This window comes from Metabacillus lacus (assembly GCF_009674805.1).
Lineage (GTDB): Bacteria > Bacillota > Bacilli > Bacillales > Bacillaceae > Metabacillus_C > Metabacillus_C lacus.
This window is the reverse complement of record NZ_WKKI01000001.1, coordinates 56545-114215: the sequence shown is the minus strand read 5'-3', so window position 1 is coordinate 114215 and position 57671 is coordinate 56545. Positions and strand designations below refer to the sequence as shown.

Below are 57671 nucleotides of genomic sequence, written 5' to 3'. Positions count from 1 at the left end.
AGCAATTAAGATTCTAGGAAGAAGTTCAATTGCTTTTGAAGCAGATTTTGGAAGTTCTTTATGTGTTTTAACACGTGAAAGCTGCTCGGGAACATCATCATTATATGTACTTGGAACTTCATTTTTATATTCTTCAAAAATCTCATCAGGATCAAGCCCGACGGCCTCACAATATTGTTTAATAAAAGCGCGGACATAAAACTTGCCCGGCATCACTGCGTAATTACCTTCCTCAATTCCAACAAGATACCTTTTCTGGATTTTTGTCAGACCTTGAAGATCATCTAAACTTAAATTTTTATCCTGTCTGGCCTGTTTCAGCCTGTTGCCTAATTCGCTCAACCGTACCACCTTCCATAGTTAAAAGTCAAATTCCGAAAAGCCTGCGGAATCAAAAAGCTGCGGCTCTTCCACATCATCATATTTGATTTCTTCGTCCGCCCCGTTTCGCAATTCGATAATATAATCAAAATCATCCATCGTATATTCTGAGTTTTGAATAAATATATCCGGATGTTCGACAACCTTTGTTGCTGACAGCCTCATAATCTCTCTGACAAGCTGCATATGACGCTCTGAACCTCTGCGGGAGGATACAATTCCATCTATAATAAATACATTATCCACACTGTATTCATCCGCAATCAGCTGGCTTCTGATGGTCTGCTTCAACAAAGTGGAGGAAACAAACAGCCATCTTTTGTTGGCACACACACTGGATGCTACTATAGATTCTGTTTTTCCCACTCTCGGCATCCCTCTGATACCAATCAGCTTATGACCTTCTTTTTTAAATAGCTCAGCCATAAAATCGACAAGCAGTCCCAGCTCGTCCCTTACAAATCGAAATGTTTTTTTATCATCTGCATCTCTCTGTATATACCTTCCGTGCCTGACTGCTAAACGATCACGCAGTTTGGGCTCTCTTAGCTTCGTCACTCTTATATGATCCATCGTTTTTAAAATAGATTCCAGCCTCAAGATCTGTTCATTGCTGGAGCATTTCAGCAGCAAACCCCGCCTGGAGTCATCGACTCCATTAATAGTAATAATATTGATGGAAAGCATTCCGAGCAAGGAAGAAATATCTCCAAGCAGCCCGGGGCGGTTTTTCTGGATTTCATACTCTAAATACCACTCTTGTGCAGGCACAGCAGCGACCTCCTTTACAGGTCTAATTCACTTATAAATTAATAATAATGCATTTCGGGACAATAAGAAAGAATAAATACATAAACAATAGCTAAGAATCTTTGAGTTTACAGCCTTTTTTGCTGCCGGTTCATATAAAAAGGAGTTAGTTTGCTGTATGAACTTCACAGGAGAGATTCTTTTCAGGCAGACTTGAAGACGCTGGAATGCTGAAAGATAAACTTCTTTAAGGCAAAACGAAGTGATGAACCTGAAGAGTACTGCGCTGAAGGTTCTCGAAGCGAGAGCAAAAAAAAGAGAGGATGCATCCTCTCCTATTTGGAACCGTTATTTTCAACAAGCTTTACCATCATATTTGCGATGGCATGCTGTTCTTCCTGTGAAGCTACACTCCAAAGATCAGCAAGCACTTTTTCTTGAGCATTTTTCGCTTCAACTTGATTAGCAAGATAATCGCCAATTTCAAAAGCTAAATTAGAAATGACACCCTCGCTCATTCCTTCATTTTCAGCGTGATGCAATCTGTCTGCTAAAAAGTTTTTCCACTCATCCCAGTTTTCTAAAACCGACATGGATATCCCTCCTTAATGAAGTTGCAGTAACGCTGTTAGTTTGTCTCTAAAACAGCGTTTTATGCACCACCATTTTTCAGGTATACCAGCCTCCGTTTACAGCAAGAATTTGTCCGGTGATATAAGAGGCTTCCGGTGATGACAAAAAGCTTACAGCATTTGCAATTTCTTCAGGTTCTGCAAATCTTCCTGCCGGTATTTCTTCTTTCAGCCCCAGCAGTTCCTCGGGTGAAAATTCTTGCAGCATGTTTGTTGCTACAGCACCTGGCGCAACGCCGTTTACCCTTATTCCACTTGGAGCAAGCTCCTTTGCAAGAGCTTTTACAAATGTATTTTGAGCACCTTTTAATGTGGAGTACATGACTTCACAGGAAGCCCCCGTCTGACCCCAGATTGAAGTCACCAAGGTAATTGTACCGCTTTTGCTTTGCACCATAGCGGGAATGAATTTTCGTGCCAGTGCAACAGGGCTTGTAAGATGCAGCTGGATCATGTTTTGGATTTTTTCCTCTGTCATATCTGTCAGCAAACCGAAATAACTGCTTCCGCTGTTCAGCACCACATGCTCTACAGGAAGCTCCAGCGTATTCCATAATGCCTCAACACCATCCGGAAGGCTTAAGTCCGCCCTTACCGGCAGGACATCTGCTCTTTCGGACAACCTGTTCTTCAGTTCCAGTATGCTTTGTTCATTGCGGTTATAATGCATATAAACACTGTAACCTTTTTCGGCAAATTGAGTTGCAATTGCCGAACCGATTCCTCCGCTTGCTCCTGTGACCAAAACTGCCTTTTTCATCTATTCCTCCAGCAATAATTGCATCATGTATTAAAAGTATAAGTAATCTTCTATATATGTTCTGTGGTAGATTCTTTAAGTCCAAAGAAAAACACCCTGAAAAGGATGTTATTGCTTCGGAAGAACCTGACAGACAGTCAGCAGGTTTTCATCAATACTTTCACTGATTGTCTGCTGTATGTGGTCTGCATTCAGCGTTTCCAGTACCGGAACGACATCAAATAAATTCATGTCATTAAAAGCGTACCTGGTAAACTGATTTGCAATATATTCTGGTGAATTTACTGCTCTCAGAAAAGATCCGATTTTTTTCTTTTTAGCCGTTTCAACAATTTCCTGATGTAAGCCGTCTTTTTTTGCTTTCAGAAGTATTTGCTGAATTTCCTCAGCGAGTTCATCCGGCCGATCTGTGTCTCCTCCGATCATTGCAAAACCGAATCCGTTTTCTTCTGTATAATCATAACTGAACGTATCATCAATCAATCCTTTTTCATATAGTGAACGGTATTGATCCGAGCTTTTTCCAAATAAGCTGTCAAGAATTAAATTCATGGAAAGCTCATGCTTCAGCAGCTTTTCCCCTGATCTGTCTGGAGATTTAGATTTCAGACCGACGAGGCATTTAGGAGTCTGGACGTTCATATGAATTTGCTGCTGCTTTTGTGAAACGCCGCCCTCAATATGAGCTTCCTTTCTATTGATAGAAGACATTTCAGCAAATTCTTTCTTAGCTTGATTATTTCTTACCTGCTGCAGCACTGCTTCCGGATCAACTGCCCCCACCACAAACAAAAGCATATTTTTCGGATGGTAAAAAGTATGATAGCATTCATACAGCAGATCGGCAGTAATGTTAGAAATAGAGTCAATTGTACCAGCAATATCTATGCTGACGGGATGCTCGCTGTACATGTTTTGAATCAGGCCAAAGTAGAGCCTCCAATCAGGATTATCGTCATACATATTGATTTCCTGCCCAATGATTCCTTTTTCTTTCTCGACAGTTTTTTCCGAGAAATAAGGCTCTTGTACAAAATCTATCAATGTTTCAAGATTTCGTTCTACATTAGCAGTACTTGAGAACAAATAAGCAGTTCTGGTAAATGACGTAAATGCATTCGCTGAAGCACCCTGCTGGCTGAATTGCTGAAATACATCTCCATCTTCTTTTTCAAATAGCTTATGCTCCAGAAAGTGGGCAATCCCGTCAGGCACTCTTGTCATGTCGGATTTCCCTAAAGGAACAAACTCATTGTCAACAGAACCATATTTAGTTGTAAACGTAGCGTACGTTTTATTAAAACCTTTTTTAGGTAGGACGTACACATCCAGCCCGTTTTCCATCTGCTCATAATAAAGCTTTTCATTCAGCTGCTGAAAATGAATCGGGTTTGTCATTGCGCATCCCCCTTAAGAAAATATATTGTATCCAGTTCTATTTTTTTAGCAGCATCAATGACTTCATCTCTTGTAACAGAGCTGATGCCATTCATCCATTCATCAAAAGTCCTGTCCGTTCCGGAAATTTCATTATGGTACAGCACCTCAATCATCCCATAGGAAGTATCTATGGTTTCAAGAAGCTGATTATTGATGACTGCTTTTGTTTGAGATAGTTCCTGGTCTGACACGTTTCCGTTCTTAATTTCTTCCATTTGTTTTTTAATAATTGTCAGAGCTTTATCATAATTTGCCTCTTCAATGCCTGACATCACCATTAATACACCTTTATGGCTTTCAACGCGGGAAGCTGCATAATAGGCAAGACTTTCTTTTTCACGAATGTTGATAAACAGTTTGGAATGTGAAAAACCGCCATAAATACCATTCAGCACTTGCAAAGCGTAATAATCGCTGTCACTGTACACAATGTTGGTGCGAAAGCCCATATTCAGCTTTCCTTGTTTCACATCCTGTTTTTCGATCACTTCATTTACTTCGCCGGCACTCACAGTTTTCTTCTCTGCCATGCTTTTTGAAGACATATGATCATGTATGAAAAAGTATTTTTTAGCGTACTCGGCTGCTTCCTCGTCTTTTACATCTCCGACAATGTACAAATCAATTTTATCTTCCTTCAAAATTCGTGAATAGTATTCGTAGAGAGACTGGGGTGTGATTTGGTCTATAGCGTCAACTTCCCCATTAACATGCAGGGCATAAGGTTCATTTTTAAACATTTCCTGAACAAGCCTTAAATTTGAATATCTCATTTTATCATCATAAACTGCTTGAATTCGCTGTTTTAAAGTCCTTTTTTCCTGATTTACAATAGTTTCAGAAAAACGGCCGTTCTCCACAAGCGGTTTCAGCAGAATTTGTGAAAGCAGCTGCATCCCTTTTTCAAGCAGGGGTTCACTATCCTTTAAGTAATGTTCGTTTGCTATCTCCATTCTAAAAGTGATAATATGCTTTTCTCCTTTTTTGGACAAGTCCACATGAAGGGTTGCACCGTATAGCTCATCCAGATATCTTCGTAATTCTGTTGTGGAAGGAAAATCTGCCGCAGCCCTTTGCAGGACATGTGGCAAAAGGGCACGCAGTGTGACATCTTCTTTGTTCAGGGGTGCTGACAGACGGAGTACAATTGTATTTGTTTTAAACTTTTCGGTTGAAATACTGTGAATTTTCACTCCATTATGTTCTACTGTGTTTTCATTTATAAGACTCATACATAACCTCCTCGTTATAAAACAACATCATACTTAGTTTTGCCACTTTTATATATATACCTATACCTTTATCCTAGCAATTATATCAACTGCAGGGTATTTTAGGAAACTTTGTGCTTCATGGCTTCTTTAAAATTTATGAAGTATCGTGCGGTTAACAATTTTTACGCTGCCCGTTAGAACGGAGGGAGTACTGCAGGACCTCTCTTACTTACGAGAATAATCTAACTGGATTGAAGTCAGCGGTTCTCAAATAGCGAAGCGGAGTGAGCGCACAGGACCTGCATTTTCAGGTTGTTTCCATAAAGTTTTTCTTATCTCCTAAGAAACAGCCGCTATTGATCAATAAGAAGAAACGCTCAGAGTTACAACTTTTCTGAGCGTTTCATTGCATATCTTATTGTAATTTTTCTTATTTATTTAGTCGATGCTAGGTTGGGTTCAGCAGGTGTTCCCCTTTATTCTTTTTGTCTTTTTCTTCTTCCTCTTTGCCCGGCGGCCTGATAAAAAAGAGAACCAGGACGAAGGCGAGTAAACTTGTCCCGCCGGATACATAGTAAATCATATGGTCGCCTTTTCCCATTAAAAACGCATACGTGGGAGGCCCTGCTGCAACACCAATAAATCTCATTGCACTGTAAAACGATGTAATCGTACCTCTTTGTTCTTTTTCAATTCCTTCTGTAATCAGGGCATCCAGGCAAGGAAGCGATACGCCAATGCCAATTCCGCTGAGTACTAAAAAAGACAGTAGAAAGAGAAATTCATGCTGAAATCTAATTGCAACAAAAGATACTGCAAGAAGCCCCATTCCGCCAAGCGTAACCATTTTCATTAAATGTTTGTTATTTCCAATCTTTTTGCCCGAAACATAGGAGCTGATTGATAAAGCCAAAAGCGGGATAGCCAAAAGCAAGCCTTTAGTCACTCCGTTAATGTGATAATTTTTCTCCAGCGTATCTGAGAGGTAAAATAAAACACCAAACAGTACAAACATAATAATACAGCCCACTGCAAAGATCGTATAAAGCCAGCGTCCGCTGCTCTTAAACACTTTTCCCACTTGATGGAAAAATTCCTTGATTGATTGCTTTTCCTTTTTCTTTTTAGGCGATTTAACCAGGAAGAAAACGAGCAGTACGCTCACCAGGCTGAAAAATGGAATAAACCAGAATGGCAAAAACCAAATAAACGTAGCAAGGAAAGCTCCGATAATCGGACTTAGTACTTTACCTCCTGTATTCGCGGTTTCTGTAAGACCAAGTCCAGCGCTGATCTCTTCATCCTTTTCAAACATATCCCCAATCAGCGGGATTACAACAGGTGCAGCTCCTGCAGATCCAATTCCCTGCAAGACTCTGCCAAAGATAATCCACATAAACGGATCATTTATTTTCCAGGAAGCCCATGCTGACACTGCTCCCCCTAAACCAGCAATGATCAGGCAAGGGACCATTACAAGCTTTCTTCCCAACCGGTCAGAAAGGTAACCTGCAATAGGAATCAAAATGATTGCTACTATGGAGTATACCGTGATAATTAATGATACTTGAAAAGAGCTGATGCCGAGTTCTTTTTCTATAGAAGGAAGAACCGGAATTAACATGGAGTTCCCAAGTGTCATGACAAGCGGAACTGATGATAATGCAAGCAGATCTAATTTTTTCTTTTGTCCCATATCCGTCACCTTTTGCCGTATTTTAGGTTTACTTTTTAAATTGTTCCTTTAACGTTGATATCCTATACGGCCAAAAAGAAAAAGCTGTTCTTTTCAGAACAGCTTTGGATTTATCTTTTTCCTTTTATATATGGAGTTCCTAGAGCTTTTGGTGAATCTGCACGCCCGATAAATCCAGTTAAAGCGAGAATCGTCAATACATAAGGAGTGATCAGCAGGTACACTGATGGAACGTCTTTTAATAAGGGTATAGAGCCTCCAATGATGCTGAGCCCCTGTGCAAGACCAAAAAACAGTGCTGCCCCCATAGCTCCAAGCGGATGCCATTTACCAAATATCAAAGCGGCCAATGCCATAAATCCTTGTCCGCTGATCGTAGCATGGCTGAAATCCCTTGAAATGATTGTAGCGTATACCCCGCCGCCTACTCCTGCGAGAGCACCGCTCAACATCACTCCGATATACCTCATTCTGGTCACATTAATCCCCATCGTGTCTGCAGCCATTGGATGCTCACCAACGGAGCGGAGGCGCAATCCAAATGGTGTTTTATAAATGACATACCATGATGCTACCGCTGTCAAAATAGCTAAATAAGAAGTAATGTAGCCTCCTGAAAAAAACAGGGGACCAATCACTGGGATATCACTGAGAAAAGGAACATCAAATTTATTAAAGCTGACAGAAATACGGTCAGTTTGCCCTTTTTCGTAAATGTTCTTTACTAGAAACAAAGTCAGGCCAAGAGCCAGGAAGTTAATGGCTACTCCGCTGACAACCTGGTCCGCGCGGAAAGTAATTGTTGCTAGCGCATGCAGCAAGGAAAACACTGCGGCTGCAGCCATAGCGGCCAGGATGGACAGCCATGGGGTTGCATTGCCGAACGTATCAGCAAAAGTTAAGTTGAAAACAATTCCCACGAATGCTCCAATTACCATTAATCCTTCCAAGCCTATATTAACAACACCGGAACGTTCACTGAAAACCCCTCCAAGTGCAGCAAAAATAAGTGGAGCTGCAACAAACAGTGCTGTAGGAATGATGATTTCTAACGCTTGAAGAATACCCACTTATTTCCCCTCCTTTTTAAAGCGAAGCAGCAGCCAGCGGATAAAGTAGCTCGAAGCAACGAAGAAAATAATCAATGCAATCACAATTTCAACCAGCTCGTTTGGAACACCAGCTTCAGAAGGCATATTCAAAGCCCCGACTTTCAGACCGCCAAACAGAAAAGCTGCAAAAATAATGCCAATCGCTGAATTCGCTCCAAGAAGAGCTACTGCGATTCCATCAAAGCCGATACCGGTAAAGCCGCCTTTTATGGAAGCATACTCAAATGTTCCGAGGCCTTCCATAGCTCCGGCAACACCTGCAAAAGCACCTGAAATAACCATTGAAAGAACAATATTGCGGTTAACGTTCATTCCGGCATAATGCGCTGCTTCCTGATTAAAGCCCACTGACCGAAGTTCGTATCCCTTAGTTGTTTTTTCAAGAAGGAACCACATAATAAACACAGCTGCCAGCGCTATAAAAATTCCGTAATGCATTCTGGAATAGTCAGTCATGCTCTCAAACGTTTCTGACCGGAGAGAAGCACTGGAAAAGATTTTGTCAGATCTGTCTCCGTTGTCAGAAAGAACAGTTCTGATCATGTAGTTTGTTACATGCAGAGCGATATAGTTCATCATGATCGTAACGATGACTTCATGTACTTTAAAGCGCGCTTTTAAGAAACCGGGAATAAATCCCCACAGTGCCCCGGCAATAGCTGCTGCCAATATGGCAAGCGGAAGGTGAATAAGCTTTGGCAGCTCAAAAGCAACTCCAACCCACACTGCGGCAAACCATCCTACCAGAACCTGTCCCTCTACTCCAATATTGAATAAACCAGTTCTAAAGGCAAAAGCGACAGCAAGTCCTGTTAAGATATAAGGGGTAAACTGGCGGATCGTTTCACCTATATAATAAGACTCGCCGAAAATTCCGTACCACAGGGCGCTGTATCCAGCTACAGGATCATAGCCGCTGACCAGCATAATCACTGCTCCACAAAGCAGTCCAAGAAGTACAGAAACTATAGGAATCAGTAAATGTAAATAACGATGTAAACTCATGTTGCAGCACCTGCCTTCCTGCTGCCTGCCATTAGCAAGCCCAGTTCTTGTTCTGTTGTTTCTTTCGGGTCTACAACCGCTATAATCTGTCCTTCGTAGATGACAGCAATCCGGTCACTGACATTTAAAATTTCATCAAGTTCAAAAGAAAGAAGCAAAACTGCTTTTCCTTGATCTCTCTGCTCAATCAGTCTGCGATGAATAAATTCTATCGCTCCCACATCCAGTCCTCTTGTAGGCTGAGCTGCAATCAATAAATCAGGATTTCGGTCTACTTCCCGGCCGATGATCGCTTTTTGCTGATTTCCGCCCGATAAAGCTCTGGCAAGTGTGGAAGTACTAGGTGTTCTCACATCAAATTCCTTTATGAGTGATGTTGCTTTACTATATATTTCCTTGAAGTTTAGAACACCCCTATTGGAGTTAGGCTTTTGATAATAGGTTTGAAGCACCATGTTTTCCCCAATAGGAAAATCAAGTACGAGACCATGTTTATGGCGGTCTTGAGGGATATGGCCCAATCCGGATTCTGTAATCTTTCTCGGAGGAAGATTTTGAATGTTTTTGCCATTCAATGAAATGCTGCCTGATTCAATTTTCCTAAGTCCCGTAATTGCCTCAATTAACTCGGACTGTCCGTTTCCATCTACGCCGGCTATGCCGACAATTTCACCTGCTCTGACAGAAAGATTAAGAGAATTTACAGCTGTGACATTTCTTGCGTCTTTTACTGTTAATCCTTGAATATTCAGTACATTTTCCTTAGGATTTGCTGACGTTTTTTCAGTAGTAAACAGGACTTCCCTGCCAACCATTAATGAAGCGAGTTCATTTGGATTGGTTTCTGACACATTTACCGTCCCTATCCCAGCACCCTTTCGAATGACGGTAACTCTGTCACATACCTCCATGATTTCTTTTAATTTGTGCGTGATAAGAATAATGGACTTTCCTTCTTTAATAAGGGTTTTCATTATTTGAACAAGTTCTTTAATTTCCTGAGGAGTCAATACTGCCGTAGGTTCATCAAAGATTAAAATTTCTGCCCCCCTGTACAGGGTTTTTAGTATTTCAACCCGCTGCTGCATACCAACTGAAATATCGGCTATTTTAGCTGACGGATCTACGGAAAGTCCGTATTTTTCAGAAATATCTTTCACCAGCTTTTCTGCATGCTTCATGTCAATTTTACCTGCTTTTTGTGGTTCGTTACCTAAAATAATGTTTTCGGTAACAGTAAAAGTGTTGACAAGCATGAAATGTTGGTGTACCATACCTATTCCAAGATCGTTAGCGATATTGGGGTTTGTTATGCTTACCGGATTTCCCTTTACTCGAATTTCTCCACGCTCAGGCTGATATAAACCAAACAGAACGTTCATAAGCGTTGATTTACCTGCCCCGTTTTCCCCGAGCAGCGCATGTATTTCACCTGGTTTTACCTGAAGTGTAATGTTGTCATTTGCAACAATGCCGGGAAATTCCTTTCTGATATTGAGCATTTCAATTACGTATTCCAAAGGGGTTCACTCCTTTTAATAGAGAGTATTAGGGTAATTTGCTGAAAAATCATCACCTAAGAATCTACAAATCTAGTCTTATAGACTCTTAATCAATGATTTTTTTCGTAAGAAAAAGGCTAGATATATATTCTAGCCTTGATCCTAGAATTCATGCTGATTATTTTTTAGTTGGAACTTCAATTTCACCGCTGGAGATTTTTTGTTTGTAATCTTCAACAGATTTGATGATTTCTTCTGAAAGGTGTTCTGTAGATGGTGCAATTCCGATTGCATCTTCTTCCAAGCCGTATTCAATAATTTCTCCGCCAGGGAAGTTGCCGTCTTTTGCTTTTTCAGCAAGGTCTTTTACTGCTACGTCAACACGTTTTACCATTGAAGTAAGTGTAATGTTAAAATCTTCGCCGTCTTTCGTTTTGCCGTTACCTTCTTCATGCTGATCTTTGTCTACTCCGATTACCCAAAGCTCACGCTCAGGATCAGCAACTTTAAGATCGATAGCTTCTGAGAATACTCCGTTTCCAGTGCCGCCTGCTGCATGGTAAATGATGTCCGCACCAGATTTATACATACTGGAAGCAATCGCTTTACCTAAATCTGCTTTATCAAAAGCGCCAGCATACTGGACATCGATTGTTGCATCAGGATTTACAGCCTTAACGCCTTCGATGAACCCTACTTCGAATTTAGTGATAAGATCAGATTCCATACCGCCAACAAAACCAACTTTGTTAGTTTTAGTAGTCAATCCTGCAACCACTCCTACAAGGAATGATCCTTGGTGCTCTTTAAAGTTGATGCTGGCTACGTTAGGCTGCTCAACTACGCTATCTACAATAGCAAACTTAGATTCTTTCTGCTGCTGTGCGATTTCTTCAACAGCTCCCTGAAGCTGGTAGCCGATTCCGTAGATAAGGTCGAAATTTTTACGTGCAAGTGTATTCAGGTTTGTTGCGTAGTCTGCATCACTGGCAGATTGAAGATAATCATAGCCTTTGCTTCCTTTTTCAAGGCTGTTGTCATCACCGTAAGCTTTTAGTCCTTCCCAAGCAGACTGGTTGAAGGATTTGTCATCAACGCCGCCAACATCTGTAACCATCGCTACTGTAAACGCTTTGTCTCCTTCTTCTCCGCTGCCGGAAGTACTGCCGGAAGTATTGTTAGAATTTCCGCCGCAGGCTCCTAAAATTGATCCTGCCGCAAGCATTAATGTAAGTGCTAAACCCATTTTCTTTTTCATTATTTTCTTAACCCCCGATTAATATAATTTGTTGCATTCCACAAAATGATGGAATTCACTTCCGAATAAGCTTACCATCACCTCCTTAAAATTTTGCAGTTTATAAACGCTTTCTTACTACATGAAAACTGAATTTATCTGCTTTAAAGTAATTTAGAGAGTAAAGGACCGGCTGGTCATATTCGTCAAAATGCATTTGCTTTAACAGGAGCAAAGATGTTTCAGGATCACATTCAAGTACCTGTGAAATTTTTTCGTGATAGCCAATTGGCTCAATTTCAGTTACAGCATAGCTGATGTATTTCCCAGCTTCTTCTTCTAAAAGCTCCAATAATGATTCTTGCTCATGAATAAAGGTTTGAGGCAGCAGGTTTCTGGGTATTTTATCAAGGCAGTAAACGACAGGTTCTTCATTTGCAGTTCTGACTCTCTCGAGAACGAACATATCCTGCTCTGGACTGCATTGAAATTTTTTGGCGTCCTCTTCTGTCGGGCTTGTCTCCATTGAAGACAAAAAAATAGTTCCCGGCACTCTGCTTCCATTTTCTATCATGGCAGTAACACTGTTGAGCTGTTCAATACCAGAGGAAAACAGTGGCTTAGAGTTAATAAAAGTGCCTACTCCATGCCTTCTAATGATAACGTTTTCTTCTTCCAGAATTCTGAGGGCTTCACGCAGGGTCGCTCGGCTGACCCCGAGGGTTTTTGATAATTCAAATTCGGAAGGAAGCTTTTGCTTTTCCAAATATATTCCCTTGTGTATATCGTCCTTAATTTTATCAATAACTTGTAAATATAAATGACGATTGTCTGATTTTATAGTCATATCAGCCTCCAGCTTACAACGTTACAGAGATCAGACCTCTGATGAATAACCTTTTCTAATCCAAAATAATATATCATGTTTTAAATGATAAATAAATAGGAATATTAATAATTTTGTCGAATAAGTTACAATTCTTTTACGTTGAATTAACATTCATAATAACATTATGTTAACTGGAAACAGGGTAGTCTGAATATTTATAAGGGGTCTGACTTCTTAAGTTATAGAGCGAAATCGGGACTTTCTGCCGATATTCCATCATATGGCTTAATGCCCGATTCATGCCTTCAAACTATTCCTATACATTATTTGCATAAAAAAAAGAAGGCGAATTTGCCTTCTTTTTTATGAACTCATTTCTTCATGCTGGGCCTTTGAGATTAGAACTTCCCTTGGCTTGCTTCCCTCATAAGGACCAACAATGCCTCTTTCCTCCATGGCATCTATAAGCCGGGCGGCCCTTGTATAACCCACTCTGAATCTTCTTTGAAGCATGCTGACCGATGCTGTTTGCATATCTACAACTAATTGAACTGCGTCTTCATACAAGTCGTCAGTTACTTCTGATACTGTTTCAGTTGTTTCTGAAGGGATCATTTCTTCCTGATATTGAGCCTTTTGCTGTGAAATGACATAGTCTACGATTTCTTCAACCTCTGCGTCTGAGAGAAAGGCCCCCTGCACTCTGACTGGCTTTGATGCTCCTACAGGAAGGAAAAGCATATCTCCTCTCCCAAGAAGCTTTTCAGCTCCTCCCATGTCCAGAATGGTTCTTGAGTCTGTTTGAGATGAGACACTGAATGCGATTCTTGAAGGAATATTCGCTTTGATTACACCAGTAATAACATCTACAGACGGCCGCTGAGTTGCAATAATTAAGTGTATTCCTGCCGCACGGGCCATTTGGGCAAGCCTTGTTATCGAATCCTCTACTTCTGATGAGGCAACCATCATTAAGTCGGCAAGCTCGTCAACTACGACGACTATATAAGGCAATTCTGGATGCTTGGCACCTTCTTCACTGTTAGCTCTTCTAATATAATCATTATATCCTTCTATATTTCTTGTGCCTGTATGAGAAAACAGCTCGTACCTTCGTTCCATTTCACTTACTACTTTTCTCAATGCCTGAGAAGCTTTTTTCGGATCTGTCACAACGGGAGCAAGCAAATGAGGAATTCCGTTATATACATTGAGTTCGACCATTTTCGGATCAATCATCATCATTTTTACTTCATGAGGCTTTGCCCTCATTAAAATGCTTGTTATAATGCCGTTAATACAGACACTTTTTCCGCTTCCTGTAGCACCGGCTACAAGCAGATGTGGCATTTTGTTCATTTCAGCCAGGACTGCATCTCCAGAAATGTCTCTTCCAAACCCTATCAGCAGCTTGGAGTCCGGTCTGTCGTTTGCTTTGGATTCCAGTACCTCACGAAGTGACACCATGGCAATTTCCGCATTTGGTACTTCAATTCCAACTGCAGACTTACCGGGAATAGGTGCTTCTATTCTAATATCTTTAGCTGCAAGAGCGAGTGCAAGATCATCACTCAGATTTACAATTTTACTGACTTTTACCCCTGCATCTGGATAAACTTCATATTTTGTAACAGCCGGCCCCAGATGCACCTGCGTTACCTTCGCTTTAACGCCAAAGCTTTGAAAAGTTTTTTCGAGCTTTCTGGCATTTTCATATATGTTTTTCTTGTCAGTCTGTTGACCGCTGTGCTTTGGAAGACTCAAAATATCAAGCGGAGGGAGTTTGTAATCTTTGTTTTCGACCTCTGTAAATGAAATCGCCACAACAGGTTCTTCAGATTCTGTCTCCCCATTCTTTTCATTGAGTTTGTCATCCTCTCCACTTGAAGGTGGCGGAGCGTCATACTGAGGTTCCGTTCTGTCTGCGAAACTGGATATGATCGGTTCTGAAATGATCACATCCTCCTGCTCCAACGTTTCTTCCACTGTATCTTCCTGCTTCTTTTCCTGTCTGGACCGCTTTTTCTTTTTACCGTTTTGATTGCTGCTCTTTAAATATCTGGGAATACTTTTCATATCCTTTATGAACCCTGAGACCTGTTTTCTGCCAAACCCCGCAATGGGACCAAACAATTTGCTTAAAGTTTCCTGCAGTGACTTTCCAGTTATCAGCAGAACTCCGATGATAATCAAAACAAAAGCAATCATTCTGGAACCCGCTTCTGCAAACAAATAGTAAGCTGCGGCAAAAAACATGGCCCCTAAAATGCCTCCGCCAAGATCAGGTGTGCTGATCTCCCCTCGGACTTCCATAAAGAAAAGGTCCCAAGTGTTCTTAATAACACTTGGCGAAGAGAACACTCCATTATTGGATAAATTTTTAAAAAGAGTGACATGACTCAGCAGCAGCAGCGCTGCAATAATACAGTAAAGCCCGGTCATTTGTCTTGTGAAAAACATTGGTATCTTTTTTTTCCAAAATAGGTAGCCTCCGAAAATCAGAAGGCCGATTAAACATAAAATAAACCACTCGCCGGTAAAAAACCTGAAAAGCAATACGATAGATTTCCCGACAAACCCTAAATTTGCAATAGAAATGATTGCTCCTGCAATCAGCAGAATTCCAATCAACTCAAATGACAGCGTATTTTTGCTGGCACTTTGTTTTCTTTGTCTTGGCTTTTTTTTCGCCATTCATATCACCTGTGCTATACATATTATGTAAAAAAGAATAAAGCAGCCGAACCGGCTGCTGAAAGACTTGTTGTATACATATTATAACATAGAGACTGTATGCACAGTTAAATAGAATAATTCATTTTTAACTTTTGCCCCGGTGAGAATTCAGATTGCAAGTAGTGAAGAGGATCACTGCTGAGAATTCTGACTACTTCGCAGCTTCCATCTCCGCATGGTCTGACAGCCATTGAAATCCCTTGACAAGTCACAATTTGCTCTTCGGAATAAGCCTGAGACTCAACAGGGAAAATCAGCTCTTGCGGCATAGATGTATAAAGAATCACTGCAGCATCTGCTCCTCGTTTTGAGCCTTAGTATCCTTTATGAGCCCATTCAACTTTTTAATCGCCTGCCCAACTCCGCCAACTTCGTCAATCAAGCCATATTGAACTGCGTCACTGCCTACCACGTTAGTTCCAATATCTCTGGTCAAATTTCCTTTGGAGAACATCAATTCCTTGAATTTCTCCTCTGTAATCCCTGAATGCTTTGTTACAAAATTCACGACTCTGTCCTGCATTTTATCAAGATATTCAAAGGTTTGCGGAACACCGATCACCAGTCCTGTTAATCTTACTGGGTGTATTGTCATTGTGGCTGTTTCCGCTATATAAGAATGATTGCAGGAAACTGCTATCGGAACACCAATAGAATGGCCGCCTCCCAACACAATCGAAACGGTGGGCTTGGAAAGAGAGGCCAGCATTTCCGCAATTGCAAGTCCTGCCTCCACGTCTCCCCCTACAGTATTTAAAATGACAAGCAAGCCCTCTATTTTCGGGTTTTGCTCAATGGCAACAATTTGCGGAATAACATGTTCGTATTTAGTAGTTTTGTTTTGTGGAGGAAGCTGAATATGTCCTTCAATCTGTCCTACAATGGTTAAACAATGAATGCTTGAATCTTGAGAAAACTGCGGAATATTCGTCTGCCCGAGCTGCTGGATTTTTTCAACCAGGGAACTTTCTTTTCCTTCAGGCTTCTGTGGTTCACTGGAGTGGAGTGCATCGTTGTTAGATAACGGTTGATTTTGATCCATATGTCATCCATCCTTTCAGCTTGCTGACTCTTATTCTTTGCAGTGTAGTGCAATTTCATTCCTGTTCTCGTTTGCAAGTTAGCGCTGCATATGACCTGTCCATTAATTGTAAAACCTGCAGTAATGGTCCCCGAGCAAGCAGGTCCTTTTTATTGCACAAAAAAAGAGCCGATTGGCTCTTATACTTCCATGATGATCGGCAGGATCATCGGACGTCTTTTTGTTTTTTCATAAAGAAACTGATTTAATGATTCTCTTATTTTAAGCTTTAGAGAAGACCACTCTATAGCCTGTTCCTGCATAGTGGCTGAAACAATCTCGCTTACAATAACAGTTGATTTCTCCAGCAGTGCTTCAGATTCTCTCACATAAACAAATCCACGGGAGATAATTTCAGGCCCTGCTACGATATTTTTGCGCTTTCTGTCTAAAGTAACAACAACAATCAGAATACCATCCTGAGACAGCAGCCTTCTGTCGCGAAGCACAATGTTTCCGATATCTCCTACCCCTAAGCCGTCAATCAGAACATTGCCGGTTGATACTTTGCTCCCTGTCCTGACATGATCAGGTGTAAATTCTACTACATCTCCCTTTTCAATAAGGAAAATACGGTCATCAGGGATGCCTGTTGAATTTGCAAGCTTTGCATGAGCCCGCTGCATTTTGAATTCCCCTTGTATCGGAATAAAGTACTGCGGTTTCATGATATTCAGCATCATTTTCAGTTCTTCCTGATAGCCGTGGCCTGAAACATGGGTGTGCTTGCCGCCGAGAACATTGGCTCCTGCCCTTGCAAGAAGATCTATCGTTTTAGTAAAACTGATTTCATGGCCGGGAATAGGTGTAGCCGCTATTAAAACAGTGTCAGTTTTACTGATTGTAATATGTTTAACTGTTCCTTTTGCAAGTCTTGTCAGCCCTGCAAGAGGTTCTGATTTATGTCCGGTTGTCAGAATAGCAATTTGCTTGTCTGGATGCTTGCTGATTTCCTGTACCGGAAGAAACGCATCTTCATCAGCTTGAATGTAGCCAAGCCTGATGGCCATTGAAATCAAATTCATAAGCGGTTTTCCAACTATGACGAGCCTTCTGTTGTTTTCTGCAGCTCCGTCCACAATCTGCTGAATGCGGTTAAAGTTTGAAGCATAAGCAGCAAGAATTATTCTGCCAGGTGCATTGTACATAGCATCAGAAATAGCCTGGGCAACTGAGCTCTCAGATTTTGTAAAACCGGGAATCTCAGCGTTTGTACTGTCTGAAAGAAGACAAAGAACGCCCTCCTCGCCAATCCGGGCCATTTTGCCAATGTCAGACTGGCTGCTTCCGTATTTTGTTTGATCGAATTTGAAGTCACCTGTATGGACAATCGCACCCATGCTGGTATGAAAGCATACTCCAATACTGTCGGGAATACTGTGATTTGTTTGGAAGAAAGAAATTTTCGTATTTTCGATGATCAGCTCTGTAGAAGCTTGAATTCCCTTGAGATTGGTTGTTGATTTGATTCCGTATTCTTTGATTTTTTCAGCAACAAGTGCAAGAGTCAGCCTCGTACCGTAAACAGGTACTGCAGGAATATATTTTATAATATTAAAAATACCCCCGATGTTTTCATCATGGCCGTGCGTTAAAAAGACGCCTTTTACACGATTTGCATTTTCAGTTAGGTATGTAATATCAGGAATAACAACGTCAATACCAAGCATTTCCCCTTCAGGATACATCAGGCCTGCATCAACAACAAATATGCTCTGGTCGATTTCCACCACATACATATTTTTGCCCAGCTCCCCAACCCCGCCTAAAGAGATCAGCTTGATTTTTTCTGCTTGTCTAATATTCAATTATAAATCCTCCCCATTACCTTCCCCGTCCAACATCACTTACACGTATTATAACGTAATAAAGAAAGTAAACACAAGAAATATTATCTCTCAATCGCTTTCTCACTGTCTGTGCTTATCGTATTGATAGTTGCGGGGAGTATTCTCTGCTTGCTTTGGCAAGAGATCTCATTCAAATAAATTGCAGTATTTATTAACAGCAAAAAACCCAGGGGTCTCCCCCAGGGCATGCTTTTACAGAAATCTGCTGCTAAAGAAGCTCTGCTAATTTATTACGCTGTTCGTTTGTCAATGGAAGCAAAGGAAGCCTTACTGAACCAACATCCAACCCTCTGACCTGCAATGCTGTTTTAACCGGAGCCGGACTTGGTGCTGCAAACAGTTCATGCATAACAGGAAGCAGGCTGCGGTGTATTTTGGCAGCTTCAGCAGGACGGCCTTCTTCATACGCTGAAATCATAGCTTGCATTTCATTGCCTACAACATGTGAAGCTACTGAAACAACACCCTTTCCTCCAATTGCAATGACTGGCAGGGTTAAGCCGTCGTCACCGGAATAAAGAGCGAAATCTTCTGGTGTTCTGTCAATAATTTCAGCCATCACATCCAAATTTCCGCTTGCTTCCTTGACAGCAACAATATTTGGAATTTCAGAAAGCCTGACAACTGTTTCAGCGTCTATATTAGAAACTGTTCTGCCAGGGACATTGTAGATCATAACCGGCAGTGAAGTGTTTTCGGCAATCAATTTAAAGTGCTGATACATGCCTTCCTGGCTTGGCTTATTATAATAAGGCGCAACCAGCATAATGGCATCTACTCCGGCTTCTTCCGCTTTTTTTGTAAGCTCAATAGAAGACCTTGTATTGTTTGAGCCTGTTCCTGCAATAATTGGAACACGCCCTGCTGCCTCTTTCACCGCATGCTGAAATAGCGCAATTTTTTCCTCATTTGCGAGAGTTGGTGATTCGCCTGTAGTTCCTGAGACAACCAGGGAGTCACTGCCATTGTTAATGAGGTAGTTGATTAGCTGAGTGGTTTTTTGAAGATCAATATTGCCGTTTTTGTCAAACGGAGTAACCATTGCTGTTGACACTTTTCCGAAATTCATTGGGTCATTCCACCTTTTTTACAAGTTTAAAGAGAAAGTAAGTTAGTTAGATAGTTCAAACGCTTCATGCAGTGCGTTAACGGCGTCAATCATATCTGTTTCTTTTACCAGCACCCAAATGGTGGTGTGGCTGTCTGCAGATTGCAGAATTGAAATACCTTTTTCTGCAAGAGCAGAGACAATCTTGGCTGTCACACCCGGCACTCCTGCTATGCCTGCACCTACTGTTGACACTTTTGCACAGTCCGGGATAACAGCAGGATCATAACCGAGATTTTTTAGAATTCCGACCGCTTTCTCTGTTACGGCACCGCCGACTGTATAGACAACTCCCAAGGGAGTGATATTGAAGAAGTCTACACTGATGCCTGCGTTGGCCATTGCTTTGAACACTTCTGTTTGCACATTATACTGCCCATCTTTTGCTGAAACCTTAATTTGGGTTACTTTCGGTACATGGGCAATGCCTGTTATGACACTTTCCTTTATATCTGCACCGCGGTTGGCCTGATAGGTTGATGTGACAAGCGTGCCGGTTGAATCCGAGTATGTTGACCGAATTCTGATCGGCACTTTTGCCTGCATGGCAATTTCCACAGCACGCGGGTGTATCACCTTCGCTCCCTGATAAGCGAGATTACAAATTTCAGTATAAGTGACAACGGATAAAGGTTTTGCTGATTCTACAATCCGTGGATCGGCAGTCATAACTCCTTCCACATCAGTAAATATATCAATAAACTCGGCCTGCAGCGCAGCGCCTAGAGCTGCAGCAGACGTGTCGCTCCCGCCTCTTCCAATCGTTGTGATATCTCCATTTTTGGCAGAACCCTGAAACCCTGCTACGACAACGGCCTGATTATTTTCAAGCTTGTGAAAAATATGCTCTGGATTAACATCGAGTATTTTTGCATTCGTATAATCCCCGTTTGTCTTGATTCCTGCTTGGGAACCATTTAATGCTTCCGCTTTTATCCCGTTTTCTGTCAGCATCGAAGCAAAAACAACGGATGATATAATTTCTCCGCAGGACAAAAGCATATCTTGTTCACGGGAAGAAATAGCGGCCGGCTGTCCATATAATAAACTGAGCAGCGTATCAGTTGCGTAAGGTTCCCCCGATCTGCCCATTGCTGACACAACAATTACTACCTTATAGTCTTTATCCAATGCCTGCTGAACATGTTTAAGAGCAAGGCTTCGGCCGTGATCGTCCCGAACAGACGTCCCTCCGAATTTCTGAACAATTATTTTTTTCATAGAACAACTGCACCTCTGCTTTTTACGTAAGAGAAGAGAGGGGAATAGACTGCCCGCTCTCTTCAGACTTTTATACTAATTGCAATTTTACCAGGCTCTGAGCGATCTGGACAGAATTCCATGCAGCACCTTTTAACAAATTATCAGAGACAATCCACAAATGAAACCCGTTAGGACGGTCAAGATCTTTTCTGATTCTTCCAACATATACATCGTTGGATCCTACAGCATCTGCCGGCATAGGATACAGCTGTTCCTCAGGATTATCCTGAAGGACAACTCCCGGTGCTTCTTTGAGAAGTGCCCTGATATCTTCCACAGTTGCGTCACCATTGTCAATCTCTATATAAACAGACTCAGAGTGTCCTGTTACAACAGGAAGGCGCACGCATGTAGCCGCAACATGAAGCTCATCATACTCCATGATTTTTTTAGTTTCATTGATCATTTTCATTTCTTCAAAGGTAAAACCGTTCTCTTCAAACTTATCAATTTGAGGAATCGCATTAAAAGCAATTTGATAATGTTTCTTATCAGATCCTACTGGCAGTATTTCAGGTGTAAATTCTTTTTCATCCAGAATTGCACGCGCCTGGCTTTTCAATTCTTCGATAGCAGCAGCGCCTGCCCCGGAAACTGCCTGATAAGTTGAGACGATGATCTTATTTAAACCGAAAGCCTTGCGAACCGGCTCCAGTGCAACAACCATTTGAATAGTGGAACAATTGGGGTTTGCAATGATCCCGTTGTGCTCCTTTAATGCATGCTCGTTTACTTCAGGAACTACAAGCGGAACATTTTTGTCCATGCGGAATGCGCTTGTGTTGTCGACAACAATCGCTCCCCTGTTTACCGCTTCGGAAGCAAGCTCTTTTGAAACACTGCCGCCTGCGCTGAAGAGTGCAATCTGAACTCCTTCAAAGCTTTGAGGTGCAGCAGCCTTAACGACATGCTCTTCCCCTTTAAAGATGACCTTCTTCCCGGCAGAACGCTCTGAAGATAGCAAAGTCAGTTGGGAAATAGGGAAGTTTTCATCTTCCAATGTTTTCAGCATTTGCTGCCCAACTGCTCCTGTCGCACCGACTACTGCAATATGATAACCACTCATGTACAATAACTCCTTCCACATGTATCCGCGCAATCAGCGGATACAGCCAAAACTCTTAGTAGGTATTATTTTAGCATTCTTTTATAAAAATTTGTTGAATTTCATACTATTTTATCAGTAACATACCTATTCGTCATCACGAAATTTTTCAATGATAACTGGCTGATACTGTTTATGCTGAAGGGCGGCTTCCACTGTGTCCATCAGAAGGTGCATTCTTGCCACCATGCTGTTTGGTTTTTTGAAAGGAGCGTCCTGCCCAAAGGGTATAAAGTAAATGTTTTTAGTGGACATCAATTTCATCAAGTTAGCTCCATTCAAGCCCAGTGCATCATTCGTAGAAATACCGATAACAACTGGCCGGTGATTTCTCAGTGTGGCTTTGGCTGCCATTAAGACGGGTGAATCTGTGAGAGCATTCGCAAGCTTGCTCATTGAATTTCCTGTTAAAGGTGCTATCACCATAATGTCAAGCGGGATTTTTGGTCCCAAAGGTTCTGCCTTTACGATTGAATCGATTACACTGTTTCCGGTAAGCTGCTCAATTTTTTCTACCCACTCGCCTTCAGTGCCAAAACGGGTGGAAGTGTGCTGAACTGTATTCGTAACAACCGGCAGTACTTCAGCACCTTCTTTAATCAATCCCTCTATTTCAGGATATACAGCATCATACGTACAATGTGACCCAGTTAACCCAAAACCGATTACTTTTCCCTGAAGTTTCATTTTTATGACTCCTTTCTTGATAGTACATCTTCTGCAATTAACTGTGAAAGGACGTTTGCCACAATCTGTCCGGCCGTTTTCGGGGCGACAATTCCTGGAAGTCCGGGTGCCAGGAGAGCTTTTATTCCTCTCTTTTCTGCATAGCGGAAATCTGTTCCCCCAGGCTTAGAAGCCAAGTCAACAATTAGAGTATGAACAGGCATTTTGGAAAGTACTTTAGGGGTGACAACTGGATAAGGAATGGTATTAATGCAAACATCAACAGTACGCACTTCTGTTTCAAGATCTTTTAAAGGAAAAGGAGTCAGTGCCATTTCCGCTGCCCTCGCCAGGTCTGCAGAGCTTCTCGAACCTACTTTTACATTTGCCCCCAAAGCAGCAAAAGTTCTGGCTACGCTCATTCCTACTCTTCCCAGCCCCAATACAGCAACATTGGATCCATGAATCGTGATATCTGTATGTTGAATGACCATCATAATGGTTCCTTCAACAGTTGGAATAGAGTTGTAAATTGCCACATCATCTCTTTCAAACAACTGAACCAAAGATCTGTTCGTCTTTTCAATTACGTTATTGAGGTAAGCATTGCTGATGCCTGAATAGACGATACAGTGCTCCGGTGTTCTGGAGATACTTTCCTCTGTCAAAATCACTTCTTCATTAGAAAAGATTGTTTCTATATGGCCGTCCTGAGTGGTTCCGGGAACTGGAAGGATAATTGCATCAATTTCTTCAAACTCCACTTCGTCCATGAGAGCCTTAGTCGCACCTGTGAAGCCGTGATCCAGTTGATCAAAACCGATTAAGAGCAATTTCGCATCCATTTCCGTCAATTTTCTGATGACCTCCAGCTGTCTCGCATCACCGCCGATTACAGCTATGTTCAATCCAGTCAACATGGTGTACTTTCACCTTCTTTTAGTCTAGTGTGGTATGTCAATATGCCCTTCTTCCTTATACTATGAGGGTAAAGCAGTATGGGTGAATTGCTTCTTATGAAGGTGCTGCCGTTAAAAAGAGAAGTTAACAATCCATTTTCAAGAGAACGGAGAGCATATTAAGGAAAAAAATAAGGCGCCTTCAATCCCAGGGAGAAATCAATTGATTGAAGGAGCAGGACTGCCTAAAATAAAAAAACTCAAAAAGCCCCATTCTGCCGGAGCACGGCATGATGGGACAAGAAAATTTTGATAGCTACAGTTTTTCAATTTGTTCTTCAGCAATGTCGAGAATGATCATATCAGAACCTATTTTACTAATATGATGCCAGGGAACCTTAATTTCTTCTCCCTGTTTTCTCAGGCCAAACCATTTAAGGGAAGGAATAATAAGAGCAGTTATCTGACCTGTTTGCTCATCAATTTCCAAGTCTGTCTGACCTAATATTCCAAGACGTTCCGCTCTTTTCACATCCACGATTTCTTTTCCGCTCAATTCGCTTAATCTCATTGCTACCACCCCTTTGTACTATTGTATCGATAGAGGGCATAAAAAAATGCCTGTATTTTTACAGGCATTTTTTCTATAGACGGCCTCCTTCACTGAAGGAGGCCGGTCAGCATTAAACAAGTTCGTTCCATTGTGCTGCAGACACTCACTTTCAGCGGGGAGGGATCTGAGCCTCCTCGTCTGCGCCTGGGGTCTCAGCCTTGCCTCTATTCCCGCAGGAGTCAAGTTTCTTCCGCTTCATTGCACTCTTGGTTAGCAATTTTGCCAGAGAGATCTACAGGAGATGTTCTACCTTGACTGGAGTTAGAAAATGAGAAGCCTGCAATATTACATAGCAAACAAAGCATAATGAAAAAGCCAACTTACTCTAAGGAAGTTTTTGTTTCTTTACTTCTTTCCGGGGATTGTTTCTTCCGGGCTGATAACAGCCATTGAAAATTCATCCGTAAATGTATCTACTGCAAGCTGATTGACAGCTTCAATGTTTACTTCATTTACTTTTTCAATGATTTCATCCAGTGTTCGGTGGCGTCCGAGCAGAAGCTCATTCTTACCATTTCTGCTCATTCTGCTGTTCGTGCTTTCCAGGCTGAGCATAAGATTGCCTTTCATTTGCTCCTTGCTGTTTTGCAATTCTTTAGAAGTAATTCCTTCAGCCTTTAACGTTGCCAGTGTATCTTGAACAGTATTGTAAAGGACATCAAGCTGTTTTACAGCCGTTCCTCCATAGATTGTCATCATTCCGCTGTCAGCAAAGGAAGAATGATAGGAAAAAACAGAGTAAGCCAAGCCCTTTTGTTCACGAACATCCTGGAATAAACGGCTGCTCATGCTGCCTCCAAGCACATTGTTCAAAACGATTAAATTATAAATATCTTCATGCCCTACCTGCAGACCATTGAAGCCGAGGCAAAGATGTGCCTGTTCCGTATCTTTCTTTTTATTCAGCTTTTCAGAAAGAAACGCCGGAGCATTGTAAGATGTTTTGCTATGGCCTGTTTCATAAGCTCCAAACTTTTTCTCAATTTCCTGGATAAATGATTCAGGAACATTGCCTGCAACAGAAATGACAATATTATCAGGTGTATAAAATTCATTCATATACCCGCGGAGACTGTCGCCATTAAATGTGTCGAGTGTCTCCTCTGTACCAAGTATAGGATAGCCCAGTGAATGAGAACCGTACGTTGCCCTGCTTAACAGGTCATGAACAATATCATCCGGTGTATCCTCATACATTTTTATTTCCTCGTATACTACATTTTTTTCTTTTTTAAGCTCTTCTTCATCAAAGGTGGAATGAAAAAACATATCTGACAGAACATCAAGTGCAAATGGTGCATGCTCATCCAGCACCTTGGCGTAATAGCAAGTATATTCCTTAGAGGTGAAAGCATTCACCTGGCCGCCTATACTATCAAAGGACTCTGCAATTTCCCTTGCCGTTCTTGTCTTGGTCCCTTTAAAAAACATATGTTCCAGAAAATGCGATATTCCGTTGTTTTCCGGCGTTTCACTGCGTGATCCCGTCCCAATCCAAATTCCAATTGCAACGGAACGGACTGTAGGGATGTTTTCTAATACTATTCTTACTCCATTTTGGCAAGTGTATCGTTTTATCAATCTGGTTCCTCCTATTCAGCAGGCATATCAGTTTTCTTTTATTTTTGCAGAAGGCAGATGCCGCTCTTCATCAAGCAGCATTGACACTGATCCTAGTGAAATCCCTCTATTTTTAATGGTTACAATTAGCTCTTCCATACTGGCTGTACTGGATTCTGTGGGATGCATAAGAATCATAGCTCCATTATGAACCTTTTTTAGGACCCGGTCCATCAAAACGGCTGGCTCTGGTTTTTGCCAGTCTATTGTATCAACACTCCACATAATGGTTTTTAATCCAAGTTCATCAGCAATCCCGACAGTTTCCATCCTATAGCTTCCGCTGGGAGGAGCAAACAGACTTGGGGTAACACCGGTAGTTGTTTTAATTACATCATTTGTTTTTTGAAGCTGTTCCCTGATTGAAGCCGATGAAATTTGTGCCATATCAGGATGAGTATAAGAATGATTGCCAACTTCCTGCCCTGCATCGGTTATCATTTTAGCCAAATCAGGGTTTTCCTTCACCCATCTTCCCTCTAGAAAAAAGGTTGCTTTTACATGATGCTTCTTCAAAGTTTCCAGCATAGTCGGAATATATTCATTGCCCCATGCAACATTAATAAGAAATGCTGCCATGGGCTTATCCGGATGTCCCATATACACTGGTTCAGCCGGGAGATCAGCCAGGTGAATTCCAGGTGGGATCTGCCTGTAAACAAGAAGTTTTTCATTAAAAACGCCTTTTTTCTTCATCTTGTTGAAGGAAGCTTCCACATCCACTGAAATTCCATTATATCCGGGAATCGCCTTCCAAACTCTATGTATTTGAGCATCCTGAGGAGGGATATACAGTTTTTCTGCTTTTTCAGCTATTTCCTGATTCAGATCCGAATACCGCTCTGATGCACTTGTACTTTCTGACTTTATTTGTTCCATATACAGAGACGAATAAGGATTGCGGATAATCACTGTGCAGACAGCTGCAATAATTGCTGCGGCTACAAGCCGGATTACATACCTGTGCATGTTATACTTCCCCCTTTTTACTAAAAAATATGTAAAAAAGGGACAAGGTAGAACCTCGGTGTACAGAACCCGCCCTGTCTTAAATGCAAAGAAGCCGGGTTTCCCTGGCTCCTTTTATATTCATTTACTCTGTTTCGTTTTCTTTTTCCTTTTGTTCTTTTAAAACAGCCTTGCGTGAAAGGTTGACACGCCCCTGTTTATCGATCTCAGTTACTTTTACAAGGATTTCGTCTCCAATTTTCACAACGTCTTCCACTTTTCCAACGCGCTCCAATGCAAGTTCGGAAATATGGACTAGTCCGTCTTTGCCGCTGAATAATTCAACGAAAGCACCAAATTTCTCAATCCGCTTTACTTTTCCAAGATACATTTGGCCTGCTTCTACTTCACGCACAATATCCTCAATGATTTTGCGGGCTTTCTGATTCATTTCTTCGTTTACAGAAGAGATAAACACTGTGCCGTCCTGCTCGATATCTATTTTAACGCCTGTCTCTTCAATGATTTTATTGATTTGCTTACCGCTTGGCCCAATAACATCTCTGATTTTATCTGGATTAATGTTCATGGTCAGAATTTTCGGTGCATATTTGGACAGCTCGCTTTTCGGCTCGGATATCGTGCTGAGCATGGAATCCAGAATCTCAAGACGGCCCTTTTTAGCCTGCTGAAGCGCTTCTTCCAGAATTTCACGGGAAAGGCCATCAATTTTAATATCCATTTGCAATGCTGTGACACCTTTAGAAGTACCTGCCACTTTAAAATCCATGTCGCCCAGGTGATCTTCCATGCCTTGAATATCCGACAATACAGAATAATGTTCTCCGGATTTTACAAGACCCATTGCAATACCAGCAACTGGTGCTGTAATTGGAACACCGGCATCCATCATGGCAAGTGTGCTTGCACAGATACTTGCCTGAGAAGTAGATCCGTTAGATTCCAGCACTTCAGATACCAGCCTGACTGTATAAGGGAAATCCTTCTCTGAAGGAATGATCGGCTCCAACGCACGTTCTCCAAGTGCACCATGTCCAATTTCCCTTCGGCCAGGTCCTCTCATAGGACCTGTTTCCCCAACACTGAAGGATGGAAAATTGTAATGATGCATAAAGCGTTTGGATTCTTCTATTCCAAGACCGTCAAGAATCTGTACGTCTCCCAATGCTCCTAGTGTACAAATGCTGAGAGCCTGTGTTTGTCCTCTTGTAAACAAACCGGAACCGTGGGTACGGGGCAAAAGTCCAATCTGGGAGGAAAGCGGACGGATTTCATCGATTTTCCTGCCGTCAGGCCTTACCTTATCTTCCGTAATTAAACGGCGCACTTCGTTTTTCACGATTTTCGAAAGGATGTTTTTCACTTGCTTCATTTGAGCTTCATCAGCTTCTGCTTCTTCATACTTAGCAACAACAGCTTTTTTCACTTCGTTTATCGCTGCTTCCCTTGCATGCTTTTCATAAACCTGAATAGCACTGATTAAGTCGGTTTCATAAGAAGAACGGATTTCTTTTTCAAGATCTGCATTCAGTTCATAAAGATCGATCGAAACTTTTTCTTTGCCAACTTCAGCAGCAATTTTTTCCTGAAAAGCAATCAGGCGCTTAATTTCTTCGTGCCCGTACATAATTGCTTCCAGCATAACTTCTTCCGGAACTTCTTCAGCTCCTGCCTCAACCATGTTAATCGCATCTTTTGTTCCTGCCACAACAAGGTGAAGATCACTTTTATCCTGCTGTTCGACGGTAGGATTGATGACAAATTCATTGTTAACCCTTCCTACTGTTACGCCCGCGATAGGACCGCTGAAAGGGATATCGGAAACGCTTAGAGATAATGAAGATCCAAACATAGCAGCCATTTCAGAAGAGCAGTCCTGATCCACACTCATGACAATGCTGATTACCTGAACTTCATTGCGGAAGCCGTCAGCAAACAGCGGACGAATCGGCCTGTCTATCAGCCTTGATGCCAGTATTGCCTTTTCGCTTGGCCTGCCCTCACGCTTGATAAACCCCCCCGGGATTTTCCCTACTGCATACAAGCGTTCTTCGTAGTTCACTGTTAATGGGAAAAAGTCTAATTGCTTTGGTTCTTTTGAAGCGGTGGCTGTACTTAATACCACTGTGTCGCCATAGCGAATGAGTACTGAGCCGTTTGCCTGCTTAGCAAGCTGGCCAACTTCGACACTTAAAGGTCTGCCCGCCCACTCCATGGAGAAAGTTTGTTTTTCTTGAGCCATTATTGTACTCCTCTCTTATCTGCAATCATACGTTATGTATTCATATGCGGTGATTGCCAGCCGTTCTTCCGGCCGGAAAACTAGCCTTATGTTTTAAATACCGTAATGGTATCTGGGTTAACTTTAATAATATCATAAGGGGACATATTAAGGAAAAAGGAAAAGAGTATATTCTTCCTTTCCCAATCATTGTACCCATTTCCGCCAAAATTATCCTAATAAAAATTACACCAAAAAAGCGGGAATTTCTCCCCGCTTTTAAGATTATCGGCGCAAGCCTAATTTGTTAATAAGGTCACGATAACGAGCTACATCATTATTACGCAGGTATGTTAAAAGATTACGTCTTTTACCTACCATTTTCAAAAGACCGCGACGTGAGTGGTGATCTTTCTTATGAATGCGCAAGTGGTCGTTCAAATTGTTGATATCTTCTGTTAGGATAGCAATTTGAACTTCTGGAGATCCAGTATCAGACTCATGAGTTTTGTACTCGCTGATTAGTTCATTTTTACGTTCTTGTGTGATAGCCATCCTTTTCACCTCCTGTTATTAAAAATCCCCAATTACCGAGCCGGCGTTGGTGAATCGCACAGCCAAGCAATGGTTAAAACTACAAGTATTAGAATACTATTTATCCCTCCAAAAAGCAAGGATTATCCCTTCTTTTTTGAAAGAATTCTTCCGCCAATTTCTTGTCAATACCAATTCTCTCAATCAGCTCTTCAACATTATGAAACTTTTGCTCACTTCTTATACGCTGAAAAAAGGAAAGCTTGCCTTTTTCCCCGTAAATTTCTGATGAAAATTGAAAAAGATGAACCTCTATGCTTGGAGCAGGGTCTTTGTCTACCTTAAAAGTAGGCTTATAGCCAATGTTGCATACTCCTTCATGCACAACCCCATTTAATTCAAATGTAGTGGCATACACACCTGTCGGAGGCATAATATAAGGCAATTCTATTCCTATATTCGCAGTTGGAAAGCCGATTGTTCTTCCTCTTTTGTCGCCATGAATGACTGTACCTCTGATAAAATGAGGCCTTCCCAGAAGAGATGCTCCATATGCTACATCACCGCTCTTAATCACTTCTCTTATTAAAGTGGAACTGATTTTTCTATTATGGTCAGTCAGCTTGCTGATTGTGGTATGCGTAAACATCCCCCTGGAATGAAAAGGCATTGTTTCCATCGACCCTTTCCCAAGACGGCCGTATGAAAAATCAAAGCCGGCCACCACATGCTTCACCTTTAAACCTATGATAAATTGATCAACAAATTCCTGAGGTTCTAAAGAAGCAAACTCCTCAGAGAATTCCACTATGTAAAGTATATCGATCCCCAATTTTCCAACAAGGTCGATTTTGTCTTCTAACGGTGTGATATACTCTGCAGCTTTGGTTTGTTTACTGAGCACCACTGATGGATGGGGATCAAATGTCATGACGGCGCTTTTCAGCCCCAGCTCCCCGGCAAGCCTTCCGGCGCAGTTCATTACTTCCTGATGCCCTTTATGCACACCGTCAAAATACCCGAGTGCCAGCACTGTATCAGCAATTTCTTCAGCCGGCAATTGTTGAGGGTGTGAAAGCTTAATCGTTTTCACTATGCTCACCTTTTCTTATCGTAATACTGCCTCAGTTTATTATCAGCACTTTAGACGGCTTCATCATACCCGGCTTTTCCGGGTGTTTCTTATAAACAGCCAGACAGGCTCCATTTTCGCTGTATACAGCAATAGATGCTTCTTCATCAAGCCCTGCCAGTGAATCGGGCAGCTCTAGGACAGCTCCATTTTTCACTTTCTCTGCTAATGTATCACTTATCGTATAATTGGGCAAATGATTCAATGCCTTTCCAATCGGAATCAGCTTATTTTGAAAAGTTCCTTCTTCCAATAGCTCTTCCATTTCCTCAAATGTTAGACATTGCTCAAGAGTAAAGCTGCCTGACTCCGTTCTGACTAGATGGGACATGTGTGCAGGGTAGCCGAGTTTTTCACCAATCATGACTGCCAGCGTTCTAACATAAGTACCCTTTGAACAAGACACACGGAAGGAAAAGACAGCTTTGCCGTTTTCTTGTTTCACATCTGAAAGCAAGGTCATCTCCTTAATGAAAATTTTCCTTGAAGGTCTGTCGATTGTTTGTCCAGCGCGTGCGTATTCATACAATTTTTTTCCGTTAATTTTAACTGCTGAGTACATTGGAGGAACTTGATCAATAAAACCTTTCATAGAAAGCAGCACGTTTTCTGCCTCTTTGCCGGTTATCTGCCTGTCTACAGTTTTTTCTTCTACGATATCCCCCGAAGCATCTTCAGTGGTAGTGGAATACCCTACCGTTACTTCAGCCTCATATGTTTTCGTTTCTGCCGTTAAGTACTCAACAATCTTTGTAGCTCTGCCAATGCAAAGCGGTAAAACGCCGGATACATCCGGATCAAGCGTGCCGGTATGCCCGATTTTTTTAGTTCTCAAAATTCTTCTTGCTTTCGCTACACAATCATGTGATGTCATTCCTGCCGGTTTATTCAGCAGCAATACTCCTTCTATCATAACAAGGCTCCTCCATGTTTAAAAAGTAACTGATTCGGTTCATTGATAAGGCTTCATCAACTATTTCTTTTGCTCTTGCCTCAGCCAGAGTGTCAGCAGCCTGATCCACCTCAGCGGGAATAAGCTTTTATATCCGTTGTCATTATTATGTAAAAACAAAAGGATAGACAAGTGTCTATCCTTTGCTCGTGATGGTGTTAGTCTTCCGTCTTTTCGCTTGAACGATTGATTTCATGGATAAGCGTTTCAATCCGGTTTCCGTAATCTATTGATTCATCAAACTCGAATTGAATCTCAGGGGTTTTGCGCAGGCGAATTCTTTGTCCTATCTCAGAGCGGATGAAACCTTTTGCGGTAGCAAGGCCTTTTAGTGTATTTTCACGCTGTTCTTCATCGCCCAGCACTGAAATATACACCTTTGCAATTTGAAGATCTCCGGTAACCTGTACATCTGTTACTGTAACAAAGCCAATGCGGGGATCTTTAATTTTACGGCCAATAATTTCACCAAGCTCTTTTTTCATCTGTTCTCCGACACGGTTGGCTCTTAAGCTCATAGTATCACCTCATTTAAAACCAATCATAAGTTGTTACGGACCTCTCCAATTCTGGAAAAGAATCCAGAAAAGCGAGGGCCCTTTGCAATTCTTTTTCTGTGCTCGCTCTGCTGGAAGTAACAGCAGCGATGCCGATTTTAGTCCGCTGCCAAACATCCTGGTGGTCAATTTCGGCAACGGAAATATTATACTTTTGTTTAAGCCTTGACAGCACTCTCTGCAGCACTGCGCGTTTTTCCTTAAGGGAATGTGCATTGTAAATCATGCATTCAAATTCCACATATCCAATCATCAGCGCTTAATTTCTTCCATCACATAAGCTTCAATCACGTCTTCTTCTTTCAAGTCATTGAAGTTCTTTATTGTGATACCACACTCATAACCTTGTGAAACTTCTTTTACATCATCTTTAAAGCGTTTTAGAGTATCAATTTCCCCTTCAAAGATAACGATGCCGTCTCTGACAAGGCGGATGCCGCTGTCACGGGTGATTTTCCCGTCAGTTACATAACATCCTGCAATCGTTCCGACTTTGGACACCTTAAATGTCTGGCGGACCAGAACTTGGCCGATTACTTTCTCTTCATATTCAGGATCAAGCATACCCTGCATAGCCTGCTCAATTTCTTCAATTACTTTGTAGATAATGCGGTGAAGGCGGATGTCAACCTCCTCAGCATCAGCAGTACGTTTAGCATTCCCATCAGGACGCACATTAAATCCGATTACAATCGCATTCGAAGCAGAAGCCAAAATAATATCTGACTCCGTTATCGCTCCGACACCAGTGTGGATGATTTTAACTTTCACACCTTCAACCTCAATTTTTTGCAGTGCAGCTGCCAATGCTTCAACAGATCCCTGAACATCCGCTTTCACAATCAGGTTGATGTCTTTCACTTCGCCTTGTTTAATTTGCTCAAATAAATCATCAAGGCTTAGCTTCGTTTTTTCGCCGCGCTGTTCAGCAAGCTGTTTCTGCGCCCTTGCTTCTCCAACTTGACGGGCTTTTTTCTCGTCTTCAAATACCATGAATTGATCTCCGGCATTTGGAACGTCATTTAAGCCTGTAATTTCCACAGGAGTGGACGGACCGGCTTCTTTCACACGGCGGCCAAGATCATTTACCATTGCACGTACCCGGCCGAACGTGTTTCCGACTACGATTGGATCACCAACACGCAATGTACCATTCTGCACAAGCAAGGTGGCTACGGAACCGCGCCCCTTATCAAGCTGGGCTTCAATTACTGTACCAGTTGCACGGCGGCCTGAATTAGCTTTGAACTCCTCAACTTCACTTACAAGCAGGATCATTTCCAGAAGCTCATCAATTCCCTCTCCCTGCAATGCAGAAATAGGGACAAATATTGTCTCTCCGCCCCATGCTTCAGGAACAAGGCCGTGTTCTGTAAGCTCCTGCATAACTCGGTCAGGGTTTGCAGACTGCTTATCCATTTTATTCACCGCTACGATAATTGGCACCTCTGCAGCTTTAGCATGATTAATTGCTTCAATTGTTTGAGGCATAACACCGTCATCAGCCGCAACTACAAGGATGGTAATGTCGGTTACTTGTGCTCCGCGGGCACGCATTGTTGTAAATGCAGCATGTCCCGGTGTATCAAGAAACGTAATCTTTTTGTCCTTGTCTGTTACTTGATAAGCTCCGATATGCTGAGTAATTCCGCCTGCTTCCCCGGCAGTCACTTTTGTGTTGCGGATGGAATCCAGCAAAGTGGTTTTACCATGGTCAACGTGGCCCATGATGGTCACGACAGGAGGGCGGATTGATAGTTGTTCTTCCTTGTCTTCCTCATCATACTTTTCGAATTCAGTTAATTCAAAGATGATTTCTTCTTCAACTTCGACTCCGTAATCTCCGGCAATGAGTTCGATTGTATCTTTATCCAGTTCCTGATTAATGGTAGCCATCGTGCCAAGAAGGAACAGCTTTTTGATGATTTCAGCTGGTTCTTTCCCAAGCTTTCCTGCAAGCTCGCCAACAGATAATGAACCTGAAAAAGTTATTTTGCTTGGCAGTTCCTTTTTCGGCCTTTCAGAAGGCATTTGGAATGCGCCTTTTTTGTTTCTGTTGTTGTTTTGCTGTGGCTTGTTGTTGTTTTTGTTGTTCTTTTTGTTCTTATTGTTTTGGCCTCCGGCGCCGCCAGGACGGTTACCGCCCGGCTTGCTCGGCTTATTGTTTTGAGGCTTGGTTTTTAAGCCCGCATCTTTGTTTTCGCCGCGATTTTGATTAGGTGCCACATTTCTAACAGGCTTTTTATCCTGCTGGCCGCTTGCTTTAGGTGCAGCAGCAGTTGAAGCAGATTGCTGTTTAGCGAATTTGCTGTCCAATTTTCCTACAGCTCCTTCTTCGATCGTTGACATATGGTTATTCACTTCTACATTGAAGCTTTGAAGCGCGGTAATAACCTCTTTACTTGAAACATTATGTTTTTTTGCATATTCATAAACTCTTATTTTTGTCATACGTTCACCCCCAAAAAAATTAATCGAGCAAGCTCCGCAACTTTGCAGCAAAACCTTGGTCAACTATTGCTACAGTTACTCTCGCATCTTTGCCAATCGCTTGTCCCAGGGTGTATCGATCCTCGACTTTCACAAGGGGTACCTGATAAAAATGACATTTGTCGGTCACTTTTTTAGCAGTATTGTCAGATGCATCTTCAGAGAGTATGACTAGTTTTGCTCTAGACTGGCGAACTTCTTTAATAACGAGCTCCTCACCCGATACAACTTTGCGCGCTCGATTTGCCAACCCCAATAACGAAAACCAGGGCTGATTATTCATTTCTGCTCCTTTTCAGCCAGGATCAGCAGTTCTTCGTAAATAGTATCATTTACTTCTGCTTTTAACTGGCTTGAAAGCACACTTTTCTTTATAGCTTTTTCAATTGTTTCCTTGTCAAGAGTCAGATAGGCCCCGCGCCCGTTTTTTCTGCCTGTTAGGTCGATTGACACTTCCCCGTCTTTGGATCTCACAATGCGGACAAGCTGCTTTTTAGGCTTCATCTCGCCGGTAACAATGCATTTACGCAGTGGAACTTTTCTTTGATTATTCAAGATAATCACCTCTTATTCTTGCTCGGCTGCATCTGCACTTTCGCTTGCAGCCTTGCTTTCTGCTGCATCAGACTCGCTCTTAATATCAATTTTCCAGCCTGTAAGCTTCGCAGCCAATCTGGCGTTTTGACCGCGCTTACCGATGGCCAAAGACAGCTGATAGTCCGGTACAACTACAGTGGTTGCTTTATCGGTTTCATTCACATTAACACTTACAACCTTGGATGGGCTGAGTGCGTTTGCTACAAACTCAACCGGATCATTTGACCAGCGTACGATGTCAATTTTTTCGCCTTTCAGTTCGTTGACGATTGCCTGAACGCGCTGTCCTTTAGGACCAACACATGAACCGACAGGATCAACTTCCGGATTTTCAGAGTGAACAGATATTTTAGATCTGTCGCCGGCTTCTCTCGCAACAGACTTAATTTCTACTGTTCCGTCGTAAATTTCAGGCACTTCAATTTCAAATAAACGCTTGAGAAGACCAGGATGAGTTCTCGATACGAAAATCTGCGGTCCCTTTGTTGTCTTTTCAACCTTTGTAATAAAGACCTTAATCCGATCATGCGGCTGATATCTTTCATTTGGCATCTGCTCGGCAACTGGAAGAAGTGCTTCAATTTTACCTAGGCTGACATAGATGAACTTGGAATCGATCCGCTGGACAATTCCGGTCATAATATCTTCTTCGCGGTCAATGAACTCGGAGTAAATAACTCCGCGCTCCGCCTCTCGGACACGCTGTGTAACAACCTGCTTTGCAGTCTGGGCTGCAATTCGCCCAAAGTCCTTCGGAGTTACTTCTATCTCAAGCACATCTCCAACAGAGTAATTTGGATTGATGCTTCTTGCTTCCTCAATGGAAACCTCCAGACGCGGATCATAGACCTCATCAACTACGTCCTTTCGGGCAAATACACGCATGGTTCCCACTTCACGGTTTAAGTCAACACGAACATTCTGAGCCTGATTAAAGTTGCGCTTATAAGCAGATATCAGGGCAGCTTCAATTGCTTCAATAATAACTTCTTTGCTGATGCCTTTGTCTTTTTCAAGAATGGTCAGGGCATCTAATAATTCACTGTTCATTTTTGCGGTTTCCCCCTTATCATCTAATGCATTACCGGCTGTTTTAACAGTACTTTCAGCACGCTAGCACCTTTTTCATAATTAAAATGTAACGGCCAGTCTGGCATTCGCAATTTTTTCAAAAGGAATCTCCACTCGTTTTCTTCTTGTCTTGATTTTCATCTCAACTACGATAAGTTCGCCATTATAAGAGAGCAATTCTCCTTCAAAGAGCTTTTCTCCATCAATCGGCTCATATGTTTTCACAGACACTTGCTTGCCGACAGCCTTTTTGTAGTCTGCTTCCTTTTTAAGCGGGCGCTCTGCTCCGGGAGAAGATACTTCTAAAAAATAATTATGCGGAATAGGGTCTATTTCATCGAGCTTTTCACTCAGCCGTTCACTGACAACACCGCATTCTTCTATGTCGACACCTTTTTCAGAATCAATATACACACGAAGGAACCAGTTTTTTCCCTCTTTTACATATTCAAGATCCGCTAATTCAAGGTGCAGCTCATTTAAAATAGGGTTAACCAGTTCTTCAACTGTTTCAGTTACTTTTTTACTCATGATTTCCTCCTTTTGATAGAAGCAAAATTAAACCCGTACTCTGCTGAAAAACCCTGCTTATTCAGCAGGGAATGGTATGTACGGCTATCGAAAATAACTTAACAAGCTCCATCAATAAGAAAGAGCGGGTTTCCCCACTCTTTGTCCTCGTATGCATAGCATTTCCATAAAAAATATAACATAACCAGGTTTTTTATGCAAATGTAATCCTAGAATAAGGAAAGCTGATTTTGATCCGGAAGTGCTTCCAGACAGCCGTGGTTATCAAGATACTCTATAAGCGTTTTAGATACCTTGCCCCTCTGCTGAAGGTCTTCTTTGGATAGAAACTCTCCTTCTTGCCTTGCTTTAACAATATTTAACGCTACGTTGGTACCGAGTCCCGGAATAGAATTGAAAGGCGGAATCAAGGTGTCCCCGTCAATAATAAATTCAGAAGCACTGGACCGGTAGAGATCCACTTTCTGAAGGGAGTAGCCTCGTTCGCTCATTTCAAGTGAAATTTCCAGAACAGTTAAGAGGTTTTTTTCTTTTGTAGAGGCATCAAGCCCCTTTGCATTAATTTCTTCAATTTTTGCCTTGATGGCAGCTGAGCCCTTAATCATTGTGTCAATTTCAAAGTCGTCCGCTCTGACAGTAAAATAAGCTGCATAGTATAAAAGAGGCAGATGAACTTTGAAGTAAGCGATTCTGACCGCCATCAGCACGTATGCGGCAGCATGCGCTTTGGGGAACATATACTTAATCTTCAGGCAGCTGTCAATGTACCAGGCAGGAACGTTATTCTTTTTCATTTCTTCTTCCATCTCAGGAGTCAGCCCTTTACCTTTACGGACTGATTCCATGATTTTGAACGCCAGAGATGGTTCCAGCCCCTGATAGATTAAATAAACCATGATGTCATCACGGCATCCAATTACATCGCTGAGCGTGCATGTCCCGTTATGAATTAATTCCTGAGCATTTCCGAGCCATACATCAGTTCCGTGAGACAAACCGGAAATTTGAACAAGTTCCGAAAAAGTCGTTGGCTTTGTATCCTCAAGCATTTGTCGTACAAAGCGCGTACCAAACTCCGGTATGCCAAGTGTACCTGTTTTACACAGTATTTGTTCCTGTGTCACACCGAGGGATTCTGTTCCGCTGAATATCTTCATCACTTCAGGGTCATCCGTAGGAATGGTTTTAGGATCAATTCCACTGAGATCCTGAAGCATTCTGATCACTGTCGGATCATCGTGTCCCAGAATATCCAGCTTTAAAAGATTATCATGGATAGAGTGAAAATCGAAGTGTGTTGTTTTCCATTCTGATCCTGCAGCATCTGCCGGGAACTGAATCGGAGAAAAATCGTAAATATCCATATAATCCGGAACTACAATGATCCCCCCGGGATGTTGTCCCGTCGTCCGTTTCACACCTGTACAGCCCTGAACAAGACGGTCTATTTCCGCATTCCGAAGGTGCAGGTTGTGGTCTCCAGCATATCCTTTCACATAGCCGTACGCTGTTTTTTCAGCAACCGTTCCGATCGTACCTGCGCGGTATACATATTCTTCACCAAACAAGTCTTTCGTATAATTATGAGCTTTCGGCTGATATTCGCCTGAGAAATTCAAATCAATATCAGGCACTTTGTCTCCTTTAAATCCAAGAAACGTTTCGAAAGGAATATCATGGCCGTCCTTCACATACTTTGTTCCGCATTGGGGACAATCCTTGTCAGGCAGGTCAAATCCTGAACCGACTGATCCGTCATTAAAGAACTCCGATTTTTTGCAGTTTGGACACACATAGTGCGGCGGCAGGGGGTTTACTTCTGTGATCTCAGTCATGGTTGCAACAAAGGATGAACCAACCGACCCCCTTGAGCCAACCAGATATCCATCATCAAGCGACTTTTTCACCAGCTTATGGGAGATCAGGTAGATTACCGCAAACCCATGTCCAATTATGCTTTTCAGTTCCTTTTCAAGTCTTGCTTCCACCAGCTCAGGGAGCTCATCCCCATATATTCTCCTCGCCATGGAGTAGCTCATTTCCCTCATTTCCTCATCTGCACCCTCAATTTTAGGAGTGTACAAATCATCCTTGATCGGCTTTACATCTTCAACCATGTCCGTAATCAGCTGAGGATTGTCAACAACAATTTTTTTGGCTGTTTCTTTATCCAGAAAAGAGAAGCAGTCCAGCATTTCATTTGTAGTCCTGAAATGCACGTCGGGCAATTTATGCCTGTTAAGCGGATTTGCCCCACCCTGAGAACTGACTAAAATCTGCCTGTATATTTTGTCCTCTTCGTTAAGGTAATGGACATTACCTGTAGCTGCTACGGGTTTTCCCAGCTTTTCGCCCAGAGAAACAATATTGGAGATGATTTCTTTTAGTGAGAATTCATCCTTAATATAGTCCAGCTCTATTAGATGCTGATAAACTTCAGGCGGCTGAACCTCCAGATAATCATAAAAAGCAGCGGCTTCTTCAACTTCTTCAGGAGATTTTTGCATCATTCCTTCAAATACTTCTCCCTTGTCACATGCAGATCCAACGAGCAATCCTTCTCTGTGCTTTTGGAGTACAGAGCGGGGAATTCGCGGAACTCTGAAGAAATACTGAATATGTGAGAGCGAGACGAGTTTAAAGAGATTTTTCAATCCGATCTCATTTTGAGCCATCAGTGTTACATGATGGGGCCTTGAGCGCTGATAAGCGTTACCCTGTCCCATAAAATCATTAAACTGGTTATGGTTCTGTATGCCTTTCTCAGTAGCATCCTTTAACATTTTCAGCAATAGATAGCCTGTTGCTTCAGCGTCATAAATAGCCCTGTGATGCTGAGTAAGGTCGATATCAAACCTTTTGCATAGAGTGTTCAGTCTATGATTCTTCAAATCAGGATACAGCAGCCTTGCAAGTTCAAGCGTATCAATGACAGGATTACCGGCTTTTGGTGCTTTCAGCAGCTTTTTATATCCGGCATTCAGGAAGCCCATATCAAAGCTTGCATTGTGGGCAACGAGAATATCATTGCCTATCCATTCTTTGAATCTTCTCAAAACCTCTTCTACTTCCGGGGCATTTCTGACCATATCATCTGTTATTCCGGTCAGGTCAATCGTAGTGGCGGACAGTGGATGATGAGGATTTGCAAAAGACTCAAACCTGTCCACAATTTCACCGTCTTTTATTTTAACGGCGGCAAGCTCAATGATGGTATCGTACACAGCCGACAGACCAGTCGTTTCTACGTCAAAAACAATATAAGCTGCATCATCGAGGTGTATATTCGCGTCATTATAGGCAATAGGCACCCCGTCATCTACAAGGTTTGCTTCGACACCAAATAGTATTTTGATTCCGTTTTTCTTTCCGGCAGAATAAGCTTCCGGAAAAGATTGAGCAACGCCGTGATCTGTTAATGCTATTGCCTTGTGTCCCCATTTTTTAGCCTGTGCTACGTATTTGCTGATCGACGTAACTGCATCCATTTGGCTCATTGGAGAATGAAGGTGCAGCTCAACTCGTTTTTCACCTTCCGGAGCAGTATCCTTGCGCTCTTCAGCCTGTATTTCATTTATGTCATTTGCAATCATGACCAAATCTCTGACAAATGTATCATTTTGAATGCTTCCCCGCGCCTTCAGCCACATTCCTTTTTTTACATTTTGCAGAAGAGCCGCATCTTCTTTGTCTCTTGCAAACATTTTGACCATGATAGAGCTCGTATAATCGGTGATTTTGAAAGTGGCCAGTGTTCGCCCGCTCCGAAGCTCTTTTGTCTCTGCATCAAACACATAGCCTTGAACCACAATTCTTCTCTCTTCATCTTCTATGCTCTGAATGGTTTTAATTTCTTCGCCTGCTTTAATAGGGTAGCCAATCATAACAGGTCCCGAAGGTTCTCCTGACTGCCCGGCTTCTTTCTCTTTTTCCATTTCAGTCACAGCCAGAAGTGCTTTTTGCTGATCTTCCTGCTCTTTTAGTTCACGAAACCGCTCTATCTCTTCAGCAGACTGCTGAACCTCTGTTTCGAGCTGGTATGCTGGAAACCCGAATTGCTTATAGCTTTCCTGAATGAGCAGATGATAACGGCGTTTGATAGCCGTAGCTTCCGTTGCACTTCTGGTTTTAACAGTAAGCTTCACACCTTGAATGACAGGCAGCTGTTCATTGAGAAGAGCAAGGATTGGAGGCGATATTTCATCAATGTCCTCAAGACATGCCTGCCAGTACTGAGGGGCTAGTTCAGCGCACTTTTCCTGGCTTGTACAAGTTATTGAGAATGTAGTGGACGCAATATGTGAAAAGGCCTGTGAAAGCCTTGCCTTGAATATCTGATAAACTTGAAACGGCAGAACCTCATGAAATGCAAATTCAAAATGCCATTTCTTGCTTTTCTTTTCTACGGTCAGCTTTTTAATAGCTCCATTTTGAAAATAAGGAAAAGATTGATCGTCCGTGAGGCCAATCTGCTGCAGAAGGAGCTGAAACCGTTCCCTGTGCTGCAAGGAAAGCTCTCCATCCATTTTATAACCCCCTTAACAACATTGAAGGTACCTCCAAAAGAGGTACCTTTTCCATTCTTATCATAATAGTAACATGTTTTTTAACTGGATTTTATAAAAAATTATTTTCCAATAAGGTCAGCAGCTTTTAAAGGCAGCTCTTCAACAGAACACTCAAAGCTCTCACCTGTTCTTCTGACTTTAATTTCCACGATGCCTTCTCCCGCACGCTTGCCTACAGTAATCCTTAACGGAAGGCCGATCAAGTCGGAATCGGCGAACTTCACACCCGCTCGTTCCTGGCGGTCATCATACAGGACATCAAAGCCCTTGCTGCGCAGCTCTTTATACAGTTTTTCTGAAAGTTCGGCTTGCTCTGCGTTTTTCGCGTTTGCCGAAAGAAGGTGAAGATCATACGGTGCTACTTCGGCAGGCCACACGATACCTTTATCATCATGGTGCTCTTCCACGATAGCAGCAAGTGTCCTTGAAACTCCAATACCGTAGCAGCCCATAATCATTGGCTGGCTTCTACCGTTTTCATCAAGATAGCTTGCATTCATTGCCTCACTGTATCTTGTACCCAGCTTAAAGATATGTCCGACTTCAATTCCCTTGGCAAACTTGATGACCCCTTCACCGTCAGGAGAAGCGTCTCCTTCCTGAATGAAACGAAGGTCGGAGAAGCTATCAATCTTGGCATCTCTGGATAGGTCGACACCTGTGTAATGATATCCTTCTTCATTAGCACCGCAGATCCCGTTCACCAAGCCCTTTAGTGCTTGATCAGCAAGAATGACTGCTTCCCCCTTCATATTCACAGGACCGATGTAACCTGTTGGAACGCCGAGAACTTTCGCTGTCTCTTCAGGTGATGCGATTTCTACTGCTGAAGCATTATAATGATTTTTAAGCTTAATATCATTAACCTCATGATCTCCTCTTACCAGAACGAGTATAAACTTATCATCTGCTTTAAATAAGACAGATTTAATCAGTTTTTCTTTAGTCACTTTTAAAAACTCTGCCACTTCTTCAATGGTTTTTTGCTGGGGAGTATGAACTCTTTCCAGTTCTTCAGACTGCTCATCAGTTCCCGGGCTGCCGGCAATTACCGGAGCCATCTCAACGTTTGCAGCAAAGGCTGATGAATCAGAATAAGCGATAGTGTCTTCCCCTACTTCTGATAAAACCATAAATTCATGTGTATCTTTGCCGCCCATTGCGCCGGAATCAGCAATAACCGCCCTGAAATTCAGCTGGCAGCGGGTAAAAATATTGCTGTATGCCTTAAAGAGGCCGTCGTATATTTCATCCAAGCTTTCAGAGCTGGAATGAAAGGAATAGGCATCTTTCATGATAAACTCACGTCCGCGGAGAAGTCCGAATCTCGGTCTTTTTTCGTCACGGAACTTAGTCTGAATTTGATACAGTGTTAAGGGCAGCCGTTTGTATGACTTTACTTCATCTCTTACAAGGCTTGTAATCACTTCTTCATGAGTGGCACCGAGCGCAAATTGACGTTCATGGCGGTCTCTCATTCTCATAAGCTCAGGCCCGTACGTATACCAGCGGCCAGATTCTTCCCACAGCTCAGATTGCTGAAGAGCAGGCATTAATAACTCTGCCGCTCCTGCATTGTCCATCTCCTCCCGGACAATTTGCTGAATGTTGGAAAGTACTCTTTGAGCAAGAGGCAAATAGCTGTAGAGGCCGCTTGCATTTTGCCTCATAAAACCTGCACGAAGAAGGAGCTGATGGCTTTTTATTTCTGCATCAGCCGGCACCTCGCGCAGTGTTGGAATAAACGTCATACTTTGCTTCATTTATAAGCACCTCAATTATTTTCAATTATTCTATTTTTAAAGGAAGAATCTTTGTATGTCATTCCATGTAACGACCAGCATCAGCAGCATCAGTAAAGCAAAGCCTATAAAATGGACCATGCCTTCCATATGGCGGTCAATCGGCTTTCCTCTTACTGCTTCTACGGCAAAAAACAGAAGCCTTCCACCGTCAAGGGCAGGAATTGGCAGCATATTTACAATGCCAAGATTGATGCTGAGGATGGCAGCCCAGCGAAGCAGGTTGATTACCCCAGACTGCGCTACGCGGTCTGTCATATCATAGATTCCTACCGGTCCTGACAGCATATCGATTGAAAATTGCCCAGTAACCAGTTTTCCAAGTCCTAATAGGATTTCTTTTGTCCACGTGTAGGTTTCAGTTACACCATACTGCAACGAACCGAGAAAGCTCTTTTCAACAGGGTTATAAGCACCTATTCTTCCAATTTCGCTTTCTCCCGTGTCAAATGCCTCAGGAACAACCGGTACTTCCAGCGTCTCTCCATTTCTTTCAACTACAAACGCTAAGGACGTTTCTGGATTTTCACGGATAACTTCTACAACATCCTCCCAGGATCTCATTTCCTGCCCGTCGATAGATTGAACAACGTCACCTTCCTGAAGCCCCGCTTCAGCTGCAGAGCCATCTGCCGTAAGTTTACCAAGCATAGGTTCATCTATTGGGGCACCCTGTATAAAGCCGAGCAGAAATAATACAACAAATGCAAGTACAAAATTCATTGCCGGGCCTGCGGCTATGGCAAGGGTTCTTTGAGACAGTGATTTTGAAGCAAACTGTCTGTTATAAGGAGCAATTTGAACTTCCTGGCCATCGACAATAAAAAAGGATTTTTCCGCAACGTCAAAACGCTGCAGATTCTCTTCTTCTCCCTGTTCATAGCCTGTAATCATCATGGCTCTTTCCAAATCTGCTTTTTCAACTTCAATTACTCTTGCCTGGGGGTATTTGTCTTTATTATTCAGGACAATTTTTTCGACTTTACCCTCTTTATTAAATAAGAGACCGATATTGTAGCCCGGTTTTACTTCTATGTTTTCAGGGTCCTCTCCGGCCATTCTGACATATCCTCCAACAGGTAGAAGCCGGATTGTATAAAGAGTTTCATTTTTTCTGTAAGAAAAAATTTTCGGACCAAAACCAATTGCAAATTCTCGGCACAGTATGCCGGCGCGTTTTGCAAGGACTAAATGCCCCAGTTCGTGGAAGAAAACCAGCGCACCGAAAATCAGGATAAACGCTATCACTGTATTCACTTACGTAACCCCACCTTTATGATAGTAATGAACCTACAAATCTTCTTGTTTCCAGATCCACTTTGTGTATTGTTTCCAAATCAGGCCTGCTGACGGCTTTATGCTGCTCCAGCGCTTTTTCCACCCAGTCTTCTATTTGAAGAAATGTTATTTTTCCGTTGAGAAATGCCGCAACTGCTTCTTCGTTTGCAGCATTCAGCACTGTAGGCATTGTACCACCAATTTTACCTGAATCATAGGCGAATTGTAAGCATCGATAGCGGTTGAAGTCTGCTTTTTCAAAATGAAGTTCACCAATTTCCCACAATTGAAGGGAAGATGCAGATGGAAGCGGCAGGCGGCCTGGATATGACATGGCATATTGAATCGGCACTCGCATATCCGGTGTTCCAAGCTGCGCCATTACGCTTCGGTCGTGGTATTCAACCATGCTGTGAATGATACTTTGTCTGTGAAGCAAAACTTCTATTCTTTCGTAGGGAAGACCGAACAGCCAGTGCGCTTCAATCACTTCCAGTCCTTTATTCATCATCGTTGCTGAGTCTATTGTAATTTTTGCACCCATAGACCAATTGGGATGATGCAGCGCCTCCTTAACAGTCACATCATTCAGTTCATCTCTGCTGCGGTCTCGAAAGCTCCCGCCTGAAGCAGTAACGATTAATTTTGATATTTCTTTTTTGTTTTCTCCCTGCAGGCACTGAAAAATAGCAGAATGCTCGCTGTCCACCGGCAAAATATCAACTCCGTGTTTCTCAGCTTCCTCCATCACAAGATGCCCTGCCGTCACAAGCGTTTCCTTGTTTGCCAGTGCAATTGTTTTTCCAGCTTGAATGGCTTTCAAAGTAGGAACAAGACCAACGCTTCCAATGACCGCATTCACGACAAGATCAGCATCATGGTAGACGGCAGCTTCTATGAGGCCTTCTTCGCCATAGGAGTACGTAACACCTTCCACTTCCTTACAAAGTTCCTGAATAGCTGAAAAAGTTTCTTTGTCCTTCACAGCCACAAACTTCGGCTTATATTTTTTAATAGCCTTGCTTCCCAGCTCCAGGTTTCCTCCGAACGAAAGAGACACCAATTGAAATTCTTCAGGATGTTCACTGATGACATCGAGGGTTTGCTGTCCAATTGAACCTGTTGAACCCAGCAGTGTTATTTTTTTCACGTTTTCACTCCTATTCCGCTTTAATGGCTTACAAAAGAATGATCAGGAAGTGCAGAATAGGCAGGACAAACAGCAAGCTGTCAAAGCGGTCAAGCAGCCCGCCGTGCCCAGGGAGAATATGTCCTGAATCCTTAACCTGATACTGTCTCTTTAGCGCTGATTCCACCAGATCTCCCACTTGTCCAAAAACAGACAGCAGGATGGTGATAACTATTAATTTTATGTAGGAATCCTCCATGCCTGTAAAAAATTGAAAGATTATTGCTGCCAAAACCGCACAAAGTATTCCCCCTGCAGATCCTTCAACCGTTTTGTTCGGGCTGATATCCGGCCATAGCTTTCTTTTTCCGAAAGACTTTCCTATGAAATAAGCCCCGGAATCTGTCACCCATATAACAATTAAGGCATAAAAAATATATTCCAAACCAAGATTTCGTGTTTCAATTAAATAGAAGAAACCAATTCCTATATACATGGTTGCAAGCAGGACAAACCCTACATCATCAAAGGAAAATCTGTTTTTGGTTGCCACTGTGTATGTTAAAAACAGGAGAATGGCTAAAAGAGCAAACTCAACCTTTGAGATATTTATGTTGTCCATGAGAATTATATGACTGTTGGGTATCAGTAAAACCCACAGTGTGAGCAAGCTGACAAACCCCGGAAAAGAGAACAGGTTAATCTTCTTCATTCTCAGCAATTCGTACAAAGAGATTGAAGCAAGCAAATAAACCATTAAAAGAAAAGAAATATTTCCGTACAGTACAATTGGCAGAAATAAGGCTGCCGCGATAATCCCTGTTAGTATTCTTTGTTTCATGTTTGTGTCATCACCCTTATATTCCGCCGAATCTTCTTCCACGGTGTTGATATTCAGCTATAGCCTGAACCAAATGCTCTTCTTTAAAATCCGGCCAAAGCACATCAGTAAACCAGAATTCGGTATATGCAAGCTGCCAGAGCATAAAGTTGCTGAGCCTGATTTCACCGCTTGTTCTGATAAGCAAATCGGGGTCTTTAAGGCTGCCTGACATCAGAAACTTTGAAAACATATCTTCATCAAGGGCAGAAGACTTCAGGGAACCTTCTTCAATTTCAGCTGCCACTGTTTTTACCGCTTCCATAATTTCCGCTCTGCTGCCGTAATTTAAAGCGAAATTTAAAACAAGCCCGTCATTTTGCTTGGTTTTCTGTATAGCCTGTTCTACCGCTTGAAGTGTATGGTCCGGAAGCCTGGTTTTATCTCCCATGATCCTGACCTGAACATTTTCCTGAATCAGTTCGGGCAGGAATGTTTCTAAAAACTCCTCTGGAAGCTTCATCAGGTAATCCACTTCAAGCTTGGGCCGTTTCCAATTTTCTGTTGAAAAAGCGTAAAGTGTAAGTGCCTTTACACCCAATTCATTTGAAAGCTTGGTCATCTTTCGGACGACCTTCATCCCCTCGTGATGGCCGGCTATTCTTGGCAGGGCCCGTTTGTTTGCCCAGCGGCCGTTTCCATCCATTATGATTGCAATGTGCTCCGGAACTTCCCGGGATTTGATTTCTTTTATTTTATCTATTAATTCAACCGAAGACTCTTTAGCCTTCCTGAATTTTTTTAAAAAGTTAAGCATGTGATTCCTCCATCACCGCGTTCACACTATAAGCCTTTAAGTAGTAAACAGTATTAACAAAAAAACCCCCTGTAAACATTAAGAGGGTCTTTTGCACAATACTATTGTACATACTTTTTCATTAAACTTCCATGATTTCTTTTTCTTTATCCTTAGCTGTATTGTCAACCTTGACAATATATTCATCAGTGAGCTTTTGCACGCTTTCATTGTGCCCGCGAAGCTCGTCCTCTGTAATCTCGCCGTTTTTCTCAAGCTTTTTCAGGTCATCATTTGCCTCACGGCGAATGTTTCTGACAGCTACCTTCGCTTCTTCACCGTATTTCTTAACAAGCTTAACAAGATCGCGGCGTCTTTCCTCTGTTAAAGCAGGAATTGTAATGCGAATTATATTTCCGTCATTAGTCGGGTTTAAGCCTAAATCTGATTTCAGAATGGATTTTTCAATTTCGCCTAAAATAGATTTATCATAAGGCTGGATAACGAGCATGCGTGCTTCAGGAACATTAATAGAAGCAAGCTGATTTACAGGCGTTGGAGCACCATAATAATCCACAGTTAGTCTGTCAAGAATAGAAGCATTAGCTCTTCCGGCGCGGACCGAGGCAAGCTCTCTGCTAAGTGAGCCTATTGCTTTTTCCATTTTGTCTTTTGCTTGTGATAATGTTTGATTAGCCATGTTTATTTCCCCCTTACAATAGTTCCGATATTATCGCCAAGTACTGCTTTTTTAATGTTGCCCTCTTCCATAATGGAGAATACAATCAATGGAATGTCATTATCCATACAAAGTGAGGACGCTGTAGAATCCATAACAGCAAGGCCTTCTTTTAAAACGTCAAGATAAGAAAGTTCTTCATATTTAACTGCATTTTCATCTTTTAAAGGATCAGCATTGTAAACGCCGTCTACGTTATTTTTAGCCATTAAAATAACGTCAGCTTCAATTTCTGCAGCACGCAGAGCAGCAGTGGTATCTGTAGAGAAGTAAGGATTTCCAGTACCAGCAGCAAAAATAACTACTCGTTTTTTCTCAAGGTGGCGAATCGCTTTCCTTCTTATGTACGGTTCTGCAACCTGTCTCATCTCAATGGAAGTTTGAACGCGCGTTTGAATGCCATGGTTTTCAAGACTGTCCTGAAGGGCCAAAGAGTTCATGACAGTTGCAAGCATACCCATATAGTCAGCAGTTGCTCGATCCATACCCATCTCGCTGCCTACTTTTCCGCGCCAGATGTTTCCGCCTCCTACTACAACAGCCACTTCCACTTCCATTTCTGCAATCTCTTTCACTTGTTTTGCAACAGATTGAATCACAGATGGATTAATCCCAAAACCTTGTTCACCAGCCAGGGCTTCACCGCTTAATTTTAAAACAATTCTATTATATTTTGGACTGCTCATAATAACCTCCAAGTTTTTCTTTGCAGAAAAGAAACAGTTTCAGCGTTTTTCAAAAACAGGGAACACTTGTGTGTTCCCCGTCTCTTAGAATCCTGCAAAATGATTCTGCACGGATGCTATAATTATTTATTTTTTTACCTGGTTCATTACTTCTTCAGCAAAGTTGTCCTGGCGCTTTTCTATGCCTTCTCCAACTTCAAAGCGAACGAAGCTTTTCACATTTCCGCCTGCAGCAGCAACAAATTGCTTCACCTTTTGGTCAGGGTTTTTCACGAAGCTCTGCTCAAGAAGGCAGATTTCTTCGAAGAATTTGCCAAGACGGCCTTCAACCATTTTAGCAACGATGTTTTCAGGTTTGCCTTCATTTAAAGACTGCTGAGTCAGCACTTCACGCTCGCGCTGTACTTCCTCTTCAGAAACCTGGTCGCGTGAAATGTATTTAGGGTTAACAGCAGCAATATGCATTGCTACATCTTTCGCTGCTGCTTCATCAGTTGTGCCTTCAAGCAAAGTCAGCACCCCGATGCGGCCTCCCATGTGAAGGTATGCACCAAAAGCATCTCCATCATTTTTTTCAATAATTTCAAAGCGGCGAAGAGAAAGTTTTTCTCCAATTTTTGCAATTGCGGAATTTACGTGTTCTTCAACAGAAGAACCGTTCTCCATTTTTTGAGCATTTGCTTCTTCAACAGAAGCAGGCTTGTTTGCAAGAAGGTGGTCTGCAAGTGTGTTAAGAAGTTCTTTAAAACCTTCATTTTTCGCAACGAAGTCAGTTTCAGAGTTTACTTCCAGGATAACTGCTGCGTTGCCGTCAGTTTTGATAATAGTAGATCCTTCAGCAGCGATGCGGTCAGCTTTCTTGGCAGCTTTTGCAATTCCTTTTTCACGAAGATAATCAATCGCCTGATCCATATCTCCATTACTTTCAGTAAGTGCTTTTTTGCAGTCCATCATACCTGCACCAGTTTTTTCACGAAGTTCTTTTACCATTTGAGCAGTAATTGCCATAAGAGCTTCCTCCTTTAATCATTCCATTGAATGTATGTATTTTTAAATCATTGAGCCATATTTTCTTTAAAAAAGGTGATAAAAGGTTTGCCCTCTTATCACCTTTTGCAAATTAAGCAGTTGTAGTTGTAGTTTCAGCTACTTCTTCGCCTTGCTTAGCTTCAAGAATAGCATCTGCCATTTTGGAAGTAAGAAGCTTAACTGCACGGATTGCATCGTCATTTGCAGGAATAACATGATCAATTTCGTCCGGATCGCAGTTTGTATCAACGATACCTACAATAGGAATGTTTAGTTTATGAGCTTCAGCAACAGCGATGCGCTCTTTGCGAGGATCGATGATGAACAATGCATCAGGCAGCTGCTTCATGTCTTTAATTCCGCCCAAGAATTTTTCAAGGCGCTCAAGCTCTTTTTTAAGCTGAACAACTTCTTTCTTAGGAAGAACTTCAAAAGTGCCGTCTTCTTGCATTCTTTCAATGTCTTTCAGACGCTTGATACGCTTTTGAATTGTTTCAAAGTTAGTCAATGTTCCGCCCAGCCAGCGCTGATTCACGTAGTACATGCCTGAACGCTCAGCTTCTTCTTTCACTGAATCCTGAGCTTGTTTTTTTGTACCAACGAAAAGAATTGTTCCGCCATTCATAGCGTAATCTTTCATTACGTGGTATGCTTCTTCAACCTTCTTAACTGTTTTCTGAAGGTCGATGATGTAGATGCCGTTACGCTCTGTGAAGATATATTTCTTCATCTTTGGGTTCCAGCGGCGAGTCTGGTGACCGAAATGCACACCAGCTTCAAGCAGTTGTTTCATAGAAATTACTGACATATGTGTTTTCCTCCTAGGTTTTTTTCCTCCGTTCAACATCATCTCTAAGTATAACTGTTATTATAACAGCACCAAATACTTAAATCTGTGAACGTGTGTATTAACACCAAGAGTAAATATAACATACTGACATCTCAGAATCAAGCTGCAATGTATCAGTTTTGACGAAATTTCAGAAGAAGCCTGATTTCCGTTTTACCTGCTTTCAGCATTTTAGCAATCTCCTCAATACTATAGCCTTTTTCAGCTAATTCCAGCGCTCTTTCTAAGTCGGGCTGCGCCGGTGAAGCTGAAAGCTCCAGCTGATCCTGTATGTGAGCAGTTTCAAGCAGGGGCTGATACTCTGTATCACTTTCTTCATAGCCACCGTTTTCACTGACATCTGTTATTATGTTTTTGATTGGGTTTTCAGCTGTTCTATTTTCAGGTCTGCTGATGGATGTCAGGAATTTGTCATTTTCCTCTTGAATCTGCAGCAAATAAGCGGCCAATGATTGTTCAGTTTCTTCAAGCATGCGTCTTTGCGCTGCTTCCAGATCCTTCAATGAGCTGTATCTGCTGAACAGCAGAATAATAAAATAGATGGAAACAGCATGTAAAATGAAGCTCATAAAAAAAAATATTGTCGTCATATCTCGATTATACCGCCCTTATCCGGGAGTTCCCTGCTGCTTTTAAGCAATTTGTGCTTATACGGCTTTCTCAAGGATTCTTCTAAGTTTGAATAGTGCTTTGGAGTGTATCTGGGAAATCCGTGATGTGGACAGCTCCATAACTTGTCCTATTTCTGTTAATGTCAGCTCTTCTTTATAAAAGAGGCTGATTACCAGCTGTTCTTTTTCTGACAGCTCTTCAATAACCTCTGACAGCTGCATGAGAAGTTCATCTTTTAACAGCTTATCTTCAGGAGTGACAGCTTTTTCATCCTTAATCATCATTCCCGGATGATCACTTTCATCGTGATCCAAAAGCTGGTCATCTATAGAAAGAACATTCGCAAAAAAGCCCTCATTCACAATGCAAACTACATCTTCTTCAGACATGCGGAGCTCTGCAGCAATTTCTCGGGGTGTAACATTACGAAGGTGCTTTTGCTCAAGCTTTTCAATGGCGGCATCTATTTTCTTGGCCTTTTCCCTTGAGCTTCTGGGCAGCCAGTCTTCCTTTCGAAGACCGTCAATAATCGTGCCCCGTATGCGGAATGAAGCATACGTATCAAACTTCAAGTCACGGCCGGGGTCAAATTTTTTGAGGGCATCGTAAAGCCCGTACATACCTAGGCTCATTAGTTCATCCTTTATCACTGATTTAGGCAGCCCGATTGATATTCTTTGTACATGATAGGAAACGAGGGGCATATAACGTTGAATTAAGTAATCTCCTGCTTCAGAATCTCGTGTTGCTGTCCATTTCTCCCAAATCAATTGCTCCTCATATGCTGCAGATATCATCGTTCTATCCCCCTTAAAATCTATAAATATTTTAATTCTTGATTTACCGTCTTGATAAAAAGGAGTGAGGTTGAAGGGTCAAATTCAACCGTCCTGCCGCTGCTGCCTCCTATATCGCTGGAAACAAGATGAATGTCATGTTTTTTCAGCTGTTCCAATATTGCCTCAACATTTCTCGGTCCTATTCTCATTAGGTCGCTGGAAGGCTGAAAACGAAACATCTGAGCTCCGCCAGCCATCTTTGCCTTTAACTGTTTGGTATCGCATCCCGCTTTTGCAAGCTGATAAACTGCTTCTGCAATTGCTGTATCAGCATATTTATATGGATTCATGACATCGGCTCTAGATAGAGAAGAATCCGGCAGCATAATATGGGCCAAAACTGCGGTTTCTTTCAGTTCATCATAAATAATGAGTCCCACGCAGGAGCCAAGCCCGGAAGTTCTAATAATATCCGGTGCTGCAGCAAGCCCAAGTTCTGCAATGCCCACCTTTATCACCTTTTTATTCATAAGAGCCCCCTAGTGATTCTGCCAAACACAGGATTCCGTCAGGATCAGGGAATAACAATATCTGCGCACCTGTGCTGCCCCCCGGATCTTCCTCCTTCATCACTGTCTGCAGCGCAATGGCACTATCATGCATAAGTGATACTTCCAGCAGCCCTTGGCTGATAATGGCACCGAACATGTCAACAGCAGCAAGCGGAACAGAAGGGTGAACTCTGAGATGGGTAAAATCCGACAGCGCAGAAAGATAGCTGCTGCTCAGAATATTGCCTATCTCTTTTAAAGCAGACATGCCTACTTCATTGTATGGCGGCTTAGCAAGGGAAAAAGAGTTATCCTTTATCACTTTCCTAATTAATGCTTCGGCAGCCGGCCTGTTCAAAAGTAAGTACATAGAACCTGAAATATCCCCTTCTAAACGAAGAAATACGCTTGCCACTATCAGATCTGGATCATGAAGCCACTCGTGAAGCTTGTTAAAAGAGACTACTTCTACTGATGGAATTGACATGCAGATTTTCTTGGATAGCAAATTTGACAGAGCAGTTGCAGCATGGCCGGCACCAATATTGGAAATCTCCTTAACAACATCGAGGCCTTTTTGAGTTATTAAAGGAGCACCCATACTAATTACGCTCCCTGTAAACCGGGAATTGCCTTTTCCCTGAGAACAGATTCAATGTTCAGCATAACGAGCAGTCTTTTGCCTTCTTTTACAACTCCGTCTATATATTCAGCCTTTAATGTGCCTACTACTTCTGGAGGAGGTTCAAAGGAATCTGCCTTAAGATCCAAAACATCATTTGCTGCATCCACTATAAAGCCCGCTTCCATTTTTTCTAAAGACACGATGATGATTCTTGTTGCATCATCATCAGGCTTTTCTTGTATTCCAAATCTTGACCTGAGATCAATAATTGGTGTTACAACTCCTCTTAAATTCATAACCCCGGTGATAAATTCTTTCGTGCCCGGCACTCTGGTGATATGCTGCATTTTTTCAATTGACCTGACTTGGTGGACAGGAATGCCGTACTCTTCATTACCAAGCTGAAAAACGATAATTTTTATATCATTGGACTGCTCTTCTGCCAATGTAATCATTCCTTTCTCTTTATTTAATCAGTGAGTTGCAGTCAATAATGAGTGCAACCTGCCCATCTCCAAGAATTGTCGCCCCGGAGATGGCGAATACGTTATTAAGGTAATTTCCGAGCGATTTTAGAACGACCTCCTGCTGTCCAATAAAGGAATCAACAACAAGTGCAGCCATTTTTTCTCCCTTTCGTACAATTACAAGGGATATATACTCTTTTGCCGTGCTGTCGCTTTCCGGAACTGAAAAAATGTCTTTTAAATTCACCACCGGAACGATGTTTCCTCTAAAATCAATCACTGTCTGATTGTGTGCGTGCAGAATTTCTTCCTTTTTAATTACAGCTGTTTCAATAATAGAAGAAAGAGGTACAGCATACTTTTCCTGACCAAGTTCCACGAGCATGGCAGAAATGATAGACAAAGTCAGCGGCAGCTGAATGGAGAATCTGGTGCCCCGCCCTTCCTCTGAATCTATAGAAATGGTGCCTCCAAGAGCTTCAAGGGTGCTTTTGACCACATCAAGCCCGACTCCTCTTCCAGAAATATCAGATATTTGGTCAGCGGTTGAGAATCCTGAAGAAAGTATTAACTCGAAAATTTGTTTTTCAGAGAGTGCAGAAGCCATTTGCTCTGTAACTACACCTCGTTCTATCGCCTTTTTCAGTACTTTATCTTTATGAATGCCTGCCCCATCGTCCTCAATATCAATAAATACATGATTTCCGCTGTGGTAGGCTTTCAAGATGATGGTGCCTTCTTCAGCTTTGCCGTTTCTGATTCTCGTCTCAGGCAGTTCAATGCCATGATCTATGGAATTTCTAAGCAGGTGAACAAGTGGATCGCCAATCTCATCAATCACAGTCCTGTCCAGCTCTGTTTCTGCTCCCACAACTTCAAGATGAATGCTTTTTTGAAGATCTTTAGCTAATTGTCTGACCATGCGGGGAAATCTGTTAAAAACAGTTTCAACAGGTACCATTCTCATATTTAATATGATTGATTGAAGGTCGCTTGAAATTCTGGACATGCGTTCCACAGTTTCTGCCAGCTCGCCATTATTGAGATCTTTAGATATTTGTTCAAGCCTGCCTCTGTCAATCACTAGTTCTTCAAATAAATTCATCAGAATATCAAGTCTTTCAATATTCACTCTGATTGTCTTGGAACCCGCAGTTTTTGTAACAGTTTTGCTGTCTTCTTTACCCTCTGTCACTCCAATTTCCTCAGACAATGACAGTATTTCGACCGCAGCTCTGTCGAGGTTATTGTCTGCTGCTTTTGAGAGAGGTGCTTGGTGCAAGTCAGCAATAATGACTGAATCTATTTCCGATACTTTGCTGATTTTTTCTTTCAGTTCTCCTGCTTCTTCTTTTGAAAGAATAACAGCTGTAAATTGCAAATCGAATTTTTCATCTTCAAGGAGATCAACAGGAGGCACGGATTTGATGACTTCTCCCGCTCTGTCCAATATTTCAAACACCATGAATGCCCTGGCAGCTTTCAGCAGGCAGTCCTCACGAAGCTGGACGGTAATTTCGTATGCATGAAATCCCTGTTCAGCAGATTGCTGGATGACTGTTTGTTCATAATCATCATAAATCTGCCTTGGGACTGGAGCTGGAGCTGGCGGAGCTGCAGCAGCAGTTTCAGATAGTGCTTCCAGACCATCTTCTATCATTTTTAGTTTTTGAACTGTCAGATGAACATCCTTTTTCCCGTCTCCGCCTTCCGCAATGGAAACAACCATGTCTTCCAGATGATCAACTGCCTCAAAAACAACATCAAGGAGTTCGGCGCTAACTTTGATTTTTTCGTTCCTGATTGCATCCAGTACGTTTTCCATTTGATGGGTCAAGCTTGCCAGGTCTTCATAACCCATTGTTGCACTCATACCTTTAAGGGTGTGGGCAGAACGGAAAATTTCGTTAACAATCAAAAGGTCCTGAGGTGTTTTTTCCAATTCCAGAAGCTTTTCGCTGCAAGCCTGCAGATGCTCCTTGCTTTCTTCTATGAATACTTCCAAATATTGATTCATATCCATGATCTTTACGCTCCTTATTTCTATAAATAGTCCAGAATTTGATCAGCAATGCTGTCCAAACCGACGATAGAATCTGCAAGTTGGGCAGCAATGACGGATTTTGGCATTCCATACACAATCGCAGTTTCCTTAGATTCTGCAATGGCTTTTGCTGGTGAGGACTGTTTTATCTTCTGCAGCCCCGAAGTTCCATCCGTTCCCATGCCAGTCATGATCACAGGTACCGGTATGTATCCTTTCAACTCTGCAATTGATTGAAACAGAATGTCTACCGAAGGCCGGTGCCCGTTACAAGGAGGATCCCGGTCAAGGAGAATTCTCAGCTGATCCCCATCTAACACAACCCGCATATGCTGCCCTCCAGGTGCTATATAGGCGGTTCCGTTTTGAGGAATTTCATTGTGTTCTGCTTCTTTTACTCTTATGCTGCTCAGTGAATGCAGCCGGTCAGCCAGAGACTTAGTAAATCCCTCAGGCATATGCTGTACAATAAAAACAGGTGCTGAAATGGAAGGAGGAAGACTGCTCAGTACTTGCTGCAGCGCTCTTGGGCCTCCGGTAGAAGTTCCGATGCAAACGATCTTGCCTGCAGTGTCTAATGGTTTTTTATCCTTCATTACAGACATGCTGAACTTCTCAGGCGCTTGCTGGATGATAACCTGATTTGTGAGCCTGCTTGCGGCCAAAATCTTGTCAGTCAGTTCATCCTTCACTTTATAAAGATCCAGGGAGATGCTGCCTGATGGCTTGGCAATAAAATCAAAAGCACCCTGCTCCAGCGCGAGAACTGTACTGGCTGCATTCTTATGAGTCACACTTGACAGCATGATAACAGGCTTGTTAAAAAAAGCCTTAAGCTTCGCCAGAGTTTCAAGTCCGTCCATCACGGGCATTTCAATATCAAGCGTAATGACATCAGGCTCCAGCTCCGCCGCCTTCAGCAAAGCATCCTCTCCATTCCTGGCAGTCCCCGCCACCTCAATTAAACTGCTGGCATTTAAAAAATCGCTGATCAGCTTTCTCATAAATGCGGAGTCATCAACTACAAGCACCCGCACTTTTTTCATTCTGCAACTCTCCCTTTTAGAAACAATTCTCTTAATTTAGAGATAAAAGGATGGGCTTGACCGGCTGCCTTTTTTCCTTCATTGTCATTGAAGCGTTCTGTATACCTGCCAGCTATGTTCAAAATTTCTCTGCCAAAGCCAGAGTTTGGATAAGCCTGCAGAACCGGAACTTGCTGCATAACAGCTTTACTGACCTTTTCATCTTCCGGCAAGCAGCCAAGCAGGACCGGCTGAATTTTGAGAAAATGACGGGCTGCAGCTGACAGTCTTTCGTAAGCCGCTTGTGCATTCTTAAGGTTATGGCTTCTATTAACTGCAACTAAAAATTGCGTATGTTCTGCGGAGAGGCAAATGTATTTCATTGCTGCATAAGCATCCATTAAGGAAGTTGGTTCAGGAGTTGCTATTACGAAATGCTCCTCTGCAGCCAGGAGAAATTTTAAACTATCGTCTGTTACTCCTGCTCCCATATCAAAAATAATGTAGTCATATTGATATAAAATGGGAGACAATTCGTTTATAAATCTTGAGAACTGGCTGTCAGACAATCTAAAAATGGATGAAAGCCCCGAACCTCCAGAAACATATTCCAAACCTTCCGGACCTTTTGAAATAACTTCTTTCAACTCAGTCTTATTATTAAAAAAATCAAGAATCGTATGTTCTGAAGATCTACCCATTAAAATATCAAGATTCGCCATACCTATATCCATATCAAAAAGCAAAATTTTCTTATGTTGTTTTTGCAGTGCTAAAGCAAAGTTTAAGGAAACATTGGACTTCCCTACTCCCCCTTTCCCACTCATCACAGCGATTGTTTTAGCTTTTGGTGTCTGTTTATACTGATTCAGTTTTTTGCGCAGCTCTTCTGCCTGATCTCTCATCTTTTTATCTCCATCATCGCTTCTACAAGAAGCTGCGGTGTTGCTTCTCTGATATCATCCGGTACTTCCTGTCCATTTGTTACATACGCTGCACCTTTGTCACTGTTTAAGAGAAAGTCATAAATCGTCCCGGCGGAAATCGTTTCATCCATCTTTGAAAATATGAATCTTTGAAACGGAATCTCTTGAAACTTTGCTGAAATCTTTTCGAGATCTCCAAGTTTCGCGGCTGCAGATAATACCAGATAAGCTTCAATGTCCTCATCAAAGCCAATGATATCAATCAGTTCCTGAACCAGATGATCATGATGATAATTTCTGCCCGCAGTATCTACGAATACAGCATCTTTGCTGCTGAGTGCTTCTCTGGCTTTTATAAAATCTTCTTTGTTATAGCAAATTTCCACAGGTGC

The 57671-nt window shown here is 42.2% G+C and carries 53 protein-coding genes and 1 pseudogene (2 of these 54 only partly in view); all 54 read right to left on the bottom strand.

From position 1 onward, the window contains the following. On the bottom strand, nt 1–342 hold the beginning of the coding sequence (locus tag GJU40_RS00585; RefSeq protein WP_154305789.1) for a helix-turn-helix domain-containing protein. 558 nt of this gene lie to the left of the window's left edge; only the first 342 of its 900 coding nucleotides appear in the window; it begins with the start codon at nt 340–342; its stop codon lies off the left edge, out of view. An 18-nt stretch (nt 343–360) separates the two neighbouring features. Then, on the bottom strand, nt 361–1152 hold the full coding sequence (locus GJU40_RS00580; RefSeq protein ID WP_343031320.1) for a DUF3388 domain-containing protein: 792 nt from the start codon (nt 1150–1152) through the stop codon (nt 361–363). Nucleotides 1153–1466: 314 nt separating this feature from the next. After that, complete coding sequence (locus GJU40_RS00575; RefSeq protein WP_154305788.1) at nt 1467–1724, bottom strand: DUF3243 domain-containing protein; 258 nt, start codon at nt 1722–1724, stop codon at nt 1467–1469. Between the two features lie 76 nt (nt 1725–1800). Continuing rightward, nucleotides 1801–2523 (bottom strand): elongation factor P 5-aminopentanone reductase, encoded by a 723-nt coding sequence (ymfI, locus tag GJU40_RS00570; RefSeq protein ID WP_154305787.1) that lies wholly within the window; start codon nt 2521–2523, stop codon nt 1801–1803. Between the two features lie 108 nt (nt 2524–2631). Next, the gene (yfmH, locus tag GJU40_RS00565) at nt 2632–3921 is read right to left on the bottom strand and encodes an EF-P 5-aminopentanol modification-associated protein YfmH (RefSeq protein WP_154305786.1); all 1290 of its coding nucleotides are present in this window, start codon (nt 3919–3921) and stop codon (nt 2632–2634) included. After that, the gene (gene yfmF / locus GJU40_RS00560) at nt 3918–5195 is read right to left on the bottom strand and encodes an EF-P 5-aminopentanol modification-associated protein YfmF (RefSeq protein WP_154305785.1); all 1278 of its coding nucleotides are present in this window, start codon (nt 5193–5195) and stop codon (nt 3918–3920) included. Before yfmF ends, yfmH begins: the two co-directional genes overlap by 4 nt. Before the next feature lie 430 nt (nt 5196–5625). Further along, nucleotides 5626–6873 (bottom strand): bacillibactin exporter BcbE, encoded by a 1248-nt coding sequence (gene bcbE, locus GJU40_RS00555; RefSeq protein ID WP_154305784.1) that lies wholly within the window; start codon nt 6871–6873, stop codon nt 5626–5628. Between the two features lie 110 nt (nt 6874–6983). Next, nucleotides 6984–7937, bottom strand: a complete 954-nt coding sequence (locus GJU40_RS00550; protein ID WP_343031331.1) for an ABC transporter permease — start codon at nt 7935–7937, stop codon at nt 6984–6986. 6 nt (nt 7938–7943) lie between these two features. After that, entirely contained in the window at nt 7944–8990 is a 1047-nt protein-coding gene (locus GJU40_RS00545) for an ABC transporter permease (RefSeq protein WP_154305783.1), read from the bottom strand. Further along, complete coding sequence (locus GJU40_RS00540; protein ID WP_154305782.1) at nt 8987–10510, bottom strand: ABC transporter ATP-binding protein; 1524 nt, start codon at nt 10508–10510, stop codon at nt 8987–8989. The genes GJU40_RS00545 and GJU40_RS00540 overlap by 4 nt, the downstream gene beginning before the upstream one ends. Before the next feature lie 160 nt (nt 10511–10670). Continuing rightward, nucleotides 10671–11750 (bottom strand): BMP family lipoprotein, encoded by a 1080-nt coding sequence (locus GJU40_RS00535; protein WP_154305781.1) that lies wholly within the window; start codon nt 11748–11750, stop codon nt 10671–10673. Nucleotides 11751–11850: 100 nt separating this feature from the next. Continuing rightward, nucleotides 11851–12576 carry a GntR family transcriptional regulator gene (locus GJU40_RS00530; RefSeq protein ID WP_154305780.1) on the bottom strand — a complete coding sequence of 242 codons (726 nt, stop codon included), beginning with the start codon at nt 12574–12576 and terminating at the stop codon, nt 11851–11853. A 345-nt stretch (nt 12577–12921) separates the two neighbouring features. Continuing rightward, nucleotides 12922–15252 carry a DNA translocase FtsK gene (locus GJU40_RS00525; protein WP_154305779.1) on the bottom strand — a complete coding sequence of 777 codons (2331 nt, stop codon included), beginning with the start codon at nt 15250–15252 and terminating at the stop codon, nt 12922–12924. A gap of 107 nt (nt 15253–15359) precedes the next feature. Further along, entirely contained in the window at nt 15360–15581 is a 222-nt protein-coding gene (locus GJU40_RS00520; protein WP_154305778.1) for a YlzJ-like family protein, read from the bottom strand. After that, nucleotides 15578–16336 carry a ClpP family protease gene (locus GJU40_RS00515; RefSeq protein ID WP_154305777.1) on the bottom strand — a complete coding sequence of 253 codons (759 nt, stop codon included), beginning with the start codon at nt 16334–16336 and terminating at the stop codon, nt 15578–15580. Before GJU40_RS00515 ends, GJU40_RS00520 begins: the two co-directional genes overlap by 4 nt. A 179-nt stretch (nt 16337–16515) precedes the next feature. After that, the gene (locus GJU40_RS00510; protein WP_154305776.1) at nt 16516–18183 is read right to left on the bottom strand and encodes a ribonuclease J; all 1668 of its coding nucleotides are present in this window, start codon (nt 18181–18183) and stop codon (nt 16516–16518) included. Nucleotides 18184–18433: 250 nt separating this feature from the next. Then, on the bottom strand, nt 18434–19294 hold the full coding sequence (gene dapA / locus GJU40_RS00505) for a 4-hydroxy-tetrahydrodipicolinate synthase (protein ID WP_154305775.1): 861 nt from the start codon (nt 19292–19294) through the stop codon (nt 18434–18436). A gap of 42 nt (nt 19295–19336) precedes the next feature. Then, nucleotides 19337–20554 carry an aspartate kinase gene (gene dapG, locus GJU40_RS00500; protein ID WP_154305774.1) on the bottom strand — a complete coding sequence of 406 codons (1218 nt, stop codon included), beginning with the start codon at nt 20552–20554 and terminating at the stop codon, nt 19337–19339. A gap of 70 nt (nt 20555–20624) precedes the next feature. After that, nucleotides 20625–21662 carry an aspartate-semialdehyde dehydrogenase gene (gene asd / locus GJU40_RS00495; RefSeq protein WP_246188230.1) on the bottom strand — a complete coding sequence of 346 codons (1038 nt, stop codon included), beginning with the start codon at nt 21660–21662 and terminating at the stop codon, nt 20625–20627. Nucleotides 21663–21788: 126 nt separating this feature from the next. Beyond that, nucleotides 21789–22388: a dipicolinate synthase subunit B gene (locus GJU40_RS00490; RefSeq protein WP_154305772.1), complete on the bottom strand. Its 600-nt coding sequence runs from the start codon at nt 22386–22388 to the stop codon at nt 21789–21791. A 2-nt stretch (nt 22389–22390) separates the two neighbouring features. Continuing rightward, nucleotides 22391–23287 (bottom strand): dipicolinic acid synthetase subunit A, encoded by an 897-nt coding sequence (gene dpaA, locus GJU40_RS00485; RefSeq protein WP_154305771.1) that lies wholly within the window; start codon nt 23285–23287, stop codon nt 22391–22393. Nucleotides 23288–23582: 295 nt separating this feature from the next. Then, on the bottom strand, nt 23583–23837 hold the full coding sequence (locus GJU40_RS00480; protein ID WP_154305770.1) for a YlmC/YmxH family sporulation protein: 255 nt from the start codon (nt 23835–23837) through the stop codon (nt 23583–23585). Between the two features lie 387 nt (nt 23838–24224). Then, on the bottom strand, nt 24225–25460 hold the full coding sequence (locus tag GJU40_RS00475) for a M16 family metallopeptidase (protein ID WP_154305769.1): 1236 nt from the start codon (nt 25458–25460) through the stop codon (nt 24225–24227). Nucleotides 25461–25487: 27 nt separating this feature from the next. Continuing rightward, nucleotides 25488–26468: a polysaccharide deacetylase family protein gene (locus GJU40_RS00470; RefSeq protein WP_154305768.1), complete on the bottom strand. Its 981-nt coding sequence runs from the start codon at nt 26466–26468 to the stop codon at nt 25488–25490. Between the two features lie 124 nt (nt 26469–26592). Beyond that, complete coding sequence (gene pnp / locus GJU40_RS00465) at nt 26593–28710, bottom strand: polyribonucleotide nucleotidyltransferase (protein WP_154305767.1); 2118 nt, start codon at nt 28708–28710, stop codon at nt 26593–26595. A gap of 264 nt (nt 28711–28974) precedes the next feature. Further along, entirely contained in the window at nt 28975–29244 is a 270-nt protein-coding gene (gene rpsO / locus GJU40_RS00460) for a 30S ribosomal protein S15 (RefSeq protein ID WP_154305766.1), read from the bottom strand. Between the two features lie 100 nt (nt 29245–29344). After that, the gene (gene ribF / locus GJU40_RS00455; protein WP_343031319.1) at nt 29345–30316 is read right to left on the bottom strand and encodes a bifunctional riboflavin kinase/FAD synthetase; all 972 of its coding nucleotides are present in this window, start codon (nt 30314–30316) and stop codon (nt 29345–29347) included. Nucleotides 30317–30347: 31 nt separating this feature from the next. Further along, nucleotides 30348–31265 carry a tRNA pseudouridine(55) synthase TruB gene (truB, locus tag GJU40_RS00450; RefSeq protein ID WP_343031330.1) on the bottom strand — a complete coding sequence of 306 codons (918 nt, stop codon included), beginning with the start codon at nt 31263–31265 and terminating at the stop codon, nt 30348–30350. A gap of 200 nt (nt 31266–31465) precedes the next feature. Continuing rightward, entirely contained in the window at nt 31466–31825 is a 360-nt protein-coding gene (gene rbfA / locus GJU40_RS00445; RefSeq protein ID WP_154305764.1) for a 30S ribosome-binding factor RbfA, read from the bottom strand. A gap of 13 nt (nt 31826–31838) precedes the next feature. Next, nucleotides 31839–32117, bottom strand: coding sequence for a DUF503 domain-containing protein (locus tag GJU40_RS00440; protein WP_154305763.1), 279 nt, complete (start codon nt 32115–32117; stop codon nt 31839–31841). Beyond that, nucleotides 32117–34315, bottom strand: a complete 2199-nt coding sequence (gene infB, locus GJU40_RS00435) for a translation initiation factor IF-2 (RefSeq protein ID WP_154305762.1) — start codon at nt 34313–34315, stop codon at nt 32117–32119. The genes GJU40_RS00440 and infB overlap by 1 nt, the downstream gene beginning before the upstream one ends. Nucleotides 34316–34334: 19 nt before the next feature. Next, a complete protein-coding gene (locus tag GJU40_RS00430; protein WP_154305761.1) occupies nt 34335–34637 on the bottom strand; it encodes a YlxQ family RNA-binding protein in 303 nt (100 codons plus the stop codon). Then, nucleotides 34634–34909: an RNase P modulator RnpM gene (gene rnpM / locus GJU40_RS00425; RefSeq protein WP_154305760.1), complete on the bottom strand. Its 276-nt coding sequence runs from the start codon at nt 34907–34909 to the stop codon at nt 34634–34636. Before rnpM ends, GJU40_RS00430 begins: the two co-directional genes overlap by 4 nt. Before the next feature lie 57 nt (nt 34910–34966). Then, a pseudogene (gene nusA / locus GJU40_RS00420) lies at nt 34967–36001 on the bottom strand (transcription termination factor NusA); the annotation flags it as partial. A gap of 81 nt (nt 36002–36082) precedes the next feature. Then, nucleotides 36083–36553 carry a ribosome maturation factor RimP gene (rimP, locus tag GJU40_RS00415; protein WP_154305756.1) on the bottom strand — a complete coding sequence of 157 codons (471 nt, stop codon included), beginning with the start codon at nt 36551–36553 and terminating at the stop codon, nt 36083–36085. 209 nt (nt 36554–36762) lie between these two features. Then, nucleotides 36763–41079: a PolC-type DNA polymerase III gene (locus tag GJU40_RS00410; protein WP_154305754.1), complete on the bottom strand. Its 4317-nt coding sequence runs from the start codon at nt 41077–41079 to the stop codon at nt 36763–36765. A gap of 101 nt (nt 41080–41180) precedes the next feature. Further along, nucleotides 41181–42884 (bottom strand): proline--tRNA ligase, encoded by a 1704-nt coding sequence (locus GJU40_RS00405; protein WP_154305752.1) that lies wholly within the window; start codon nt 42882–42884, stop codon nt 41181–41183. A 36-nt stretch (nt 42885–42920) separates the two neighbouring features. Further along, nucleotides 42921–44180, bottom strand: coding sequence for an RIP metalloprotease RseP (rseP, locus tag GJU40_RS00400; RefSeq protein ID WP_343031318.1), 1260 nt, complete (start codon nt 44178–44180; stop codon nt 42921–42923). A gap of 16 nt (nt 44181–44196) precedes the next feature. Beyond that, nucleotides 44197–45351 (bottom strand): 1-deoxy-D-xylulose-5-phosphate reductoisomerase, encoded by a 1155-nt coding sequence (dxr, locus tag GJU40_RS00395; RefSeq protein WP_343031317.1) that lies wholly within the window; start codon nt 45349–45351, stop codon nt 44197–44199. 28 nt (nt 45352–45379) lie between these two features. Beyond that, entirely contained in the window at nt 45380–46171 is a 792-nt protein-coding gene (locus GJU40_RS00390; protein ID WP_154305750.1) for a phosphatidate cytidylyltransferase, read from the bottom strand. 16 nt (nt 46172–46187) lie between these two features. Continuing rightward, nucleotides 46188–46967: an undecaprenyl pyrophosphate synthase gene (gene uppS, locus GJU40_RS00385; RefSeq protein ID WP_154305748.1), complete on the bottom strand. Its 780-nt coding sequence runs from the start codon at nt 46965–46967 to the stop codon at nt 46188–46190. 121 nt (nt 46968–47088) lie between these two features. Then, entirely contained in the window at nt 47089–47646 is a 558-nt protein-coding gene (gene frr / locus GJU40_RS00380; protein WP_154305746.1) for a ribosome recycling factor, read from the bottom strand. Between the two features lie 2 nt (nt 47647–47648). Further along, a complete protein-coding gene (pyrH, locus tag GJU40_RS00375; protein ID WP_154305744.1) occupies nt 47649–48371 on the bottom strand; it encodes a UMP kinase in 723 nt (240 codons plus the stop codon). A 126-nt stretch (nt 48372–48497) separates the two neighbouring features. Further along, on the bottom strand, nt 48498–49379 hold the full coding sequence (gene tsf / locus GJU40_RS00370) for a translation elongation factor Ts (RefSeq protein ID WP_154305743.1): 882 nt from the start codon (nt 49377–49379) through the stop codon (nt 48498–48500). A gap of 112 nt (nt 49380–49491) precedes the next feature. Beyond that, nucleotides 49492–50208, bottom strand: a complete 717-nt coding sequence (rpsB, locus tag GJU40_RS00365) for a 30S ribosomal protein S2 (RefSeq protein WP_154305741.1) — start codon at nt 50206–50208, stop codon at nt 49492–49494. A 155-nt stretch (nt 50209–50363) separates the two neighbouring features. Beyond that, complete coding sequence (locus GJU40_RS00360; protein ID WP_170289284.1) at nt 50364–50840, bottom strand: DUF6115 domain-containing protein; 477 nt, start codon at nt 50838–50840, stop codon at nt 50364–50366. A 57-nt stretch (nt 50841–50897) separates the two neighbouring features. After that, a complete protein-coding gene (locus GJU40_RS00355) occupies nt 50898–51659 on the bottom strand; it encodes a FliA/WhiG family RNA polymerase sigma factor (RefSeq protein ID WP_154305737.1) in 762 nt (253 codons plus the stop codon). A gap of 20 nt (nt 51660–51679) precedes the next feature. Next, complete coding sequence (locus tag GJU40_RS00350) at nt 51680–52171, bottom strand: chemotaxis protein CheD (RefSeq protein ID WP_154305735.1); 492 nt, start codon at nt 52169–52171, stop codon at nt 51680–51682. After that, nucleotides 52164–52793, bottom strand: a complete 630-nt coding sequence (locus GJU40_RS00345; protein ID WP_154305733.1) for a chemotaxis protein CheC — start codon at nt 52791–52793, stop codon at nt 52164–52166. Before GJU40_RS00345 ends, GJU40_RS00350 begins: the two co-directional genes overlap by 8 nt. A gap of 5 nt (nt 52794–52798) precedes the next feature. Next, complete coding sequence (locus tag GJU40_RS00340) at nt 52799–53272, bottom strand: chemotaxis protein CheW (protein WP_154305731.1); 474 nt, start codon at nt 53270–53272, stop codon at nt 52799–52801. Between the two features lie 10 nt (nt 53273–53282). Next, complete coding sequence (locus GJU40_RS00335; RefSeq protein WP_154305729.1) at nt 53283–55307, bottom strand: chemotaxis protein CheA; 2025 nt, start codon at nt 55305–55307, stop codon at nt 53283–53285. A 20-nt stretch (nt 55308–55327) separates the two neighbouring features. Beyond that, nucleotides 55328–56374: a protein-glutamate methylesterase/protein-glutamine glutaminase gene (locus GJU40_RS00330; protein ID WP_154305724.1), complete on the bottom strand. Its 1047-nt coding sequence runs from the start codon at nt 56372–56374 to the stop codon at nt 55328–55330. After that, nucleotides 56371–57258 (bottom strand): MinD/ParA family protein, encoded by an 888-nt coding sequence (locus GJU40_RS00325; protein ID WP_154305722.1) that lies wholly within the window; start codon nt 57256–57258, stop codon nt 56371–56373. The genes GJU40_RS00330 and GJU40_RS00325 overlap by 4 nt, the downstream gene beginning before the upstream one ends. Then, on the bottom strand, nt 57255–57671 hold the end of the coding sequence (flhF, locus tag GJU40_RS00320) for a flagellar biosynthesis GTPase FlhF (RefSeq protein ID WP_154305720.1). It continues 669 nt past the right edge of the window; the window shows 417 of its 1086 coding nt (coding positions 670–1086); its start codon lies off the right edge, out of view; it ends in the stop codon at nt 57255–57257. The genes GJU40_RS00325 and flhF overlap by 4 nt, the downstream gene beginning before the upstream one ends.

Bases quoted from the DNA above. Each gene is read 5' to 3' on its own strand.
- GJU40_RS00440 (WP_154305763.1), bottom strand. From the start codon at position 32,117: ATGATTGGATATGTGGAATTTGAATGCATGATTTACAATGCACATTCC.
- yfmF (WP_154305785.1), bottom strand. From the start codon at position 5,195: ATGAGTCTTATAAATGAAAACACAGTAGAACATAATGGAGTGAAAATT.
- GJU40_RS00345 (WP_154305733.1), bottom strand. From the start codon at position 52,793: ATGGGTGCTCCTTTAATAACTCAAAAAGGCCTCGATGTTGTTAAGGAG.
- dapG (WP_154305774.1), bottom strand. From the start codon at position 20,554: ATGAAAAAAATAATTGTTCAGAAATTCGGAGGGACGTCTGTTCGGGAC.
- infB (WP_154305762.1), bottom strand. From the start codon at position 34,315: ATGACAAAAATAAGAGTTTATGAATATGCAAAAAAACATAATGTTTCA.
- GJU40_RS00325 (WP_154305722.1), bottom strand. From the start codon at position 57,258: ATGAGAGATCAGGCAGAAGAGCTGCGCAAAAAACTGAATCAGTATAAA.
- rpsO (WP_154305766.1), bottom strand. From the start codon at position 29,244: ATGGCTATCACACAAGAACGTAAAAATGAACTAATCAGCGAGTACAAA.
- GJU40_RS00350 (WP_154305735.1), bottom strand. From the start codon at position 52,171: ATGAATAAAAAGGTGATAAAGGTGGGCATTGCAGAACTTGGGCTTGCT.
- GJU40_RS00405 (WP_154305752.1), bottom strand. From the start codon at position 42,884: ATGAAGCAAAGTATGACGTTTATTCCAACACTGCGCGAGGTGCCGGCT.
- GJU40_RS00430 (WP_154305761.1), bottom strand. From the start codon at position 34,637: ATGAATAATCAGCCCTGGTTTTCGTTATTGGGGTTGGCAAATCGAGCG.
- GJU40_RS00390 (WP_154305750.1), bottom strand. From the start codon at position 46,171: ATGAAACAAAGAATACTAACAGGGATTATCGCGGCAGCCTTATTTCTG.
- dpaA (WP_154305771.1), bottom strand. From the start codon at position 23,287: ATGTTGACTGGATTGAACATAGCTGTAATCGGCGGTGATGCGAGACAG.
- pnp (WP_154305767.1), bottom strand. From the start codon at position 28,710: ATGGCTCAAGAAAAACAAACTTTCTCCATGGAGTGGGCGGGCAGACCT.
- dapA (WP_154305775.1), bottom strand. From the start codon at position 19,294: ATGAATTTCGGAAAAGTGTCAACAGCAATGGTTACTCCGTTTGACAAA.
- GJU40_RS00530 (WP_154305780.1), bottom strand. From the start codon at position 12,576: ATGACTATAAAATCAGACAATCGTCATTTATATTTACAAGTTATTGAT.
- GJU40_RS00470 (WP_154305768.1), bottom strand. From the start codon at position 26,468: ATGCACAGGTATGTAATCCGGCTTGTAGCCGCAGCAATTATTGCAGCT.
- yfmH (WP_154305786.1), bottom strand. From the start codon at position 3,921: ATGACAAACCCGATTCATTTTCAGCAGCTGAATGAAAAGCTTTATTAT.
- GJU40_RS00410 (WP_154305754.1), bottom strand. From the start codon at position 41,079: ATGGATGGAGAGCTTTCCTTGCAGCACAGGGAACGGTTTCAGCTCCTT.
- GJU40_RS00335 (WP_154305729.1), bottom strand. From the start codon at position 55,307: ATGGATATGAATCAATATTTGGAAGTATTCATAGAAGAAAGCAAGGAG.
- GJU40_RS00480 (WP_154305770.1), bottom strand. From the start codon at position 23,837: ATGAGATTAAGCGAATTGAGCGGAAAAGAAATCGTGGATGTGAAAAGA.
- GJU40_RS00360 (WP_170289284.1), bottom strand. From the start codon at position 50,840: ATGACGACAATATTTTTTTTTATGAGCTTCATTTTACATGCTGTTTCC.
- GJU40_RS00575 (WP_154305788.1), bottom strand. From the start codon at position 1,724: ATGTCGGTTTTAGAAAACTGGGATGAGTGGAAAAACTTTTTAGCAGAC.
- GJU40_RS00545 (WP_154305783.1), bottom strand. From the start codon at position 8,990: ATGAGTTTACATCGTTATTTACATTTACTGATTCCTATAGTTTCTGTA.
- GJU40_RS00340 (WP_154305731.1), bottom strand. From the start codon at position 53,272: ATGATTACATTGGCAGAAGAGCAGTCCAATGATATAAAAATTATCGTT.
- GJU40_RS00355 (WP_154305737.1), bottom strand. From the start codon at position 51,659: ATGATATCTGCAGCATATGAGGAGCAATTGATTTGGGAGAAATGGACA.
- asd (WP_246188230.1), bottom strand. From the start codon at position 21,662: ATGAGTGGTTATCATATTGCAGTAGTCGGTGCGACAGGAGCAGTTGGG.
- rpsB (WP_154305741.1), bottom strand. From the start codon at position 50,208: ATGTCAGTAATTTCTATGAAACAACTGCTTGAAGCTGGTGTGCATTTC.
- GJU40_RS00525 (WP_154305779.1), bottom strand. From the start codon at position 15,252: ATGGCGAAAAAAAAGCCAAGACAAAGAAAACAAAGTGCCAGCAAAAAT.
- pyrH (WP_154305744.1), bottom strand. From the start codon at position 48,371: ATGAGCAGTCCAAAATATAATAGAATTGTTTTAAAATTAAGCGGTGAA.
- GJU40_RS00535 (WP_154305781.1), bottom strand. From the start codon at position 11,750: ATGAAAAAGAAAATGGGTTTAGCACTTACATTAATGCTTGCGGCAGGA.
- GJU40_RS00490 (WP_154305772.1), bottom strand. From the start codon at position 22,388: ATGAAACTTCAGGGAAAAGTAATCGGTTTTGGGTTAACTGGGTCACAT.
- GJU40_RS00330 (WP_154305724.1), bottom strand. From the start codon at position 56,374: ATGAAAAAAGTGCGGGTGCTTGTAGTTGATGACTCCGCATTTATGAGA.
- GJU40_RS00515 (WP_154305777.1), bottom strand. From the start codon at position 16,336: ATGGATCAAAATCAACCGTTATCTAACAACGATGCACTCCACTCCAGT.
- ymfI (WP_154305787.1), bottom strand. From the start codon at position 2,523: ATGAAAAAGGCAGTTTTGGTCACAGGAGCAAGCGGAGGAATCGGTTCG.
- frr (WP_154305746.1), bottom strand. From the start codon at position 47,646: ATGGCTAATCAAACATTATCACAAGCAAAAGACAAAATGGAAAAAGCA.
- rimP (WP_154305756.1), bottom strand. From the start codon at position 36,553: ATGAGTAAAAAAGTAACTGAAACAGTTGAAGAACTGGTTAACCCTATT.
- uppS (WP_154305748.1), bottom strand. From the start codon at position 46,967: ATGCTTAACTTTTTAAAAAAATTCAGGAAGGCTAAAGAGTCTTCGGTT.
- tsf (WP_154305743.1), bottom strand. From the start codon at position 49,379: ATGGCAATTACTGCTCAAATGGTAAAAGAACTTCGTGAAAAAACTGGT.
- rbfA (WP_154305764.1), bottom strand. From the start codon at position 31,825: ATGAGCTTAAGAGCCAACCGTGTCGGAGAACAGATGAAAAAAGAGCTT.
- bcbE (WP_154305784.1), bottom strand. From the start codon at position 6,873: ATGGGACAAAAGAAAAAATTAGATCTGCTTGCATTATCATCAGTTCCG.